This is a genomic window from Pseudomonas sivasensis (assembly GCF_013778505.1).
In the GTDB taxonomy this organism is placed as follows: Bacteria; Pseudomonadota; Gammaproteobacteria; order Pseudomonadales; family Pseudomonadaceae; genus Aquipseudomonas; species Aquipseudomonas sivasensis.
On the sequence record NZ_JAAOWU010000016.1, the window covers coordinates 111,714 to 169,384 of the forward strand.

At 59.4% G+C, this 57,671-nt stretch carries 45 protein-coding genes, 1 tRNA gene and 1 pseudogene (2 of these 47 cut by a window edge); 16 read left to right on the forward strand and 31 right to left on the reverse strand.

Annotated features, from left to right (window positions below; genetic code table 11):
• The 6 genes from tauC to G9Q84_RS22890 form a co-directional block, all read right to left on the reverse strand.
• Positions 1 to 369 carry the beginning of a taurine ABC transporter permease TauC gene (tauC, locus tag G9Q84_RS22865; RefSeq protein WP_181644143.1) on the reverse strand. Its footprint begins 468 nt before the window's first position, so 369 of the gene's 837 nt are visible here — the first part of the coding sequence; it begins with the start codon at positions 367 to 369; its stop codon lies beyond the left edge, outside the window.
• Positions 366 to 1,145 carry a taurine ABC transporter ATP-binding subunit gene (gene tauB / locus G9Q84_RS22870; RefSeq protein ID WP_181644144.1) on the reverse strand — a complete coding sequence of 260 codons (780 nt, stop codon included), beginning with the start codon at positions 1,143 to 1,145 and terminating at the stop codon, positions 366 to 368. Before tauB ends, tauC begins: the two co-directional genes overlap by 4 nt.
• Positions 1,146 to 1,158: 13 nt before the next feature.
• Entirely contained in the window at positions 1,159 to 2,136 is a 978-nt protein-coding gene (gene tauA / locus G9Q84_RS22875; protein WP_122756734.1) for a taurine ABC transporter substrate-binding protein, read from the reverse strand.
• 249 nt (positions 2,137 to 2,385) lie between these two features.
• Positions 2,386 to 3,969 (reverse strand): glutamate--cysteine ligase, encoded by a 1,584-nt coding sequence (gshA, locus tag G9Q84_RS22880; protein WP_095186290.1) that lies wholly within the window; start codon positions 3,967 to 3,969, stop codon positions 2,386 to 2,388.
• Between the two features lie 214 nt (positions 3,970 to 4,183).
• Positions 4,184 to 4,567, reverse strand: coding sequence for a PaaI family thioesterase (locus G9Q84_RS22885; protein ID WP_050442803.1), 384 nt, complete (start codon positions 4,565 to 4,567; stop codon positions 4,184 to 4,186).
• Positions 4,567 to 6,903: a Tex family protein gene (locus tag G9Q84_RS22890; protein WP_095186289.1), complete on the reverse strand. Its 2,337-nt coding sequence runs from the start codon at positions 6,901 to 6,903 to the stop codon at positions 4,567 to 4,569. The genes G9Q84_RS22885 and G9Q84_RS22890 overlap by 1 nt, the downstream gene beginning before the upstream one ends.
• A 356-nt stretch (positions 6,904 to 7,259) precedes the next feature.
• Here G9Q84_RS22890 and ompR point away from each other — a divergent pair, with 356 nt between their 5' ends.
• Together ompR and G9Q84_RS22900 are read left to right on the forward strand one after the other, a co-directional pair.
• Positions 7,260 to 8,000 carry an osmolarity response regulator transcription factor OmpR gene (gene ompR, locus G9Q84_RS22895; RefSeq protein WP_015373500.1) on the forward strand — a complete coding sequence of 247 codons (741 nt, stop codon included), beginning with the start codon at positions 7,260 to 7,262 and terminating at the stop codon, positions 7,998 to 8,000.
• 116 nt (positions 8,001 to 8,116) lie between these two features.
• Positions 8,117 to 9,430, forward strand: a complete 1,314-nt coding sequence (locus G9Q84_RS22900) for an ATP-binding protein (RefSeq protein WP_032884939.1) — start codon at positions 8,117 to 8,119, stop codon at positions 9,428 to 9,430.
• A gap of 140 nt (positions 9,431 to 9,570) precedes the next feature.
• On the opposite strand, the gene rimK is transcribed toward G9Q84_RS22900, so the two are convergent.
• From rimK to rimA, 3 genes are read right to left on the reverse strand one after another with little or no spacing between them, the layout of a single operon-like run.
• The gene (rimK, locus tag G9Q84_RS22905; protein WP_003171022.1) at positions 9,571 to 10,476 is read right to left on the reverse strand and encodes a 30S ribosomal protein S6--L-glutamate ligase; all 906 of its coding nucleotides are present in this window, start codon (positions 10,474 to 10,476) and stop codon (positions 9,571 to 9,573) included.
• The gene (gene rimB, locus G9Q84_RS22910; RefSeq protein ID WP_032884940.1) at positions 10,473 to 10,955 is read right to left on the reverse strand and encodes a retropepsin-like aspartic endopeptidase RimB; all 483 of its coding nucleotides are present in this window, start codon (positions 10,953 to 10,955) and stop codon (positions 10,473 to 10,475) included. The genes rimK and rimB overlap by 4 nt, the downstream gene beginning before the upstream one ends.
• A gap of 13 nt (positions 10,956 to 10,968) precedes the next feature.
• Entirely contained in the window at positions 10,969 to 11,748 is a 780-nt protein-coding gene (rimA, locus tag G9Q84_RS22915; protein ID WP_122682160.1) for a S6 modification regulatory phosphodiesterase RimA, read from the reverse strand.
• A gap of 116 nt (positions 11,749 to 11,864) precedes the next feature.
• Between rimA and G9Q84_RS22920 the strand changes: the two genes are divergently transcribed.
• Positions 11,865 to 12,272, forward strand: a complete 408-nt coding sequence (locus G9Q84_RS22920) for an RNA-binding S4 domain-containing protein (RefSeq protein ID WP_032884944.1) — start codon at positions 11,865 to 11,867, stop codon at positions 12,270 to 12,272.
• A 63-nt stretch (positions 12,273 to 12,335) separates the two neighbouring features.
• Here the strand turns inward: G9Q84_RS22920 and G9Q84_RS22925 are convergent, their stop codons facing one another.
• On the reverse strand, positions 12,336 to 13,139 hold the full coding sequence (locus G9Q84_RS22925; protein ID WP_032884946.1) for a phosphatase PAP2 family protein: 804 nt from the start codon (positions 13,137 to 13,139) through the stop codon (positions 12,336 to 12,338).
• A 126-nt stretch (positions 13,140 to 13,265) separates the two neighbouring features.
• On the opposite strand from G9Q84_RS22925, the gene hslO reads away from it, so the two are divergent.
• Together hslO and G9Q84_RS22935 are read left to right on the forward strand one after the other, a co-directional pair.
• Positions 13,266 to 14,168, forward strand: a complete 903-nt coding sequence (gene hslO, locus G9Q84_RS22930; protein ID WP_032884948.1) for an Hsp33 family molecular chaperone HslO — start codon at positions 13,266 to 13,268, stop codon at positions 14,166 to 14,168.
• Positions 14,169 to 14,347: 179 nt separating this feature from the next.
• Positions 14,348 to 15,889 carry a phosphoenolpyruvate carboxykinase gene (locus G9Q84_RS22935; RefSeq protein ID WP_032884949.1) on the forward strand — a complete coding sequence of 514 codons (1,542 nt, stop codon included), beginning with the start codon at positions 14,348 to 14,350 and terminating at the stop codon, positions 15,887 to 15,889.
• 57 nt (positions 15,890 to 15,946) lie between these two features.
• Here G9Q84_RS22935 and G9Q84_RS22940 read toward each other — a convergent pair whose 3' ends face one another.
• The 3 genes from G9Q84_RS22940 to G9Q84_RS22950 all read right to left on the reverse strand — a co-directional run bounded on the left by G9Q84_RS22940 (position 15,947) and on the right by G9Q84_RS22950 (position 17,959).
• Positions 15,947 to 16,810, reverse strand: coding sequence for a DMT family transporter (locus G9Q84_RS22940; RefSeq protein ID WP_241089509.1), 864 nt, complete (start codon positions 16,808 to 16,810; stop codon positions 15,947 to 15,949).
• Between the two features lie 109 nt (positions 16,811 to 16,919).
• Complete coding sequence (locus tag G9Q84_RS22945; protein ID WP_181644145.1) at positions 16,920 to 17,276, reverse strand: DUF1493 family protein; 357 nt, start codon at positions 17,274 to 17,276, stop codon at positions 16,920 to 16,922.
• 269 nt (positions 17,277 to 17,545) lie between these two features.
• A complete protein-coding gene (locus G9Q84_RS22950) occupies positions 17,546 to 17,959 on the reverse strand; it encodes a hypothetical protein (protein WP_181644146.1) in 414 nt (137 codons plus the stop codon).
• A gap of 257 nt (positions 17,960 to 18,216) precedes the next feature.
• On the opposite strand from G9Q84_RS22950, the gene G9Q84_RS22955 reads away from it, so the two are divergent.
• From G9Q84_RS22955 to G9Q84_RS22965, 3 genes are all read left to right on the forward strand, one after another.
• Positions 18,217 to 19,392, forward strand: a complete 1,176-nt coding sequence (locus G9Q84_RS22955; RefSeq protein ID WP_122682156.1) for a tetratricopeptide repeat protein — start codon at positions 18,217 to 18,219, stop codon at positions 19,390 to 19,392.
• A 224-nt stretch (positions 19,393 to 19,616) separates the two neighbouring features.
• A complete protein-coding gene (locus G9Q84_RS22960; RefSeq protein ID WP_181644147.1) occupies positions 19,617 to 21,554 on the forward strand; it encodes a RecQ family ATP-dependent DNA helicase in 1,938 nt (645 codons plus the stop codon).
• Between the two features lie 23 nt (positions 21,555 to 21,577).
• Positions 21,578 to 22,009 (forward strand): acyl-CoA thioesterase, encoded by a 432-nt coding sequence (locus G9Q84_RS22965; protein ID WP_181644148.1) that lies wholly within the window; start codon positions 21,578 to 21,580, stop codon positions 22,007 to 22,009.
• A 66-nt stretch (positions 22,010 to 22,075) separates the two neighbouring features.
• Here the strand turns inward: G9Q84_RS22965 and G9Q84_RS22970 are convergent, their stop codons facing one another.
• The 4 genes from G9Q84_RS22970 to G9Q84_RS22985 all read right to left on the reverse strand — a co-directional run bounded on the left by G9Q84_RS22970 (position 22,076) and on the right by G9Q84_RS22985 (position 26,931).
• Positions 22,076 to 22,555 (reverse strand): glycine zipper domain-containing protein, encoded by a 480-nt coding sequence (locus tag G9Q84_RS22970; protein ID WP_032884954.1) that lies wholly within the window; start codon positions 22,553 to 22,555, stop codon positions 22,076 to 22,078.
• A gap of 206 nt (positions 22,556 to 22,761) precedes the next feature.
• Positions 22,762 to 25,110, reverse strand: a complete 2,349-nt coding sequence (locus G9Q84_RS22975) for an FdhF/YdeP family oxidoreductase (RefSeq protein ID WP_181644149.1) — start codon at positions 25,108 to 25,110, stop codon at positions 22,762 to 22,764.
• Entirely contained in the window at positions 25,107 to 25,946 is an 840-nt protein-coding gene (gene fdhD, locus G9Q84_RS22980) for a formate dehydrogenase accessory sulfurtransferase FdhD (protein ID WP_181644150.1), read from the reverse strand. Before fdhD ends, G9Q84_RS22975 begins: the two co-directional genes overlap by 4 nt.
• A 97-nt stretch (positions 25,947 to 26,043) precedes the next feature.
• Complete coding sequence (locus G9Q84_RS22985; RefSeq protein ID WP_032884960.1) at positions 26,044 to 26,931, reverse strand: LysR family transcriptional regulator; 888 nt, start codon at positions 26,929 to 26,931, stop codon at positions 26,044 to 26,046.
• Between the two features lie 132 nt (positions 26,932 to 27,063).
• On the opposite strand from G9Q84_RS22985, the gene lysM reads away from it, so the two are divergent.
• Positions 27,064 to 27,504: a peptidoglycan-binding protein LysM gene (gene lysM, locus G9Q84_RS22990; protein ID WP_095186282.1), complete on the forward strand. Its 441-nt coding sequence runs from the start codon at positions 27,064 to 27,066 to the stop codon at positions 27,502 to 27,504.
• A 109-nt stretch (positions 27,505 to 27,613) separates the two neighbouring features.
• On the opposite strand, the gene yrfG is transcribed toward lysM, so the two are convergent.
• Entirely contained in the window at positions 27,614 to 28,276 is a 663-nt protein-coding gene (yrfG, locus tag G9Q84_RS22995) for a GMP/IMP nucleotidase (RefSeq protein WP_181644151.1), read from the reverse strand.
• An 87-nt stretch (positions 28,277 to 28,363) separates the two neighbouring features.
• Here yrfG and nudE point away from each other — a divergent pair, with 87 nt between their 5' ends.
• Together nudE and cysQ are read left to right on the forward strand one after the other, a co-directional pair.
• Positions 28,364 to 28,930 carry an ADP compounds hydrolase NudE gene (nudE, locus tag G9Q84_RS23000; RefSeq protein ID WP_032884966.1) on the forward strand — a complete coding sequence of 189 codons (567 nt, stop codon included), beginning with the start codon at positions 28,364 to 28,366 and terminating at the stop codon, positions 28,928 to 28,930.
• On the forward strand, positions 28,927 to 29,763 hold the full coding sequence (gene cysQ / locus G9Q84_RS23005; protein WP_032884967.1) for a 3'(2'),5'-bisphosphate nucleotidase CysQ: 837 nt from the start codon (positions 28,927 to 28,929) through the stop codon (positions 29,761 to 29,763). The genes nudE and cysQ overlap by 4 nt, the downstream gene beginning before the upstream one ends.
• 127 nt (positions 29,764 to 29,890) lie before the next feature.
• On the opposite strand, the gene G9Q84_RS23010 is transcribed toward cysQ, so the two are convergent.
• Genes G9Q84_RS23010 through rfbB form a run of 7 tightly spaced genes read right to left on the reverse strand, consistent with a single transcriptional unit; the run spans position 29,891 to position 36,950 of the window.
• The gene (locus G9Q84_RS23010) at positions 29,891 to 30,346 is read right to left on the reverse strand and encodes a YiiD C-terminal domain-containing protein (protein WP_181644152.1); all 456 of its coding nucleotides are present in this window, start codon (positions 30,344 to 30,346) and stop codon (positions 29,891 to 29,893) included.
• A 26-nt stretch (positions 30,347 to 30,372) separates the two neighbouring features.
• Complete coding sequence (locus G9Q84_RS23015) at positions 30,373 to 31,749, reverse strand: sigma-54-dependent transcriptional regulator (protein WP_032884969.1); 1,377 nt, start codon at positions 31,747 to 31,749, stop codon at positions 30,373 to 30,375.
• Entirely contained in the window at positions 31,746 to 33,554 is a 1,809-nt protein-coding gene (locus G9Q84_RS23020; RefSeq protein ID WP_032884970.1) for a sensor histidine kinase, read from the reverse strand. Before G9Q84_RS23020 ends, G9Q84_RS23015 begins: the two co-directional genes overlap by 4 nt.
• Before the next feature lie 36 nt (positions 33,555 to 33,590).
• A complete protein-coding gene (gene rfbD / locus G9Q84_RS23025) occupies positions 33,591 to 34,460 on the reverse strand; it encodes a dTDP-4-dehydrorhamnose reductase (RefSeq protein ID WP_181644153.1) in 870 nt (289 codons plus the stop codon).
• Positions 34,457 to 35,002 (reverse strand): dTDP-4-dehydrorhamnose 3,5-epimerase, encoded by a 546-nt coding sequence (gene rfbC / locus G9Q84_RS23030; protein WP_032884972.1) that lies wholly within the window; start codon positions 35,000 to 35,002, stop codon positions 34,457 to 34,459. Before rfbC ends, rfbD begins: the two co-directional genes overlap by 4 nt.
• Entirely contained in the window at positions 34,999 to 35,871 is an 873-nt protein-coding gene (rfbA, locus tag G9Q84_RS23035) for a glucose-1-phosphate thymidylyltransferase RfbA (protein ID WP_032884973.1), read from the reverse strand. The genes rfbC and rfbA overlap by 4 nt, the downstream gene beginning before the upstream one ends.
• Positions 35,868 to 36,950: a dTDP-glucose 4,6-dehydratase gene (gene rfbB, locus G9Q84_RS23040; protein WP_181644154.1), complete on the reverse strand. Its 1,083-nt coding sequence runs from the start codon at positions 36,948 to 36,950 to the stop codon at positions 35,868 to 35,870. Before rfbB ends, rfbA begins: the two co-directional genes overlap by 4 nt.
• A gap of 318 nt (positions 36,951 to 37,268) precedes the next feature.
• On the opposite strand from rfbB, the pseudogene G9Q84_RS23045 reads away from it, so the two are divergent.
• The 3 genes and pseudogenes from G9Q84_RS23045 to G9Q84_RS23055 form a co-directional block, all read left to right on the forward strand.
• Positions 37,269 to 37,887 (forward strand): annotated as a pseudogene (locus G9Q84_RS23045) (aminotransferase class III-fold pyridoxal phosphate-dependent enzyme); the annotation flags it as partial.
• A gap of 122 nt (positions 37,888 to 38,009) precedes the next feature.
• Complete coding sequence (gene aguA, locus G9Q84_RS23050) at positions 38,010 to 39,116, forward strand: agmatine deiminase (protein ID WP_181640196.1); 1,107 nt, start codon at positions 38,010 to 38,012, stop codon at positions 39,114 to 39,116.
• Positions 39,117 to 39,350: 234 nt separating this feature from the next.
• Complete coding sequence (locus G9Q84_RS23055) at positions 39,351 to 39,566, forward strand: hypothetical protein (protein WP_032884982.1); 216 nt, start codon at positions 39,351 to 39,353, stop codon at positions 39,564 to 39,566.
• 90 nt (positions 39,567 to 39,656) lie between these two features.
• Here G9Q84_RS23055 and G9Q84_RS23060 read toward each other — a convergent pair whose 3' ends face one another.
• Positions 39,657 to 41,726, reverse strand: a complete 2,070-nt coding sequence (locus tag G9Q84_RS23060; RefSeq protein WP_181644155.1) for a TonB-dependent receptor — start codon at positions 41,724 to 41,726, stop codon at positions 39,657 to 39,659.
• A 410-nt stretch (positions 41,727 to 42,136) separates the two neighbouring features.
• Here G9Q84_RS23060 and G9Q84_RS23065 point away from each other — a divergent pair, with 410 nt between their 5' ends.
• On the forward strand, positions 42,137 to 43,429 hold the full coding sequence (locus G9Q84_RS23065; RefSeq protein ID WP_032884986.1) for an OprD family porin: 1,293 nt from the start codon (positions 42,137 to 42,139) through the stop codon (positions 43,427 to 43,429).
• Positions 43,430 to 43,502: 73 nt separating this feature from the next.
• Here G9Q84_RS23065 and G9Q84_RS23070 read toward each other — a convergent pair whose 3' ends face one another.
• From G9Q84_RS23070 to G9Q84_RS23090, 5 genes are all read right to left on the reverse strand, one after another.
• On the reverse strand, positions 43,503 to 45,632 hold the full coding sequence (locus tag G9Q84_RS23070) for a M48 family metallopeptidase (protein ID WP_181644156.1): 2,130 nt from the start codon (positions 45,630 to 45,632) through the stop codon (positions 43,503 to 43,505).
• Positions 45,633 to 46,047: 415 nt separating this feature from the next.
• A tRNA-Thr gene (locus G9Q84_RS23075) sits at positions 46,048 to 46,123 on the reverse strand.
• 121 nt (positions 46,124 to 46,244) lie between these two features.
• Entirely contained in the window at positions 46,245 to 47,621 is a 1,377-nt protein-coding gene (locus G9Q84_RS23080; protein WP_032884988.1) for an HlyD family type I secretion periplasmic adaptor subunit, read from the reverse strand.
• Positions 47,611 to 49,764: a type I secretion system permease/ATPase gene (locus G9Q84_RS23085; RefSeq protein WP_032884989.1), complete on the reverse strand. Its 2,154-nt coding sequence runs from the start codon at positions 49,762 to 49,764 to the stop codon at positions 47,611 to 47,613. The genes G9Q84_RS23080 and G9Q84_RS23085 overlap by 11 nt, the downstream gene beginning before the upstream one ends.
• A gap of 45 nt (positions 49,765 to 49,809) precedes the next feature.
• On the reverse strand, positions 49,810 to 51,162 hold the full coding sequence (locus tag G9Q84_RS23090; RefSeq protein WP_032884990.1) for a TolC family outer membrane protein: 1,353 nt from the start codon (positions 51,160 to 51,162) through the stop codon (positions 49,810 to 49,812).
• A gap of 346 nt (positions 51,163 to 51,508) precedes the next feature.
• Here G9Q84_RS23090 and G9Q84_RS23095 point away from each other — a divergent pair.
• Positions 51,509 to 57,671, forward strand: part of the annotated coding region (locus G9Q84_RS23095) for a retention module-containing protein (protein WP_181644157.1) (this coding region is incomplete at its 3' end). Its footprint extends 4,536 nt past the window's final position; 6,163 of its 10,699 annotated nt are in view.

A 57,671-nucleotide genomic window follows, 5' to 3' on the forward strand; every position in this document is an offset into this window, starting at 1 on the left:
CTCGATCAGCGGGTCGAGAATGCCTCGGGCAATGCGATTGGAACCGATGGCGATGCCCACCGGCACGGCGGTCAGCACCGCGAAGCCCAGGCCCAGGCCGATACGGCTGAGGCTTGCGCCCAGGTGTTGCCACAGAGTGGAGTCCATATAGCCCGTGGTCGCGAGCAACCAGCCTTTTTGCAGCACGGCGGACGGCGGTGGCAGGAGCAGCGGTTCGATCAAACCGGTGGCGGTCACCCCCCACCAAATTGCCAGGAGCGCGGCCAGTGTCAGCAGGCTGATCCAGCGTGTGCTTAAGCTGCGGCGCACCGCAATGACCGCGTGCGTCACCGGCTTGGCGGCGGTGGCGGGAAGTTCGTAGCTGCTCATGCGGACACCTGCCGTTGGGAGAACACTTTGCCCAGCACGTGTTCGCGGGTCTCGATAAAGCGCGGGTCGGACTTGATCGCCCGCGCCGACTCACCCGCCGCATAGCGTTGGCCGAAGTCCAGGTGCAGGCGTTCCACGATCTGGCCTGGGTTGGGCGCCAGCAGGATCAAATCAGTGGCGAGGAATACGGCTTCTTCGATGTCATGGGTAATCAGGAACACAGGCTTGGCCGTGCGGCGCCAGACTTGCAGCAACAACTCCTGCATCTGTTCGCGGGTGAAGGCATCGAGGGCGCCGAAGGGTTCGTCCATCAGCAGCACACGCGGGTCTGCCGCCAAGGCGCGCGCCAGGCCGACGCGTTGCTTCTGGCCGCCGGAGAGCTGCCAGATACGGCGGCTGTCGAAACCCGCCAGGTCCACCAGCGCGAGCATTTCCCTGGCACGTACTTCACGTTGGGCCTTGGGTATGCCGGCCAATTCGAGGCCGAAGCCGACATTGGCCAACACATCCTGCCAGGGCAGCAACGCATCGTCCTGGAACACCACGCCACGCTCGGCGCTGGGGCCTTTGACCGGCACGCCATCAAGGGTAATGCGCCCGGCAGAAGGTTCGACAAAACCGGCAATCAGGTTCAACAGCGAGGTCTTGCCACTGCCGGACGGCCCGAGGGCCACCAGCAATTGCTGGGGCCCAAGGTCGAGTGAAATATCCGCCAGTACCGGTTCCGGGGCGCCTGGGTACTGTGCGCTGATGCGCTCCAGTTGTAGCAAGGCCATCGCGATGAACTCCTCAGTTAGTAATGAACTTGGCGCTGACGTAAGGCGCGTAGTCCGGCAGCACGGCGTCGACCTTGCCTTGTTCCTTGAGGAACGCAGCCGTATCGGTCACGGCCTTGGTAGTCGGGGCGCCCAGCAGGGTCACTTGGTCAGCGGCCAGCGGGTAGACGTTGCCTTGCAACAACAGCGGGATATCGCTGGCCTTAGCGCCGGATAGCTTCACCAGCTTGTCGACGTTGCCTTTGTCGGCGAGCCAGGCTTGTGGGTCTTTGCGGTAGGCGGCGTAGGCATCCAGAGTGACTTTGGCGAAGGCCGTGACGATTTCCGGGTGCTTCTCGGCAAAATCCTTACGCACGATCCACGCATCGAACGTTGGCGCGCCGAACTTGGCCAGCTCGCCAGAGGTGATCAGCACTTTGCCGTTCTCCTTGGCCACACCCAACGCGGGATCCCACACGTAGGTGGCGTCGATATCACCGCGCTTCCAGGCGGCGATGATCGCCGGTGGCGCGAGGTTGAGGATGGTCACTTTCGACGGGTCGATGTTCCAGTGCTTGAGTGCGGCCAACAGGCTGTAGTGGCCAGTGGAGACGAAGGGCACGGCGATCTTTTTGCCGATCAGGTCCTGGGGGCTGTTGATCCCCGAACCGGTGCGTGCCACCAGGGCTTCGGCACCGCCAATCTGGGTGGCGACGAGGAAGGTTTCCACTGGCACTTTGCGGGTGATCGCCGCGGTCAGCGGGCTGGAACCGAGGTAGCCGATCTGCACGTCACCGGAGGCGATGGCGGCAATGATGTCGGCGCCATTGTCGAATTTGCGCCAATCAATTTTGGCGTTGGTGGCTTTTTCATACGCGCCGTCGGCCTGGGCGACTTTGGCCGGATCCACGGTGGTCTGGTAAGCGATGGTCACATCCGCCGCCTGGGCAAACAGGCTGGCACCGGCCAGGGACAACGCCGCCAAGAGGCGCAGGGGGGTTAAAAGTTTCAAGGGGAAGCTCCTCAATCAGGCGGCCGAGGGTCGGCGTGAGAGGAGACTAAATGATCTAAGAATCCGAAAATAAATAACATTTTCGAATTAGCTTATGTGGGGAAAGGTTGAAGCAAGTCTTGAGCTTGATGAGGGCAAATGTGGGAGGGGGCTTGCGCCCGATGGCGGTAGCTCAGCCACTGATGGGTGACTGACGCTCTGCTATCGGGGGCAAGCCCCCTCCCACATTTTGAGCCGGGTCGGCTTCAGTTAGTTACTGATGGCGAGAATGCTGGCCTGGTACGACCCCACAAACACATCAAAATCGCCCACTTCGTTCTGCTCCAGTTCCGCCTGTTGCGCCAGCGATTTGCGCGCCAGGTCCTCAAAGCGCGCCTGCTCTTCTGCGGGCAACGGCTCACGGCGGAAATACTCGGCATGCAACTCGCTCTGATGCAGGGAGAACTGCGCGAAACTCTCTTTGCGCTCGGCCATCGCGGCCAGTACCTGCGCTGAAGGGGTCAGCGATGGGTCGTTGACCTTAGCAAGCTGGGCGTCCAGCGCCTGGCTGTGCTCGCTGATGCCATGGCTCTGATCGAGCAGGGCGGCCAACGGTGCAATCTTCTCCAACAGCTCGGTGGCCCATTCCTTCATGTCCACCGGCGCGCCGTCGCGCTGCAATTGCAGGCCCGGACGGCGACCTTCCTTGACCACGCTGAGGAAGTTGGCGGTGGCATTGCCGCACGCGTTGTTGGCGAACAACGGGCTGTCGTTCAGCGCGCAGTACAGCAGGAACGCGTCGAGGAAGCGCGACTCGGGCAGGTCGATGCCCATCGGCAAGAACGGGTTGATGTCCAGGCAACGCACTTCGATGTACTGAATGCCGCGTGCCACCAGCGCCTGGATTGGTCGTTCACCGGTGTAGGTCACGCGCTTGGGGCGGATGTTGGAGTAGTACTCGTTTTCGATCTGCAGGATGTTGGTGTTGAGCTGTACCCACTCACCGTCCTTGTGCGTGCCGATTTCGACGTAAGGCGCGTAGGGCGTTGCTACCGCCTCACGCAGGCTGTCGGTGTAGCTCGCCAAGTCGTTGTAGCACGGCGTCAGGCCGGCCTGGGCGTTGCTCTGGTAACCCAGGTCACTCATGCGCAGGCTGGTGGCGTAGGGCAGGTAGAGGGTGTCGGCGTCGAGCACTTCCAGCTGGTGCGAGCGACCGCGCAGGAAACCCGCGTCCAGCGCCGGTGAGGCACCGAACAGGTACATCAGCAGCCAGCTGTAACGGCGGAAGTTGCGGATCAGCGCGATGTAAGCCGTGGACTGATAGTCGCGGTCGGTGCCGACGAACCCTTCAGTTTCCTTGAGCAACGGCCACAACTGTTCCGGCAGGGAAAAGTTGTAGTGGATGCCGGCGATGCACTGCATGGTCTTGCCGTAACGCAGGGCCAGGCCCTTGCGGTACACGTACTTGAGCTGTCCGATATTGGAGGTGCCGTAGTAGGCAATCGGAATATCTTCCTCGGCCGGCAACGGACACGGCATCGAGGGGCTCCACAGGTATTCGCTGCCCAGCTTGGTGTAGGCAAAGCGGTGGATCTTGTCCAGGCTGCTCAGGGTATCGGCCGGGTTGGGCAGGGCTGGGGTGATGAACTCCAGCAGCGATTCCGAGTAGTCGGTGGTGATCTGTTCGTGGGTCAACGCGGCGCCCAGGGCTTCCGGGTGCGGCGTTTGCGCCAGGCGACCTTCACCCGTGACACGTAGGCACTCACGCTCGATGCCATGCAGGCACTGCTCTAGCAGGGAGAGGTGTTCGCGCTTGCCGAGCAGAGCCAGGCGGCGGTTGAGAAGTTCGCTCAAGTTGGATTCCTTCACGCGTCAGTCGCCCCAATATGGGGGTGGGCAGGACGGTCTACAAGGGTGAAGTTAAAACTGGCGTGATCGCCTGGTTGTGAGTCGATTTGACCCGCGGTAAAAAAGCCTACTTCACTCCATGAATTGGGCCATAGCGCAGCAGGAAAATTCCGACGCCGTTATCGCAGCGCCGAAATTAACTCAAATCGTGGGTGGTGAGCTATAGGACAGCGAAGGTGCCCTGTGCTTTTGCGACAAGTCGTTCCTCCTGATACACATCGGCTTCGACCACCAGGGTGCGCCGGCCGGCGTGAATCACACGGCTGGTGCACAGCACATCCCCGTCTTCCACGGCGCGGATGTAGTTGATCTTGCACTCGATGGTCGCGCTCTGCTGGTCGAAACCATGGGAACTGGAACAGGCCAGCCCCATGGTGATGTCTACCAGGCTGAAAATCGCCCCGCCATGGAGCTTGCCCGCGCGGTTGCGCAGGTGCGGCTCCAGGGTCAGGGCCACCTCGGCAACGCCTTCTTCCAGGCGTTGCAGGCGGCAGCCGATCAGTTCGCTGAAGGCGCTCTGAGTCAAACCGGCCGGGATTTCCATCAACGTTTCTTCAACTGCTTGGCGTTGGCGAACAGCGAGGCCATGGCATTGTTGCTTGGCGCCGCGGTTGCGGTTTCCTTGCGCGGTTGACTGCTTTCGGAACGGTTCTGCGACTGGCGCGGCGCCGAGCCTGGGCGTGCGCCACGGGCACCGTCGATTTTCTCGCCGGGGGTGTCGCTCATACGCATCGACAGACCAACGCGTTTGCGCGGGATGTCGACTTCCATGACCTTGACCTTGACCACATCACCGGCTTTCACCGCTTCACGTGGGTCTTTAATGAACTTCTCCGAAAGTGCGGAGATATGCACTAAACCATCCTGATGCACGCCGATGTCCACAAACGCGCCAAAGTTGGTCACGTTGGTCACCACACCCTCCAGGATCATGCCCAGCTCCAGGTCCTTGAGGTCTTCGACGCCGTCCTGGAACTCGGCGGTCTTGAACTCAGGACGTGGGTCGCGGCCAGGCTTTTCAAGCTCTTGCAGGATGTCGGTGATGGTCGGTACGCCGAACGTTTCGTCGGTGTACTTCTTCGGGTCCAGGCGCTTGAGGAACGCAGCGTCACCGATCAGCGAACGGATGTCGCGGTCGGTCTCGGCGGCGATGCGTTGCACCAGCGGATACGCTTCCGGGTGAACGGCCGAGGAATCCAGCGGGTTGTCACCGTTCATTACGCGTAGGAAACCGGCGGCTTGCTCGAAGGTTTTCTCGCCCAGTCGAGCGACCTTTTTCAACGCGGCGCGGGTTTTGAACGCGCCGTTTTCGTCTCGGTGAGTGACGATATTCTGCGCCAGCGTGGTGTTCAGGCCGGAGATACGGGCCAACAGCGCGACCGAGGCAGTGTTTACATCCACGCCAACCTTGTTCACGCAGTCTTCCACCACCGCATCCAGGCCACGCGCCAGCTTCAGCTGTGACACGTCGTGCTGGTACTGGCCGACACCGATGGATTTAGGGTCAATCTTCACCAGTTCGGCCAGCGGATCCTGCAGGCGACGGGCAATGGATACCGCGCCACGGATCGACACGTCGAGGTCCGGGAATTCCTTGGAAGCCAGTTCCGACGCCGAGTACACCGAAGCGCCCGCCTCGGAGACCATGACCTTGGTCATCTTCATGGCTGGGTATTTTTTGATCAGTTCGGCGGCAAGCTTGTCGGTTTCACGGCTGGCGGTGCCGTTGCCGATGGCGATCAGGTCCACCGAATGCTTGGCGCACAGGGCGGCCAGAATCGCGAGGGTCTGGTCCCACTTGTTATGCGGCACGTGCGGGTACACGGTGGCGTGGTCCAGCAGCTTGCCGGTGGCATCGACCACGGCCACCTTGCAGCCGGTGCGCAGGCCCGGGTCGAGGCCCAGGGTGGCGCGCGGGCCGGCTGGTGCGGCCAGCAGTAGGTCGTGCAGGTTGTGGGCGAAGACGTTGATCGCTTCGGTTTCGGCGCCGTCGCGCAATTCGCCCAGCAGGTCGGTTTCCAGGTGGGTGTAGAGCTTGACCTTCCAGGTCCAGCGCACTACTTCACCGAGCCACTTATCAGCAGGACGATTCTGATTCTGGATGCCGAATTGTTGACCGATCATGCCTTCGCACGGGTGCATGGTGCCCGGCAGCTCGTCGCCGACTTTGAGTGCGGAGCTGAGAATGCCTTCGTTGCGGCCACGGAAAATCGCCAGTGCACGGTGGGACGGCATGCTCTTGAGCGGTTCGTCGTGTTCGAAGTAATCGCGGAATTTGGCGCCTTCTTCCTCTTTGCCGGCGATGACGCGAGCGCTGATGATGGCTTCCTGCTTGAGGTAGGTACGCAGCTTTTCCAGAAGGCTGGCGTTTTCGGCGAAGCGCTCCATGAGGATGTACTTGGCGCCTTCGAGGGCTGCCTTGACATCGGCAACGCCTTTTTCAGCGTTGACGAAGCGCGCGGCTTCGGTGTCCGGGGTCAGCGACGGGTCGTTGAACAGGCCGTCGGCCAGTTCGCCCAGGCCGGCTTCGAGGGCGATCTGGCCCTTGGTGCGGCGCTTTTGTTTGTAGGGCAGGTAAAGGTCTTCGAGGCGGGTTTTGGTGTCGGCGAGCTTGATGTCGCGCTCAAGCTGCGGGGTCAGCTTGCCCTGTTCCTCGATGCTGGCGAGGATGCTGATACGCCGTTCGTCGAGTTCTCGCAGGTAGCGCAGGCGCTCTTCCAGGTGACGCAGTTGGATGTCGTCGAGGCTGCCTGTCACTTCTTTTCGGTAACGGGCGATGAAGGGCACCGTGGAGCCTTCATCCAGTAGAGCGACGGCCGCTTCGACCTGTTGTGGGCGTACACCGAGTTCCTCGGCGATGCGGCTGTTGATGCTGTCCATAAAACCACCTGAAATTCTTAGAAGCAGCTTGCAGGCCCGGAAAACAAGGCCTTGCGCAGCTGGTTGAGCGGCCCGACTGGCGCCGCTGCCTGGGTCAAGAGGCAGCCTATTGACCCTCGAAATCGGAAAAATCGCGACAAGCGGGTAAAAAAGCTTGGCAGTAAAAAGGTAACGATCTGACGTCGCCCTGTATGAGGGCGCCGCATTATAACCAGCGTTTTGTCCTTGAGGGCTACTGCGCGGGTGGTTGTAGGGCGCGGGTTTGCTGGCAGTTGAGGAAAAATCTGCTAACAATGCACACGGTGCGTATAACGACAGCTACGCCATAATGCGCGCCGAGATAAGAGGAGCATCTAATGAGCAGCACTGCACAAACTGCTGAAGGCGAAAAAATTCTCATCGTTGATGACGATCCAGGGCTGAGCAGCCTGCTGGAGCGTTTCTTCAATTCCAAGGGCTACCGTGCCCGCGCGGTGCCGAACACCGAGCAGATGGATCGCCTCCTGGGGCGCGAAGTATTCAACCTGGTCGTACTTGACCTGATGCTGCCCGGCGAAGATGGCCTGACCGCATGCAAACGCCTGCGCGGCGCGAACAATCAGATTCCAATCATCATGCTCACCGCCAAGGGCGATGAGCTGAGCCGCATCAAGGGCCTTGAACTGGGCGCCGATGACTACCTGGCCAAACCCTTCAATCCGGATGAGTTGATGGCGCGGGTCAAAGCCGTATTGCGCCGTCAGGCACCGCCAGTACCGGGCGCGCCAGGCAGCGAAGACGAAAGCGTTACCTTCGGCGACTACGAACTGTCGCTGGCGACCCGCGAACTCAAGCGCGGCGATGAAGTGCACATGCTCACCACCGGCGAATTCGCCGTGCTCAAGGCGCTGGTGATGAACGCTCGCCAGCCGCTGACACGCGACAAGCTGATGAACCTGGCTCGTGGTCGTGAATGGGACGCCCTGGAGCGCTCCATCGACGTGCAAATTTCCCGTCTGCGCCGGATGATCGAGCCGGACCCTTCCAAGCCACGGTATATCCAGACTGTCTGGGGCGTGGGTTATGTGTTTGTGCCGGATGGCACCGCAACCAAGTGATCGATGATTTGCAGGGCGGGCATCCTGGCGTTTGACTCCATGAGGGTCGACGGGATGCCCGGCGTCTGCAATTCTGCGAGCGCCGCTCGTTCCTGCAAGGTGTCCAGCTTTCATCTATGAAAACCCCGCTGTGGTTCCCACAAAGTTTCTTCTCCCGCACCCTTTGGCTGGTGCTGATCGTCGTTCTGTTTTCCAAAGCGCTCACGCTGGTTTATCTGCTGATGAACGAAGATGTGCTGGTGGATCGACAGTACAGCCACGGTGTGGCTTTGACGCTGCGCGCCTATTGGGCCGCCGATCCCGAGAACCGCGAGAAGATTGCCAAGGCCGCCACTCTGGTGCGCGTGGCGGGGGCGGGTGTGCCGGAGGGCGAGCAACATTGGCCTTACAGCGAGATTTACCAGCGCCAAATGCAGGCCGAACTGGGTGAAGACACCGAAGTACGGCTGCGTATGCATGTGTCTCCTGCATTGTGGGTACGTGCGCCGAGCCTGGGTGAGGACTGGCTGAAAGTGCCGCTGTACCCTCATCCTTTGCGGGGGCAGAAGATCTGGAACGTGCTGGGCTGGTTCTTGGCGATCGGGCTGCTTTCCACAGCATCCGCGTGGATCTTTGTGCGCCAGCTCAACCAACCCCTTAAACGATTGGTGTTCGCCGCCCGGCAATTGGGTCAGGGGCGCAGCGTGCGCCTGCCGGTCAGCGATACACCGAGTGAAATGACCGAGGTGTACGGCGCGTTCAACCAGATGGCGGAGGATGTCGAACAGGCCGGGCGCGAACGCGAGTTGATGCTGGCCGGTGTCTCTCACGACCTGCGCACGCCGCTGACACGCTTGCGACTGTCCCTGGAGTTGATGGACAACCATACCGATCTGACCGACGACATGGTCCGCGATATCGAGGATATGGACGCGATTCTCGATCAGTTTCTGGCGTTTATCCGCGATGGCCGTGATGAGGTGGTTGAGGAAGTCGACCTGACGGATTTGGTGCGCGAGGTGGTTGCGCCCTATAACCAGAACGGCGAACAGGTTCGGATGCGCCTTGAGCCGATCCAGCCGTTTGCGTTGCGACGTGTGTCGATGAAGCGCCTGTTGAACAATTTGATTGGCAACGCCTTGCATCACGCCGGCTCTGATGTGGAAGTGGCGGCGTACGTTTCGGGCGACAGCGCCGCACCTTATGTGGTGCTGAGTGTGATGGACCGTGGCACGGGGATCGACCCGGCGGAACTGGAGGGCATCTTCAACCCGTTTACTCGTGGGGACCGTGCACGCGGTGGCAAAGGCACGGGGCTTGGGCTGGCGATCGTGCGACGAATTGCCTCGATGCATGGTGGCAATGTTGAGTTGCGTAATCGCGAAGGCGGCGGCCTTGAGGCGCGGGTGCGTTTGCCGTTGGGCTTGATGTTGCCCAGAGACGCGGTCTAACAAACAACGCAGATCAAAATGTGGGAGGGGGCTTGCTCCCGATTGCAGTGGGTCAGCTACCAATAAGCTGGCTGATCCACCGCTATCGGGAGCAAGCCCCCTCCCACATTTGGTTTACGTGTGCCACAGACTGCGTTTTATCAGCCCTTGCCCTTGGTCCTGGTCATATTCGGCCCACCATTCTTCTCTAGATGCTGAATGATGATCCCCGCCACATCTTTGCCAGTGGTGGTTTCGATACCTTCCAGGCCCGGGGATGAATTGACTTCCATCACCAGCGGCCCGTGGTTCGAACGCAGGATATCTACCCCCGCCACGGCCAACCCCATCACCTTGGCCGCCCGCAGCGCGGTCATGCGCTCCTCAGGGGTGATCTTGATCAGGCTGGCGCTGCCGCCGCGGTGCAGGTTGGAGCGAAACTCTCCAGGTTTGGCCTGGCGCTTCATTGCCGCAATTACCTTGTCGCCCACCACGAAGCAGCGGATATCCGCACCCCCTGCCTCCTTGATGTATTCCTGCACCATGATGTTCTGCTTGAGGCCCATGAATGCCTCGATCACCGACTCCGCCGCGGTTGCGGTTTCACACAGCACTACGCCAATGCCCTGTGTGCCTTCCAGTACCTTGATTACCAGTGGGGCGCCGTTGACCATCTCGATCAGGTCCGGGATGTCATCGGGTGAGTGGGCAAACCCGGTGACCGGCAGGCCGATCCCCCGGCGCGACAGCAGTTGCAGCGAACGTAATTTGTCCCGCGAGCGCGCAATGGCCACGGACTCGTTCAAGGGGAACACCCCCATCATCTCGAATTGGCGCAGCACCGCGCAGCCATAAAACGTCACCGAAGCGCCGATCCGCGGGATTACGGCATCAAAGCCTTCCAGCGGTTTGCCTCGGTAATGGATCTGCGGCTTGTGGCTGGCAATGTTCATATAGGCACGCAACGTGTCGATCACCACCATTTCGTGGCCACGTTCGGTGCCGGCCTCGACCAGGCGGCGGGTGGAATACAGACGCGGGTTTCGCGACAGCACAGCAATCTTCATGCAGCACCTGGGGCAGAAATAGTAGAGACCGGGAACACCGGCTTGTCTTGAACGTACTTGATGCCGGGGTTGACCACCAACTGGCCGTCAATCAGCGCCTTGGAACCCAACAGCAAGCGGTAACGCATAGCCTTGCGGCAGGCCAGGGTGAACTCCACCCGCCATACCCGATCACCCAACGCCAGGGTGGTGCTGATCACATAGCGCACCTGCGCATGGCCGTTGGAGCTCTTGATGGTTTTCATCGTCACCAGGGGCGCTTCGCAGCGGCGGTGGCGCAGTTGCACAACACTGCCCAGATGTGCGGTGAAGCGCACCCACTTCTCACCGTCGCGCTCAAAGGGTTCGATATCGGTGGCGTGCAGGCTTGAGGTGCTGGCACCTGTGTCGATCTTCGCGCGCAGGCCTGCCACTCCCAAGTCGGGAAGTGCCACCCACTCACGCAGACCCACAACGGTCAAATGGTCAAATGTCTTCAATATGGGTAACCGGTCAATTAGCCCAAGCTTTCGGTGAAACCTCGGCCAGGGCTTTGAATGCGGGCTTGGCGAACCAGTAGCCTTGCATGAGAAATATTCCACAGTCAGACAGAAAGTCTCGCTCTCCGGCACTTTCAATGCCTTCGGCGATGACAGTAACGTTCAACTGCTCACAGATTGTGACAATCCCCCGGACGATCACCTGACGGACACGATCCTGGTCCACATCGCGGATCAGAGCCATGTCGAGTTTGATCAAGTCAGGTTGGAAATCGGCCAGTAGATTCAGCCCCGAATAGCCCGCTCCGAAATCGTCGATGGCGGTCTTGAAGCCGAATTCGCGGTATTCACGCAGAATATTCGTCAAATGGCGATAGTTATCTACATGCTCGCTTTCCAGCGTCTCGAAAATCAGTCTGTTCAGCGGGAAATTGTGCGCGCGAGCCGCCTCCAGGGTGCTGCGGATGCACAACTCCGGACGGTACACGGCGTTGGGCATGAAATTGATGGAAAGATGGGTTTGCATCCCCATGGCTGCTGCGCCGGCAATTGCCTGGGTGCGGCAGCGTTGGTCGAAGCGGTAGCGATTGCTTTCGTTAACCTGGTTCAGCACCGACAACGCGCCTTCGCCTTGTGTACCGCGCACCAAGGCTTCGTGGGCAAAAATCGAATGGTCCCGAAGGTCTACGATAGGCTGGTAGGCAAACGCAAAATCGAAACCCAGGGGCTCGCTTTGCTGGCAGCCTACGCAGCGCTGGTCAGGCGAGGTGAGTGAAGTGGGAAAGTCGGTCACGGCGTATCCTCGCGAAAACAGGGTGCTACCTGGCGTATCTTAGGTGAGCCTTGAGGTTTATGCGTCGAAGGGTTTCAACGGTAAAGTTGCGACATTTTTCAGAGCGAGGAATTCAAGTGGCTCAAAAGCAGGAAGAGGAAGAAAAGGTTCGCCTGGACAAGTGGCTGTGGGCCGCGCGTTTCTATAAAACCCGTGCCCTGGCCAAGGCGGCGATAGAGAGTGGCAAGGTGCACCATCGTGGCGAGCGCTGCAAGCCGGGCAAGGAGCCACGCGTCGGCGATGAGTTTCAGATTCGTACCGGTTTTGATGAAAAGACCATTGTGGTCCAAGCACTTTCCATCGTGCGTCGTGGCGCACCTGAAGCTCAGGCGCTCTACACCGAGACCGACGCTAGCATCGCCAAGCGCGAAAATGCTGCGGCGATGCGCAAGGCGGGGGCTTCAGGCCTGACCACCGATGGTAAGCCGAGCAAGAAGCAACGCCGCGATCTCTTCAAGTTTCGCGGCAGTGGCAGTGATGACTGATTGCGCAGAACCCCAGCCGAATTAGGGAGGGAGCCAGCCCCCTCGCTCATTCGGCCTGCAGCGTTAAGGGGATGTGCGCACGACGCTCAATCCTCCGATCACCGGCAGCTTGCCAAGTAACCCGAAGATCGGTGTTGTCACGTGTAACAAAGCGACCGACACCTTTGCCGCAAACGGCGTGTAATACCCCCAGCCCAACGCCAACAGCGCCAGCAGCACTCCGCCGATGTAATCGTCCTGCCCCCAATGCGCACCTGCCACCAGCCGCGGCATCATAAACAACAGCGCCAGGCCCCAGATCACCAGCACTTGGCTGATGCGCTTGGCGAACACCGTCATGAACATCCCCCAAATCAACAGCACAGACGCATGATCCCCAGGGAAGCTTTGGCTCGAACGGTCCTTCAGCTCCCAGGTCTTCTCCAGGCCAGGAAAGTAATCACTCATCTGAATGGCCCCGCCGATCACCATCGACGGGCTGCTGTGCTGCCAGCCCATCTGTGCCGCAAGTTTGGAAAACAGCATGCGGATAAACAACAGCAGCAACAAAATGCCGACAAAACCTAACAGCGCCTGACGCACCTGCACGGCCTTGAACACCCATTCGCCGCGAACCAGCAGCGACAGCAGGATCACCCCGACCACCGCATCAAACGGTCGCAAACTGGCCACGGCCCAAATGTGCAGCCACGTTGCGTTGGTTGCCAGAGGGTCATTGAGCAGATGAAACAGCCACTCGTCGAAAATCACACAGAGCATCTGGCCCGTGGGCCACAGCCAAAAACACAGCAGCGCGATAGCGAGTAGATTGCACAGAGCCCATCGCCGGAGGTTCCACTTGGCTTGGAACAAACCCGGATTGTTCATAAACTGTCCCTCTTCGCTCTATTTAAACTCTCTGTTTCCAGGAGAAATTCGCACCAAAACGGTGCTAAAGCGTTTAATTCTATAAACCTTGTAATCAATTTGTCATCAATTCAGATACCCAGACCTATGACTGATCTACCGGATACCGACTTCACCCAACGCTTCATCTTCGACGAGAGCGACGCCCGCGGCGAAATGGTTTCGTTGGAACTCAGCTACGCCGAAGTCCTCGCCAAGCACCCCTATCCTGAGCCGGTCGCGCAACTGCTTGGAGAGCTGATGGCCGCTGCGGCGTTGCTGGTCGGCACCATGAAGTTTGACGGTTTGCTAATCCTGCAGGCCCGCTCCGAAGGCCCGATCCCGCTGCTGATGATCGAGTGCTCCAGCGAACGTGAAATCCGCGGCCTGGCCCGTTATGACGCCGACCTGATTGCCCCGGACGCCATGCTGGCGGACCTGATGCCCAACGGCGTCCTGGCGCTCACCGTCGACCCGACCGTAGGCCAGCGTTACCAGGGCATCGTCGACCTCGACGGCGAAACCTTGTCGGATTGCTTCACTAACTATTTCGTGATGTCCCAACAAGTCGGCACCAAGTTCTGGCTCAACGCAGACGGCAAACGCGCCCGTGGCATGCTGTTGCAGCAATTGCCGGCCGACCGCATCAAGGACGACGACGATCGCGCTGAAAGCTGGCGGCACACCATCGCTCTGGCCGACACCCTGAAAGCCGAAGAGCTGCTGGGCTTGAACAACGAAACCATCCTGCATCGCCTCTACCACGAAGAACCTGTGCGCCTGTTCGACGCGCAAACCTTGCGCTTCCATTGCAGTTGCTCCCGCGAGCGTTCGGGTAGCGCATTGGTCAGCCTGGGTCTGGAAGATGCGCAAAATCTGGTGGTGGAACACGGTGGCAATATTGAGATCGACTGCCAGTTCTGCAACCAGCGCTACCTGTTCGATGCTGCCGATGTCACTCAATTGTTCGCTGGCGCAGGCATCGACACGCCATCCGACACCCGCCACTAAAACGTTTAAGCACAGGTAAATCACCTGACAAATGCCGGATTAGAGGTGTTCTGACGGGAGGGCCCTACTCTTTTTGGGCTTTTCTGGCATAATCCGGCCCACTTTTTTCGCGGTAGTAGTGCGCAACTTTCTACTACAAAACGTTTGGAGCACTCGGCCATAGGCCGACGGGGAACCTCATGACGCAAGCCAATAACGCCGTATACACCGATCTGAGTGTTGACGATCTGGTCAAAGAAGCCCTGCAGCGCGGTGAAGGCGTGCTTGCCGATACTGGCGCACTGGTCGTAGAAACCGGTCATCGCACCGGTCGTTCGCCGGTCGACCGTTTCATCGTTGAAGAGCCTTCCACCCAGGACGCTATCGCCTGGGGCCCGATCAACCGCAAGTTCCCGGCCGACAAGTTCGATGCCCTGTGGGCTCGCGTCGAGGCTTTCAACAACGCGCAAGAGCACTTCGTTTCCCACGTTCACGTAGGGGCTGCCGAAGACCACTACCTGGCTGTGAAAATGACCACCCAGACTGCCTGGCAGAACCTGTTCGGTCGTTGCCTGTTCATCAACCCGGCCCAGTACAACCCGGCCGGCCGTGACGAATGGCAAGTGCTCAACGTGGCTAACTTCGAGTGCGTGCCAGAGCGTGATGGCACCAACTCCGACGGTTGCGTGATTCTCAATTTCGCACAGAAAAAAGTACTCATCGCTGGCATGCGTTACGCCGGTGAAATGAAGAAAGCCATGTTCTCGGTGCAGAACTTCCTGCTGCCGGCTTCCGACGTACTGCCGATGCACTGCGCCGCCAACATCGGCGAAGCGGGCGACGTGACCCTGTTTTTCGGCCTGTCCGGCACCGGTAAAACCACCCTGTCGGCCGACGAAAGCCGTTACCTGATCGGTGACGATGAACACGGTTGGGGCGAAGGCGTGGTGTTCAACATCGAAGGCGGTTGCTATGCCAAATGCATCGACCTGTCCGAGAAGAACGAGCCAGTTATCTGGAAAGCCATCAAGCACGGCGCAGTATTGGAAAACGTCGTGATCGACGACGCCAAGCACGCCGACTACGCCGACGTGAGCCTGACCCAGAACAGCCGCGCCGCCTACCCGCTGGAGCACGTTGCCAAACGTTCCGAGAAGAACCTGGGCGGCGAGCCAAACGCAGTGATCTTCCTGACCTGCGACCTGACCGGCGTACTGCCACCAGTGTCTATCCTCAGCGAAGAACAAGCGGCCTACCACTTCCTGTCCGGCTACACCGCATTGGTGGGTTCGACTGAGATGGGGTCGGGTAGCGGCATCAAGTCGACTTTCTCCACCTGCTTCGGCGCGCCATTCTTCCCACGCCCAGCCGGCGAATACGCAGAGCTGCTGATCAAGCGCATCCGCGGCTTCGGCTCCAAGGTCTACCTGGTCAACACCGGCTGGACCGGCGGCGGCTACGGCGTTGGCAAGCGCTTCAACATCCCGACCACTCGCGGTGTGATCGCAGCGATCCAGAGCGGCGCGTTGATCGGTGCTGAAACCGAACACCTCGACACCATCAACCTCGACGTGCCATTGGCCGTACCGGGTGTTGAAACCGGCCTGTTGAACCCACGTAACACCTGGGCTGACAAGGCCGCTTACGATGAAGCCGCGAAGGCGCTGGCTGGTCTGTTCATCGAGAACTTCAAGAAGTTTGAAGTGAGCGATGCGATCAAGGCTGCGGGTCCTAAGTTGTAAGATTCGCGTGTTGTGAAAAAGCCGCCTCTTGTGGGCGGCTTTTTTATGCACGAAAGGTCAGTCGGCGATGTGCAGAACTACTGCTCCGATCAATACCAATACAACCCCCAGCACCTGCACCGCATTGAGCCGCTCCTTGAAAAACACAAACCCCAGAATCGCCGCAATCCCACCTGACAACGTACTGATCACCGTCACCACCGAAACCGACCCCGCCATCGCACCCCATGAAAACGCCGAGAACCCGCCGAGGTTCATCAAGCTCGCGCCGGTCAGCGTCGCACAGTTTTTCAGTGGCGGGATTTTCAGGCCATCTTTGATCTTCAGCACCATCATTACCAGTACGCACACGCCCACCAGATAACCCAACCAAAGCATGGTGATCGGTCCCAACGCGGGTAGCGTGTAGCGGCCTTGCAGCCAGAAACTGGCGCCGTACAACAGTGCGGCGAGCATGGCGTAGGCGATGGATAGGCGGGGGTTGTTGTGGGGTACGCCGTTGTCCTTGTGGATGCTGGAGAGGATCACGCCGATGACGCATAGGGCAATGCAACCGAGTTGTATAAGGCTGATGTGCTCGCCGCTGGCCCAGGACAATAAGGTAGTGACCACGCCGTACGATGTCACCAGTGGTGCAACGATGGCGGCTTTGCCCATGGCGAAGGCTTTGGACAGCGCGAGAGCGCCGGACACGGTGAGCAGCGCGGCTGCGATGCCCAGCAGCCAGGCGCTTAGCGGGGCGTCGAGGGATTTGAAGAGAAAGGTCGGCAACATGACCAGTAGCAAGGTCATGATCAGGAAGCCGAGCGCCTGGCCAAAGTAAACGGCGCGTTTAACGCCGACAGCCCGGGCATTGAGGCCCACGAGGAAATCCGTGCCACCCCAGAGCAGGGCGGCCAGCAGGCCCATTGTTACGTCCATGTATCGTCCTTTCTGAAGACTCAATTTCCTTTAACAGCCCCGCTTGCCGGCAATGGCGACCTCAAGACCGCCATCGCCGGTAAGCGGGGCTCCTACAGGGGGCTGCGTGTTAGCTCAGGTTTTCCAGCGTCTGCGTGTCCCAGCTGTGAGTCTTGATGGCGAGATAGAGCATGCCGATGGTCAGTGGAACCTTGTTGCCGCGCCCCTTGGCCCGACGCTTGAGGAACACATCAAAGACCGGCGGGTTGAAGTAACGATAAGTGTCGTAGTCGCCCAGGTCGAGTGCGAATTCCTGCTCCAGCGCTTCCATCAGTTGCTTGGCTTCACTGCCGTCACAGCCCAGGTCGAAATTGAGTGAGGTTTGCAGGCGGATAGTCTTGTGTTTCGGCAGGCCGATTTCTTCGTGCAGCAGTTGCAGGAGTTGCTGCATGACGGGGTCTTCGGGGAACTCGGGGGCGAGGTTCATGGTGGGGGCACGCAGGAGTGGGTGAAGAGGGAGGTCGCGTTTCAAGCGGAATTTGTTTCGGGTGATGAAGAGTGCCAAGCCTATCAAGAATAGGAATACAGGCAGGAGGGGCATTTTAAGGATTACTGCTACGTAGGGTAGTAGGAATGCCAACGTAACGCCTGTCGCGAGCAACGTGATAGCAAATCGCTTTCTGAGTATTGGGGTTGTGATTTGGTGATTCAAAACAAGGTATAGCGCCACAAAGGCGACAATTTGAACGCAGATAGTCATGGCTTCTGACATTCCATGGCTTCGAGGGGATAGCTGCGACTAATACTTTTGGTGATCGCACCCACAGGGGTGGCAGCGGCGCGCGCTATTGGTTTTGAAAACGGGTGAATTGGCGCACTGAAAAGTCCCGCTAACGCTAGAGCGATAAGGGGCCCGCGTTCATTGAGCAAATCTGCCTGCTGCCGGTTCAGCGGCTTAGCGATTGCGACAGTCATTTTGCAAGGCAAATCACCGGGTAGCATTTTTCCGTAGAGATCCGCCAGCCGATAGCGAACTTCGGTTGCGCGGGTGCCGGCTTCCAAAAGGCAGAGGTTTGCCAGTGTTTGTCGATGGGCGGGTAGAACGCTAAACCGAATCACCGCGAAGGTGATGCCGTAGTGGCCAATGTATTGAGTCCTTTCGATGTTCACAGGTTTCTGCCGGGAAAGTTGAGGCCGCGCTATTTTCATTCAGCGACGGGTAACTTCTGTAGAGGGTTAAGCGGGTGTCTGGAGCAGTTTGGGAAGGAGATGTCGTGACCTGTGGAAATTTCCTACGACTGTTTCAGGTATTTGTGGCTTGGCATCACATTTTCTACAAAAACTCCGCCAGTGGCCTGAATTAAGCGTATGTTTCACCGCAAAATCTTGTAGGGCGATTTCCGCCCACTACTTAAAGGGAGTTAAGCATGGGTTTGCTTCGTGTCGCTTCGGCGATGTCATTGTGTGCGTTGGCTTTTTCCGTCCAGGCCGAACAGTTGCCGATTGAAGTGCTAAGCGCCGTGGTCAAGGATCAGAAAATCGCCGACGCCGAAGTGCTACTGCAACGCAACGGCGCGCAGAATGTGGTGGGTCGCACCAACGCCCAGGGCCAAGTGACGCTGACCAGTGAGGCCGCCGATGACGCGAGCAACCTGCTGATCATCAAGAAGCCCGGCTACTCCAACCTGGTGGTGAAGTGCCCATGCGCGGGCATGACCTACGCCATCAGCCCGGTGATGGAAAACCTCGATGGCCTGCGTGTGGTGCTGACCTGGGGCAAGACCCCGAGTGACCTCGACTCCCACATGATTTTCCCCGGCAATAACATCTATTTCGAGAACCAGAAGGGTACCGACGCCGAGTTGGATGTGGATGACACCGACAGCTACGGCCCGGAAACCATCACCCTGCAGAAAAAGCACTACGGCGAAAGCTACGTCTATGCCGTGCACGACTACAGTAATGGCGGCAACCCAGGCTCGCGCCAGTTGTCCGACAGCGAAGCCAAGGTGTTCGTGTACATGGGCCAATCGCTGGTGCGTACCTACTACGTGCCTAAGAACCGCAGCGGCAACCTGTGGACGGTGTTCCGCATGACCGGCAGCGGCGACTTCCAGGACATCAACACCTTCAGTGGCGTGACAGTGAATGCCGCCAATGTGCTGAACGAAGTCAAACCGCTGCTGGATGACAGCGTCGCGGTCACCGCAGTCACCGTTAGCTCTTCCGTACAGACTGATGCGAAGAAGCTGAACCTGAAAGGTGAAGCGGCTTACCAGGCAGGCAATCTGGATCAGGCGATTGACTACTTCCGTCAGGCCATCGATCTGGATAACAGCTTCGGCAAGGCTTACGGCAACCTCGGCTTGGCGTATCAGAAAGCCGGTAACACTGCCGAGTCGATCTGGGCCAACCGCAAGGCTATCGCCCTTGCCACCGGCGCCAATGCTGCGACCGTGCGTGCAGGTGCCTACTACAACATTGCGCGGATCTACGAAGCGGCTGGGCAGTTCCAGGATGCGCTGCGTCACTACCAGTTGGCCAAGGAACAGAAAGCCAACCCGGTGTATGACACGGCGATTGAGCGGGTGCAGAACCGCTGATTCAGCTGTAGCGCAGTTCTAAAGATGTGGGAGGTGCTTGCTTCCTCCCACATTTGGATCGGTGTGTTTCCGACTGCATCATCAGGTTATTCCCACTTCGGCCCTGGGCCATCTCCCAGCCTGTGTATCATCCTGTCTCTTTTTCCATGCGACCTTTCTCGATCCGCTGAGCTTACTGGGCTACGTTTTTAAGCCACCTTCAGCGGTCAATGGAGTGACAGCCTATGCACGACACCCTCCAGCAGGTCTTTGGTTATCCACAGTTTCGTTTGGGTCAGGAAGAAACGGTCAGCGCCGTTCTGGCCGGTCGTTCGGCGGCTGCAATTTTCCCTACTGGGTCGGGTAAATCCCTGTGTTATCAGCTGTCAGCAGTGTTGCTGCCGCACCTGACGCTGGTGGTCTCGCCACTGTTGGCATTGATGCAGGACCAGTTGGGCTTTTTGCAACGCCATGGCATTTCGGCGGGCAGTATCGATTCGGCCCAGAGTCGTGACGACGCCAATGACGTGATGGCCCGCGCCCGTTCCGGTGAGCTGAAAATCCTGATGATTTCCGTGGAGCGCTTGAAGAACGAGCGTTTTCGCAACTTCCTGCAAAGTGTGCAGATCTCGCTGCTGGTGGTGGACGAGGCGCACTGCATTTCCGAGTGGGGCCATAACTTTCGCCCGGACTACCTGAAGCTGCCGGACTACCAGCGTCAGTTCAAGATCCCACAAGCGCTGCTGCTGACGGCTACAGCCACGCCCAAGGTGATTGCCGATATGCAGGCGAAGTTCGCCATAGCGCCGGGTGATGTGGTGACTACGGGGTTCTATAGGCCGAACCTGAACCTGTTGGTCGAACCGGTCAGCGGCGCGGACAAGCGCCGTCGCCTGGTGCAGTGGATGAGCGAACGGGCCAACCAGCCGAGCATCGTCTACGTCACCCTGCAAAAAACCGCCGAGCATATTGCCGAGCATCTGAACCGCAATGGCATACAGGCCGAGGCGTATCACGCCGGCTTGCCCCACGACAGACGTGAGGGGATCCAGCAGCGCTTCATGGGCGGGCGCTCCAATTGCATTGTCGCCACCATCGCGTTTGGCATGGGCATCGACAAGAGTGACATCCGCAATGTGGTGCATTTTGACCTGCCCAAATCCATCGAGAACTACAGCCAGGAGATAGGCCGCGCCGGGCGTGATGGACAGCCCTCGGACTGCCTGGTGTTGGCCAACCGTGACAGCCTCAATGTGCTGGAAAACTTTGTGTACGGTGACACGCCTGAGCAGGAGGGGATCCGCCGGGTGCTGGAGGATTTGCAGGCGGCGCGCGGTGAAGGGCAGTGGGAGTTTCTACTGAGGTCGCTGTCGGACCACAGCAATATCCGCGAGCTGCCACTCAAGACCCTGCTGGTGCAGTTGGAGCTCAAAGGCGTGATCGCGCCGCGCTACGCGTTTTATGCCGAATACCGGTTCAAATACCTGATTGAGCCCGAAGCGTTACTGGCGCGGTTTTCCGGTGAGCGGCAGCAGTTTGTCGCGGCGATTATTCAAGTGTGCAAGCGTGCGAAGACCTGGGCGACGGTGGATTTCGACGCGCTGTATCAGCAGCACAATGCCGAGCGCAATCGTGCGGTGAAGGCGCTGGATTACTTCCAGGAGCAAGGCCTGATCGAGCTGGAAAGCAAGCAGATGACTGAGGTCTACAGCCTGCTGAATACCGAATTTGATCCACAGGTGTTAAGCGCCGAGTTATACACAGGCTTCAAGCACCACGAGGTGACAGAAGTGGCGCGGATTCACGCCATGCTCGATCTGTTCGCCACCGATCATTGCTTGGGCCAGCGCTTGGCCCATTATTTTGGTGATGAAAAAGCCCCCCATCGCTGCGGACATTGCTCGGTATGTCACGGCCATGTGGCGCACCTGCCATCACCGCCGGGCTTGCCGCCGCTTGTGGATAAAAATTTCATGGAGCTGTGCGGTGATTTTATCCACAGGCATCATGAGCACACGGGCCAACTGCCGGGTGCCGAGCGACTGACGCGCTTTCTCGGGGGGATCAGTGTGCCGTTGTTTACCAAGCTGAAGGCGCGGGGCATTCCCGGTTTTGCTGCGCTGGAAGACTATCCCTATGCCGAAGTACGCAGTTGGGCCGAAGTCCATTTGAATGACCTGTAAACCCACTTTCACCAGAGGTACCCATGCCTGATTCAGTGCCACAGCGTGCCGATTACCCTCACTTCCAGCCGATCATCACGCGCTGGCACGACAATGATGTGTACGGTCACGTGAATAACGTCACCTACTACAGCTTTTTCGACACGGCGGTGAATACCTACCTGATCGAGCAGGGCGGGCTGGATATTCATGGCGGCGAAGTGGTGGGGTTTGTGGTGAGTTCGGCGTGCGATTACTTCGCGTCGATTGCCTTTCCCGAGCGTATCGATATTGGCTTGCGAGTGGGCAAGTTAGGCAATAGCTCAGTGCAGTATGAGTTGGCGGTGTTCAAGACAGGCGAAGAGGACGCCTGCGCGGTGGGGCGCTTTGTGCATGTGTTTGTGGATCGGGGGTCGAACCAGCCGGTGACCATTCCGGGAGTGTTGCGCGAGGCGCTGCAGCGGTTGGTGGTCTGACGGCAAAAACCAATGTGAGAGGGTGCAAGCTTGCTCTCACATTGGTTTTGCGGCGTTTTTTAGAGATTACCGGTGACGGTAGTGATGCTTGTTCTTGCGATGTCCATAGGCATGGCCGCGGCCGCGATGGTCATCACGGTCATAGCGACGGTTGTCGCGCCCACGATCACGACGATCATCGTCATCGCTCTTGTTGCCCATGTAGTTGCCCAGTGCACCGCCCGCGCCACCGCCTGCAGCCGAGCCGATCAGTGCACCTGTGCTACCGCCGACACTGCGGCCTACGACGTTGCCGCCGGCTGCGCCCAGGGCGCCGCCAATAGCGGCTTCGCCACGGCTGCGCTTGTCAGCGCCGACCGCACTACCACCTGCGCCACCGAGGGCCGCGCCGATGGTCGAACCGGTGTTGCCGCCCAACTGCTGGCCGACGACAGAACCTAGAACCCCGCCCAATGCGCCGCCTACACCGGCTTCGGTGGTGCCACCGGCCATGGCTGCGCCACTGACCAGGCCAAGGGACAACAAGAGAATCGAGGAGAACTTCATTCGGGAAACCTCAAGAGGATGACGGCGCGATCCTGAGGCTGTATTGACATTGTGACAATAGAATTCCGACCAGTAACACGAGTTGTACACAATCCTCTAAGTTACTGTTTTTAATCGGGAACTTAAGTGGTTTTTGAGAGTCTTTAACTACTTCGGAACGGCCGCTTTTATGCAAAAGCGGCCTTTTTTGTGTCCGAAATGATCAGTCAGGCTGTCCGGGCCATGATCAGGCCATTATCGCTTGCGGCTTCCAAGCGGATCGCCACGAACTTCGATGTTGGCGTATGGCTGCCATCCCCGGTGCTTTCCAGCGGCACCAGCGGGTTCACTTCCGGATAGTAAGCGGCTGCCTGCCCCGCCGGGATATCAAACGCCAGCAACGTGAAGCCCTTCACACGACGCTCACGGCCATCTTCCCACAGCGACACGATGTCAGCCTTCTGCCCCGGCTTGAAGCCCAGGCGGATGATGTCGGCTTCGTTGACGAACAGTACGTCACGCTGGCCTTTCACGCCGCGATAGCGGTCATCCAGGCCATAAATGGTGGTGTTGTACTGATCGTGGGAGCGCATCGACTGCATGATCAGATCCGGTACCCGGCCAGTGGCGTGGGTGCGTTCGTGGATCAAGTCTTTGGGCAGGATGTTCGGGCGGAAGTTGGCGCGACCCGAAGGCGTGTTCCAACGGCGCGCGCCGGCGGAGTTGCCTAAGTAGAAGCCACCTGGTTTTTTGATCTTGTCGTTGAAGTCCTTGAAGCCTGGAATGGTATCGGCAATCAGGTCGCGGATACGGCTGTAGTCGGCCACCAGCCAGTTCCAGTCGACCGGCTTGCTGCCCAGCGTCGCGGCGGCGATGCCGGCCAAGATTGCTGGCTCGGACTTCATCAGCTTCGACAGGGGTTGCAGTTGGCCATTGGAGCCGTGAACCATGCTGAACGAGTCTTCCACCGTGACCGCCTGCGGGCCGTCTGCCTGGATGTCGATGTCGGTACGGCCCAAACACGGGAGGATCAGCGCGTCCTTGCCGTGCATCAGGTGGCTGCGATTGAGCTTGGTGCTGATCTGCACGGTCAGGTCGCAATTACGCAGTGCTTCGAAGGTGCGCGGGCTGTCCGGGGTAGCTTGGGCGAAGTTGCCGCCCAGGCCGATAAATACTTTGGAGCGGCCTTCAAGCATCGCGTGGATCGCTTCCACCACGTTGTGCCCGTTGGTACGCGGCACCTGGAACTGGAAGCGACGCTCCAGGGCGTCGAGGAACGCCACCGGTGGGCGTTCGTTAATGCCCATGGTGCGGTCGCCCTGCACGTTGCTGTGGCCGCGCACCGGGCACAAACCGGCGCCTGGGCGGCCGATGTTGCCGCGCAGCAGCATCAGGTTGGCGATTTCCTGGATGGTCGGTACCGAGTGGCGGTGCTGGGTGATGCCCATCGCCCAGCACATGATTACGTTTTTGCCTTTGGCGTACATGCGTGCCGCTTGCTCGATCTCCACCAGCGGCAGGCCGGACTGCGCGACGATTTCATCCCACGAGGTGTCGTCGATCTGGCCCAGGTAATCGAGCACGTTGGCTGTGTGTTCGTTGAGGAAGTCGTGGTCAAACACGGCTTCCTTGCCTTCGGCCTGCGCCTGGCGTTCCCACAGCAGCAGGAACTTGGCCATGCCGCGCAGGATAGCCATGTCGCCACCCAGCGCTGGGCGAAAGTAGGCGGTATTGGTCGGCTTGTCGCCGTTGGTGAGCATTTCCAGCGGGTGTTGCGGGTGCTGAAAACGTTCCAGGCCGCGCTCTTTCAGCGGGTTGATACACACCACTTGGGCGCCGCGTTTAACCGCTTCACGCAGCGGTTCGAGCATGCGCGGGTGGTTGGTGCCGGGGTTTTGGCCCCAGACGAAAATCGCATCGGCATGTTCGAAGTCATCAAAGGTCACGGTGCCTTTGCCGACGCCCACGCTTTGCGCCAAGGCCACGCCGCTGGCCTCGTGGCACATGTTCGAGCAATCCGGAAAGTTGTTGGTGCCGTAGGCGCGCACGAACAGCTGGTACAGGTACGCCGCCTCGTTGCTGGCCCGGCCCGAGGTGTAGAACTCGGCCATATCCGGGCTTGGCAGTGCGTTGAGGTGCTGGCCGATGAGGTCGAAGGCTGCTTCCCAGCTGACGGGTGTGTAGCGGTCGGTTTCGGCGTCGTAGCGCATCGGCTCGGTCAGGCGGCCCTGGTATTCGAGCCAGTAATCGCTCTGTTCCAGCAGCGCAGTGACGCTGTGTTTGGCGAAGAATGCAGCGTCTACACGACGTTTGGTGGCTTCCCAGTTGACCGCCTTGGCGCCGTTTTCGCAGAACTTGACCATGCCGCTTTCCGGCGAGTCGCCCCAGGCGCAGCCCGGGCAGTCAAAGCCGCCGTTCTGGTTGGTCTTGAGCATCATGCGCAGGTTTTTCAGCGCGTTGTCGCTGGTCAACCACGCCTGTGCCACGCTGATCAGCGCGCCCCAGCCGCCCGCCGGGCCTTTGTAAGGCTTGTAGCGCGGGGTTGGGGTTTGGTCGGCTTGATGATGATTGCTCACGGCTGGTTCTCCATCGCAGGGCTGTAGACCCGCGGCGCACTTTTCTGCGGCAGGTGGATGAGATTGAGGTTGTGCCGGCGGGCCCATTGCAGGGCTAGGCCGGTGGGCGACGACAGGCTGACGAGGGTCTGGATGCCTGCGCGCAAAACTTTCTGGATCAATTCGAGGCTGCAACGACTAGTGACAATCGCCAGGCCGCCATCGGTCGGGATCTTTTGGCGGATCAACGCACCGATCAATTTATCGAGCGCGTTGTGCCGGCCAATGTCCTCGCGGCCCATCAACAGTTCGCCTTGGCTGTTCATGAACACCGCCGCATGCACCGCGCCGCTGCATTGGCCCAGAGGCTGAAAGGCGCTGATGCGCTGGCGCAGACCATCAAGCCATTCGGCGGGTGGCAGTGGTGCGCCGGGCAGTACCTTAAGGTCCGGCAAGGCTTGTTCCACCGCTTCTACACCGCACAAACCACAACCGCTGGTGCCCGCCAACTGGCGACGTTGCTGCTTGAGATTCCAGAACGCGCGGCTGGAAATCTGCACCTGAGCGTACTGGGTCGAGCCTGATCCACTGAGTTTGAGATCATAAATTTCGTTAACGTCGGCGATAATGCCGCTGCCGATGCTGAAACCGACAATAAAGTCTTCCAGGTCCGTCGGCGTGACCAACATGACTGCCTGGCTGATGTCGTTATAGGCGATCGCCAACGCCACTTCTTCCGCCAACGCAGTGCTGGCGACCTCTGTGTGTTCGAGATTGCAGTATTGGTAGCTCTGGCTGGCGGCGGGCGCGGGCGTTTCAGAGGCGGGCGCCGCGCAGACTGGGCGCTTGGCGTTCATGGGGCAGTACCACCGGCGGATTGGTCAGTGTTTAGACTAGGCGCGACAAAGCGTCGCGTCTAATTGCCAGTACTGATCTACCGATAGATGACGTCGATCAAGACGCGTTTTGCGATTTCTGAAACAGCGCGAAACATGCCTCTGCCAGCGCGGAGCGCGGTGCGCTGCGACGCATGATCAGCCCCAGGCGCGCAAGGGTGTGGGCATCCTCGATAGGTTGCAGGCGCAGGTGTTCGGTGAGCGCATCCAGGCCACCGTCCAGGGGCATGACCGCGCAACACAGCCCGCCGTGTACCGCCTGTAGCAACTGATGGACGGCATCGGTTTGCAGCAGCGGTTGGGGATTGAGTCCACGGCTGTGGAAGTTGTGGTCGATGGACTGGCGAAAATGCATGCCACTGGTGAGCATGCCCAGGGGCAGTTCGGTCAGGGCCTCCCAGCTCAACGGCTTGTCGCCAAAGCTGAAAAACCGCTGGTCGTAGAGCAGGCCCATGCGCGTTTCGCCCAAGGCCAGTGAGTCAAAGCGTTCATTATCCAAACGCTCAAGATAGGAGACGCCCAGGTCCAGTCGATTACTCGCAAGTTGTTCAAGGATCTGTTCGGAGCTCAAGGCCGAGAGCTCGAAGCGCAGGCTCGGGTGTTCTTTATGCAGTTGTTGCATCAACGCCAACGGATCAAAGCTCGACAGCGGCACCACGCCCAAACGCAACGTACCCACCAGGTTGCCGCGACAGGCAGCAGCTTCAGCCTGCAAGCCGTCATACGCCGCCAGCACTGTTCGGGCCCACGCCAGCACCCGTTCACCGGGTGCGGTGAAGCCTTCGAAGCGCTGGCCGCGATTGACCAGGGGCAAGTCCAACTCTTCTTCGAGGCTGCGCAGGCGCATCGACAGGGTGGGCTGGGTAATGTGGCAACGTGCCGCTGCCTGGCCGAAGTGCCGGGTTTCGTCGAGGGCGATCAGGAATTTCAGCTGTTTGATGTCCATCTTCGCTCCAGGGCTTATTCCAATGGCGGGGGGATTCTAGCGCGTTTGGGTCTTTGGCCGGGCTGGAACCCAAATCTGTAGGACTGGTCTAGTCTTTGGCATCTGGAAATCAACTACCAAGGAGCGCGTACGATGAGTCTTTTTAGCTTTGTTAAGGAAGCAGGCGAGAAGTTGGCCAAGCTGTTGACCCCGGGCAACGCCAACGCAAGCGATGATCTGAAAAAGCACATTGAAGAAGTCGGGCTGGGTAATCCCGATGTTCACGCGACTGTGGAGGGTGACAAGGTCACGCTTACTGGAACCGTTGCCAGTCAGGAAGAGAAAGAAAAAATCATTCTGGCGGCGGGCAATATTGCCGGTGTGGCCAGTGTGGATGACCAGATCACCGTATCCGGCCCGGCAGTTGCCGCAGCCCGTTTCGTGGTGGTGAAAAAGGGCGACACCCTTAGCGCAATATCCTTGGCGGTCTACGGCAACGCCAATCAGTACAACAAAATCTTCGAAGCTAACAAACCGCAGTTGTCGAACCCGGACAAGATTTACCCAGGGCAGACGCTGCGTATTCCTGAGTAATACACGGGCGAAAATATGGGAGGGGGCTTGCCCCCTGATAACGGAGTGTCAGTCAAAGCTTCCTTGACTGACACACTGCTATCGGGGGCAAGCCCCCTCCCACATTTGGTCAGAGCCCGACAATGAGATCCCGGTAGTCACCGACTGCTGCAAACTCGCCCGTGTCCTTCGGCCCTTTTTTGCTGTCCGGCTCTTTCACCGCCAGCAAATGGCCCACGCCAAACGTCTGGGCGCTGCGCAGGATCGGCAAGGTGTCGTCGATAAACAGGCTGCGCGAGGGATCAAACTGAATGTCGGCCTGCAAGGCATCCCAGAACTGCGGATCTTCCTTTGCGAAACCGTAGTCGTGGGAGCTGATCAATCGCTCGAAATACGGCGCCAGTTCAATGCGTTCCAATTTCAACGACAGCGAATCACGATGGGCGTTGGTGATCAGAATCACGCGCTTGCCGGCCTGTTTGATCGCCGCGAGAAAGGTATCCGCATCCGGGCGCAGGGCAATCAGGTGAGCGGTTTCCAGCTTGAGTTCACGCACTGGGATCTTCAGTTCTGTGCTCCAAAAATCCAGGCAATACCATTGCAACTGTCCGGCGTTACGCTCGAACAGAGGCTGCAACTCCATCTCGGCCATGGCCCGGCTCACCCCGTGCAGCTCGGCGTAGCGCTGGGGCAGGTGCTCCATCCAGAAGTGGTTGTCGTAATGCAGGTCGAGCAGGGTGCCGTCCATGTCCAGCAGGACAGTGTCGATGGCGTGCCAGGGCAAAGAGGGCATGGTGCGGTCTCATGTAAGTAAAGATATCCGACACAGACAATCGGAAAAGCCACGGTATAGTAACCCGATCACGCCAAGGAGCCGCTCATGCGCCAGAAACCCACCGTCCTCGCCCGCGAAATAGTCGCCAGTAGCCGTTTGTTCCGCGTGGAGGAAGTGCAGTTGCGCTTTTCCAATGGCGTTGAACGGACCTACGAGCGCCTGGTGGGGCGTGGTGCCGGCTATGGCGCGGTGATGATCGTGGCGATGATCGATGAAGAGCATGCCTTGCTGGTGGAAGAGTACTGCGGCGGTATCGACGAATATGAGTTGTCCTTGCCCAAAGGCCTGATCGAACCGGGTGAAGACGTACTTGCTGCCGCCGATCGTGAGCTCAAGGAAGAAGCCGGTTACGGCGCGCGACAGTTGGAACACATTACCGAGCTGTCGCTGTCGCCCGGTTATATGAGCCAGAAAATCCAAGTGGTATTGGCCACTGACCTGTATGAAGAAAGCCTTGAAGGCGATGAGCCCGAGCCGATGCGCGTGGATCGGGTCAATCTGCGCGAGCTGTCACAGTTAGCGCAAAACGAGCAATTCAGTGAGGGTCGCGCTTTGGCGGCGTTGTACCTGGTACGAGATCTGTTGATCCAGCGTGGAGCGTTTACCGCATGAGCGAACTGTTTTTAGGCCACCCGTTTATCGCCCCTGTAATCGAGCTGGCTCGCCAGGCGGGTGAAGTCATCCTGCCGTACTGGCGCGCCGATGTGGCGGTGACTTCAAAGGCCGACGATTCGCCGGTGACGGCAGCAGACCTGGCCGCCCACCACCTGATTCTCGCTGGCCTCACCGCGCTGGACCCGAGCATCCCCGTGCTGTCCGAAGAAGACGCTGATATCGACCAGAGCGTGCGCGCAGGCTGGACGCGTTGGTGGTTGGTGGACCCGCTGGACGGCACCAAGGAATTCATCGCCGGCAGTGAAGAGTTCACCGTCAATATCGCCCTGATTGAACACGGCCGCGTGGTGTTCGGTGTGGTGTCGATGCCCACCAGTGGCCGTTGCTACTTTGGCGGCGCAGGTTTAGGCGCGTGGCGATCCGATGTGAACGAAGCGCCCAGGCAGATCCAGGTGCGCAAGGCACCGGCGGCGGGTGAGGCATTCACGGTGGTTGCCAGCCGTCGGCATACCAGCCCCGAGCAGGAGCGTTTGCTGGACGGGTTGAGCGCAGGCGTGGGTGAGTTGAAGTTGGCGAATATCGGCAGCTCGTTGAAGTTCTGCCTGTTGGCCGAGGGCAGCGCCGACTGCTATCCACGCTTGGCGCCGACTTCGCAATGGGATACGGCTGCGGCACAAGGCGTGCTCGAAGGTGCGGGGGGCGAGGTGCTGGAGTTGAGTGGTGAGCCGTTCAGCTACCCGGCGCGGGAATCGTTGTTGAACCCGTTTTTTCTGGCGTTGCCGGCGAAGGCTGCGTGGCGTGAGCGGTTGCTGACCTTGGCAAGATCTTAAAACCACCGCAGATCAAAATGTGGGAGGGGGCTTGCCCCCGATAGCGGTGTATCAGTCAAAACAGCAGTGACTGAACTACCGCCATCGGGAGCAAGCCCCCTCCCACATTTGTTTTGTGTATTGGCTTCTAGCGGTGCAGGACGTATTGGCCAGTGAAGGCTACCGCTCTTTCGTCACTGCCCTCATTCACGATCCACGTGTCCAACGCCAACCGCGCCCGGCCATAGCGCTTGTAGGTCGCGATAAAGCGCTTCCATACCTTTTCCTCCGGCGCCGCGCATATCGCGGTCGCGTCTTGCGTCACCGGCAGCGGATAACTGATCTGCCCTTCCTGAATCACGATATGCCCGTCTCCAATCCCTTCCTCACGCAGTTGCAGGTGCAGCCAGCCCCAACCCGCCAGTACCGCGCCGCAGTAGAGGCTGCCGCCGAACATGGTGCTCTTGTGGTTGATATTGGCCTGCAGGGGCAGGTGCAGCCGCAGTTGCCTGTCTTGCCAGTCGAGCACCTTGAGGCCCATTTCCCGGGTCAGGGGGATGTCGTGGTGCAGGACGGATTCCAGGTAACGGCTGTCGCGGCTCATGGGGACCTCTTGGTGGGTGGGCAGGGTCATTCGTCGTCGGCGCTTTGGTTGGCGAAGTTCAGGCCATGCTTGCGCAGTTTGTCGTGCAAGGTCTTGCGCGGTACTCCGAGGGCTTCGGCGAGGCTGCGCATGGAGCTGTGGGGACGGGTCAGTTCGGCAGCGATCAGGCTTTTCTCGAACTGCTCGACTTGCTCGCTCAAGCCACCCGGTGTGGAGGTCAGTACGCTGCTGGCGGGGTTGTCCGGCGTGCTGTCCAGTGCCAGTTCCAGGCCCAGTGCAAAGCGCTCGGCGGCGTTCTGCAATTCCCGCACATTGCCCGGCCAGCTATGACGCAACAACAAGGCCCGCTGGCCCGGCTGCAGCTCATGCAACGTCAGGCCATGGCGGCTGCTGGCTTCGTCGGCGAAGTGCTGGAAGAGCATCAATGCATCTTCACCGCGCTCGCGCAGCGGCGGAATGCGCAGCGGCGCGACGTTGAGACGGTAATACAAGTCGGCGCGGAAACGGCCCTGGTCGGCGGCCTGGCGCAGGTCCTCCTTGGTGGCAGCGATAATGCGGATATCCAGCGGGATCAGTTGATTGCCGCCCAGGCGTTCCACCACGCGCTCCTGCAACAGGCGCAACAGTTTGACCTGCACATCCAGGCTCATGCTTTCGATTTCGTCGAGGAACAAGGTGCCGCCGTTGGCAAACTCGAACTTGCCGATGCGGCGTTTCTGCGCCCCGGTAAAGGCTCCGGGCTCATGACCGAACAGTTCGCTTTCCACTACGGATTCCGCCAGGGCACCGGCGTTGATCGCGACGAACGGGCCGCTGCGTCGGTTCGACAGGTCATGCAGTGCACGGGCCACGACTTCTTTGCCGGCGCCGGTTTCACCGAGGATCAGCACGTCGGCCTTGGTCGCCGCCAACGCGCCGATCTGCTCGCGCAGTCGCAGCATTTGCGGTGAGTGCCCAACGAGTCGCGTGCTCAGTTGCTGGCGGTCGCTGAGGGCCAGGCGCAGGCTGCGGTTATCCAACACCAGCCGGCGCAAGGCCAGGGCGCGGCGCACGCTGTCCAGCAGCGAGTCGCTGGCGAAGGGTTTTTCGAGGAAGTCATAGGCACCCGCGCGCATCGCCTGCACCGCCAACGGCACGTCGCCGTGGCCGGTGATCAGCAGCACCGGCAGGTCTGGATCCTGGCCGTGCAGTTCGGCCAGCAGCTCCAGGCCGTCCATGCCGGGCATGCGGATGTCGCTGACCACTACGCCCGGCCAATCCCGCGACAGGCGCGCGGTGAGGCCGGTGGCTTCGCCCAGGGTCAGGACTTTCAGCCCGGCCAGGTCCAGGGTCTGGCACAGGGCCTGACGCAGGTGTGGATCGTCGTCGATCAACACCACCTGAATCTGGTTATCGATACTCATACACTGCGGTCCTCAGACGGTTGCAGACTGACGCCCGGCGAGCCGGCACGCAATTTCAGGGTTAACAGCGCGCCACCTTCCTTGTGGTTAGCGAACGACAGTTCGCCGCCAAAGGCACGCATCAAGGTGTCACAGATCGCCAGGCCCAATCCCAGGCCTTGGGTGCGGGTCTTGGTGGTGTAGAACGGTTCGCTGGCGCGGCCCAACGCCTCCATGCAAAACCCAGGGCCATTGTCACGAATGTACAGGTTGACGCCTTGGGCGGTGGTTTCGGCACTCAGCCACAGTTTACGCGGCGGGCCTTTTTCGGTGAGGGCGTCCAGGGCGTTGGCCAGCAAGTTGCCCAGCACTTGGCGCAGCCGTGTTTCGCCGGCCTGTACCCACAGGGTCGCTTCCGGCAAATCGCGGATCAGCTCCACCTCCATTGACCGCCGACGTTTAGCCAGCAGCGCCAGCGCGTCGTCCAGCGCCGGTTGCAGGGCCACGCTCTCCGGCGCATGCCGGTCGCGCCGGGCGAAGGCGCGCAGGTGGGCGATGATCGAAGCCATGCGTCCGGTCAGTTCGCTGATCAACTTAAGGTTGCCCCGCGCATCGGCGGTGCGTTCATGGTCCAGCAGGATCTCGGCGTTTTCCGCATAGCTGCGAATTGCGGCCAGGGGCTGATTGAGTTCGTGGCTGATACTCGCCGACATGGTGCCCAGCGCCGAGAGCTTGCCCGCTTGCACCAAATCATCCTGGGCGCGCACCAGTTCCTGCTGGGCATGTTCGCGTTCCAGTACTTCTTGTTTGAGGCGGCGGTTCAAGCCTTCCAGGTCGCTGGTCCGCTCGATCACACGGGCTTCCAGTTCGCGACGCGCCTTGGCTTCAAAAGCGATGCGCTCCAGGTAATGCCGGCGTCGTTGCATCATCAAACCGAGCAGCAACATCAGCACCAGAAGCGTGGCCCCACCCACGGCGACCACCGTGCGCACCGGGCGGCTGATCAATGATTGGGGCGCGAGGATTTCGACGTTCCAGCCGGTCTCGGCGATGGCAGTGGATTGGCGCAACCATGCGGTGTTGCTCAGGCTCAGCGGCTGTGGATCACGGGTCGGGTAGGGCTGGATTGCAGTGATCGCCTGTCGTTCTTCAGCGGTCAGCGGCCGAGTGGCGCGGAAACGCCATTGCGGGCGTGAGGTGAGGATCACCACGCCGTTGTGGTCAGTCACCAGCAGTTGTTCAGGCGTGTTGCCCCACAGGCTTTCGGTATGGTCCAGGTCGACCTTGACCACCAGCACGCCGATGATCTTGTCGCCCTCGCGCACGGCGGCGGCGAAGAAATAACCGCGTTTGGCCGACGTAGTACCCAGGCCGAAAAACCGCCCGAGGCGCCCGGCCATGGCTTCGCTGAAGTACGGGCGGAACGAGAAATTGCGCCCGACAAAGCTGTCCTGTTTATCCCAGTTCGAGGCGGCGAGGGTCTTGCCGGTGGTGTCCATCAGGTACATCACTTCAACCCCGGCCTGGGCGGCGACGTCCTTGAGCAGCAGGTTGGCGTTGATCTGATGGGAGCTTACATTCGGCGCATCCAGCACGGTGCGCAGCGCGGGCAAGTCGCCGAGGATCTGCGGCAGCACTTCATAGCGGTGCAGGGTGCCCAACAGGTTGGCGACGTAGAGGTCGAGGGTCTGGCGATTCTGCCCGGCCAGTTCGCTGCGGTAATAGCGCTCGGCCAAGTGCTCCAGCGGCCACAGCAGCGGTGCCAGGCACAATGCCAGCAGGGCGAGGCTGCGCCAGCGGGGTCTTCGCGGAAGGGATGGAGTCATGGGAGTCGTGCGCCTATGGGGACAGGCGCATTATGCCTAGTGCTGCTGTGCAAGACACTCGCGCAATGCGTCTTGCCAGTGTGGCTGGCTGACGTGCCACTGTTGCTGCAAGCGGCTGCAATCGAGGCGTGAGTTCAAGGGGCGCTTGGCGGGCGTCGGGTAGGCGCTGGATGGGATCGCCTCCAGTTCGGCACAGGCTTTGCCATCGGCGTGCAGGTGCTCGCCAATCGCCTGAGCGAAGCCGAACCACGATGTTTCACCTTGGGCGGTGAGGTGATAAATACCCCATTTTCCCGCCTCGCCGGCCAGCCAGCGCTCGATCAGTGCGCGGGTGCTGCCGGCAATGGTCCCGGCCCATGTTGGCGCGCCGATCTGGTCAGCCACGATGCGCATCTGCGGTTTCTCTTGCAGCAGGCGTTGCATGGTCAGCAGGAAATTCTTGCCCTGGTTGGAGTAGACCCAACTGGTACGCAGGATCAGGTATTGACCGCCCGCCGCCGCAATGGCCTGCTCGCCCGCCAGCTTACTCTGGCCGTAGACGCTCAACGGGTTCGGCGTGTCGGCTTCGGTGTAGGGCGCAGGCTTGCTGCCGTCGAACACATAGTCGGTGGAGTAGTGAATCAGTGGAATCCCCAGGGCCTTGGCTTCCTGCGCAAGGATGCCGGGGGCGATGGCGTTGATGGCGAATGCGGCGTCTGGTTCGCTTTCGGCTTGGTCGACTGCGGTGTGGGCGGCGGCGTTGATGATCAGGTCGGGGCGATGGGCGCGGATCTGCTCGCGGATCTGGTCCGGTTTGGCCAGGTCGAGCTGGTTGCTGCCGAGCACCATCAATTCGCCCAGCCCCTGAAGGTGCGCTTGCAGTGCCTGGGAGACTTGGCCATGTTGGCCGGTAATCAGGATCTTCATGGGAACAGATCGGCGTCCATCAGCAGTTTGCCCGCCTGGTCCTTGGCGGACAGTTGCGGCGGCTCGTTCAGCTCCCAGTCGATAGCCAGCGTCGGGTCATTCCACAGGATGCTGCGTTCGGCGCTCGGCTGGTAGTAGTCGGTGGTCTTGTACAGGAACTCGGCGTAGTCGCTCAGCACCACAAACCCATGGGCAAACCCTTCCGGTACCCACAACTGGCGACGGTTCTGTGCCGACAGACGTACGCCCACCCATTGGCCGAAGTTCGGCGAACTGCGGCGAATGTCTACGGCGACATCGAGCACTTCGCCAGCGGTGACACGCACGAGTTTGCCTTGGGTGTGCTCCAGTTGGTAATGCAGGCCTCGCAGCACATTTTTTTGTGAGCGCGAGTGGTTGTCCTGGACGAACTCGCGCCTGAGCCCGGTAGCCTCTGCAAAGGCTCGGGCGTTGAAGCTTTCGTAGAAAAAGCCGCGTTCGTCACCGAACACTTTTGGTTCGAGGATCAATACACCGGGAAGTGAGGTGTCGATGATATTCACTGGTTGTCTCCCGCCAGGGAATACAGGTACTGGCCATAACCGGTCTTGCCGAAGTATTTGGCGCGCTCCAACAAATGGTCGCGGTCGATCCAGCCGTTGCCGTAGGCAATTTCTTCAAGGCACGCCACTTTGAGACCTTGGCGACGCTCGATGGTCTGCACGTACTGCGACGCGTCCAGCAAACTGTCGTGGGTGCCGGTATCCAGCCAGGCGAAACCTCGACCGAAGCGCTCCACCTGCAAGTCGCCGCGCTTGAGATAAGCGTTGTTGACGTCGGTGATTTCCAGTTCGCCACGGGCGGAGGGTTTGACCGCCTTGGCGATGCTGACCACGTCGTTGTCGTAAAAATACAGGCCGGTGACGGCATAGCTGGATTTCGGTACAGCGGGTTTTTCTTCGATGGACAGGGCGCGGCCTTCGCTGTCGAAGTCGATCACACCGAAGCGCTCCGGGTCTTTAACCCAATAGCCAAACACCGTGGCACCTTTGCCGCGATTGACCGCCGCATGCAACTGCTCGCTGAAACGCTGGCCGTGGAAAATGTTGTCGCCCAGGATCAGGCACACGGGGTTGTTGCCGATGAACTGCTCGCCAATCAGGAAGGCTTGCGCCAGCCCGTCCGGCTTCGGTTGTTCGGCGTAGCTGAACGTCACGCCAAACTGGCTACCGTCACCCAGCAGGTTGCGGTATTGCGGTAAGTCTGCCGGCGTGGAAATCACAAGAATTTCTTTGATGCCTGCCAGCATCAGTACCGAGATCGGGTAGTAAATCATCGGCTTGTCGTAGACCGGCAGCAGTTGTTTGGAGACACCCAGGGTGATGGGGTGCAAGCGTGTGCCGGAGCCACCGGCCAATACGATTCCTTTCATGCAATCAGATCCCTCGTGTCGGTATTGCCCAATCGTTCACCTTGATAACTCCCATCCTGAACCCTGCGGCACCATTCCAGGTTATCGAGGTACCACTGCACGGTTTTGCGCAGCCCGGTTTCAAAGGTTTCTTCGGGTACCCAGCCCAGTTCGCGTTCGATTTTGCTGGCGTCGATCGCGTAGCGTTGGTCGTGGCCGGGACGGTCTTTCACGAACGTGATCAGGTCGGCGTATTTCTCCACACCGTGCGGAGGGTGGGGTGCTAATTCCTCCAGCAGGCTGCAGATGCTGCGCACAACATCGATGTTCTTCTGCTCGTTGTGGCCGCCGATGTTGTAGGTCTCGCCGACTACGCCGTGCGTCACGACGGTGAGCAACGCTCGGGCGTGGTCCTCGACAAACAGCCAGTCGCGCACTTGCAAGCCATCACCATAGACCGGCAAAGGCTTGCCCGCGAGAGCGTTGAGGATCACCAGCGGAATCAACTTTTCAGGAAAGTGGAAGGGGCCGTAGTTGTTGGAGCAATTGGTCAGCAACACGGGCAGGCCGTAGGTGCGTTGCCAGGCGCGGACCAAGTGGTCGGACGCGGCTTTGCTGGCAGAGTAGGGCGAGCTGGGCGCGTAGGGCGTGGTTTCGGTGAACAGATCGTCCACGCCGTGTAGGTCGCCGTAGACCTCGTCGGTGGAAATATGGTGGAAGCGAAACGCGCTCTTTTCTGGCCCGGAAAGGGTTTGCCAGTAGCCGCGGGCGGCTTCCAGCAGGCTGTAGGTGCCGACGATATTGGTCTGGATAAAATCCGACGGGCCGTCAATCGAACGGTCGACGTGGGATTCGGCGGCCAGATGCATGATCGCTTGAGGCTCGAAGCGCGCGAGCACTGCGCTGACGGTGGCTTGGTCGATGATATCGGCCTGTACGAACTCATAGCGGCTATTGGCCGCGATACTGGTCAGCGATTCCAGATTGCCGGCGTAGGTGAGTTTGTCCAGGTTGAGCACTTCGTGCTCGGTGTGCTGAATCAGATGACGTATCAAAGCAGAACCGATAAAACCGGCGCCACCGGTAATGAGAATGCGCATGACTGGGGCCCTTTTCCTTAGGCGGACGTTTAGCGAATGGAGCATAGCTTGTGTTGTGGCGCTGGTCAGGACCGTGTGCATGTGGGGGTTGCGCAAGCCCCCTGAACAATGGCGATATACACGTCTAAAAAACGGCCTTTCTGGCACGTTGCAGTCATTGGGCAGCCAGCAAGACCTCAATTACAAAGTCGACAGCTCCCGCGGCCGGTTTGTTCTGAAAATCTGCCGGGGCGACTACGCCGCTGTGGAGTTGCATGCCCAGCTCGCAGCCCTCAACACACTGCAGGGCGTGCGCGTACCCAAGGTCATCAGGGCGCTGAGCAGGTTTACGGGTTGGTTCGCGCTCAGGGCGGCGTCTGCATCGCCGATGAAGTGCAGGTGGGCTATGGCCGCATGGGGCATTTTTTCTGGGGCTTTGAAGAGCAGGGCGTGGTACCTGACATCATCACCATGGCCAAGGGCATGGGCAACGGCCAGCCGTTGGGTGCAGTGATTACCCGGCGGGAGATCGCCGAGGCACTGGAGGCTGAAGGGTATTTCTTCTCGTCGTCGGGGGGCAGCCCGGTGAGTTGCCGCATCGGCATGGCAGTATTGGACGTGATGGAGGAAGAAAAACTGTGGGAAAACGCCAAAGTTTGTCGGAGGGCATTTCAAGACGCGGTTGGAAGCACTGATTGATCGCCATCCCTTGGTGGGCGCCGTTCACGGTTCCGGTTTTTATCTTGGCCTGGAGTTGGTTCGCGATCGACAAACCCTGGAACCGGCGACCGAAGAGACCACGTTGCTATGTGACCGCCTGCGCGCGTTGGGATTTTCATGCGACCTAACGGTGAACTACCTGAACATCCTCAAGATCAAGCCGCCGATGGTTACGTCTAAACGCAGCGTGGATTTTTTCGTCGACATGTTGTCGAAGGTACTCGATGAGCAACTGTAATTAATCGATTGTTATCGGCTATTACCTGTCATATTTATCGATCATGCTTTTTGATCGCTTTTAAAGCCGATTTTTATCCGTTATAAAGTCGGCCTTTTCCCCCATTCGGAGTCCTGATCGCCATGACCACCCTGCACAGCACCCCCCGCGCCGATGGCTTCCATATGCCCGCCGAATGGGCACCACAGACGCAAACCTGGATGGTCTGGCCCGAGCGCCCGGACAACTGGCGTCTGGGGGGTAAACCGGCGCAGGCGGCTCATGTGGCAGTGGCCAAGGCCATCGCGCGTTTTGAGCCGGTGACCGTGGCGGTTTCTGCCGGCCAGTACGAAAACGCCCGCGCTCGTTTGGACGTGCCGAATATTCGTGTGGTGGAAATGTCCAGCGATGACGCCTGGGTACGCGACACTGGCCCGACGTTCGTGATCAACAACACCGGCGAAGTGCGCGGCGTGAACTGGGATTTCAACGCCTGGGGTGGTTTTGATGGCGGCCTCTACTCGCCGTGGAATCGCGACTCGCAGGTGGGCGGCAAGATCCTCGAAATCGAGCGAGCACCGCGTTATCGCACCGAAGGTTTTGTGCTGGAAGGCGGTTCGATCCATGTCGATGGCGAAGGCACCCTGATCACTACTGAAGAATGCCTGCTCAACCGCAATCGCAACCCGCACCTTGACCGTGCTGAGATCGAAGCGGTGCTCAGCGCCAACTTGGCTGTGGATAAGATCATCTGGCTGCCGGACGGTCTGTTCAACGACGAAACCGACGGCCATGTGGATAACTTCTGCTGCTACGTGCGCCCAGGTGAAGTGTTGTTGGCGTGGACCGACGATGCGCAAGACCCGAACTACGCCCGCTGCCACGCGGCGATGGACGTGCTGCAAAGCAGCACCGACGCTCAGGGCCGCCCATTCACAGTGCACAAAATGCCGATCCCAGGGCCGTTGTATGCCACTGAAGAAGAATGCGCAGGTGTTGACCCGGTGGACGGCACCCAGGAACGTAATCCGACCGTGCGGTTAGCCGGTTCCTACGTCAACTTCCTGATCGTCAACGGCGGCATCATCGCGCCAAGCTTCGACGACCCGCTGGACAACGAAGCCAAGGCCATCCTGCAGAACCTGTTCCCGCAACACGAAGTGGTGATGGTGCCGGGCCGTGAACTGTTACTGGGTGGCGGTAATATCCACTGTCTGACCCAGCAGCAGCCCGCCCCGCACAAAAACTGAGTGCAGTTGTAACAGCGCCTTTCCGGCGGCCGGGTGCTACTCGGTTTCAGCGTCTGCAGCAAGCCCGCGGCCCAGTAAGGCCGCGGGCTTTTTTGTGCCCATAAGCCCGCAAGCACGCGACATTGGCATAGCTCTTGTATCGGTGTTGCCTCAGTGGCCCAAGGTGATAACTGCACAGTTCTGTCATAAACCTTGAGTAAGTTAGCCGCTCAAGCAGTAGGAGAGAGCGCTGAAATGAACGCCGATATCAACCCGATCTACACGCGCACCTTCCACCCTTTACGGGTTAACAACGATACGATCCATGCGCTGGGGCACTGGTTGAAGGAACACGGCGCGCGGCAGGTCCGGCGGCAATCGGATCTGCGCAGCGTGATGAGTGAACGCTACCCGGTAGGGTTGTTCAGTGATGATGAAGTGCACGCGTTGTGTGACCTGCTCAAAAACTGAACAACACGGCCATCAAAGGTTTGAGCGAGCCAGCTGCGGCGAGGGGGCTCGCCTGCGTTGTGCGGCGAAGCAGCCCCTCCCACACTTAAATTAAAAGCTGTAAGTCCCCGTCACCACTAGGTTACGCGGCTCCCCCGGCTGAATCTGCGCCACACTGGTTGCTGATTCGTAGTAAGTCTTGTCGGTAATGTTGTTCAGCGCCGCCCGCACGTCCCATTCTTTATGGCGGAACCCGACCAGCGCATCCCAACTGCCATAACCCGGTAGGACCACGGTGTTGAGACTGTCGGCATAACGGTCGCCCACCAGCGTCAGGCCGGTTTCTGCGTACCAGCCCATTTCCGGTTTCCAGGTGATAAACAGGCTGGCATTGCGCTTGGCGACGTCGCTGACGCGCTTGCCTTCAAAGCCATTGTTGTCTTTCTCTACCTTGGCATCCTGCACGCCAACACCGCCGCGTACATACCAATTGCCGACGATCTTGCCGGTGGCCGTCAGCTCCACGCCACGCGAACGCTGAAGGCCGCTGAGCAGGATGATGGTGCGGTCAAGCGGGTCGTTGGTGCGGCGGTTGTAGAGTTCCAGTTCGTACACCGCCAGAGTGGTGCTCAGGCGGTCGTCGAGCCAGTCACTCTTCACGCCGATTTCTTTCTGCTTGGTCAGCTCGGGGCTCAGGTCGTTGACGCTGCCGGCGGCGTTCGGGGTGATGCCGATCAAACCACCCCCTGCCGGTGAGAACGTCTTGCTCCACGAGGCATAGAACGAGTGGTTTTCCAGAGGCGTCCACACCAGGCCGAAACGTGGGCTGGCCTTGCGGCTGTCGACCCCCTCCTGAACATTGAGCAGCTTGTTTTTGGTGCTCACTTCAAACACGTCGTAACGCACGCCGGCCAGCACTTGCCATTGATCATTCAGGCGCAGTTGGTCCTGGACGTAAATGGCGCGGCTTTCGACTTCGGTGTGGTTGTTGCTCGACACGCTCATCCGCCCGGTATGGCTCAAATGACGATTCGGCTGGTTGAGGTCAATGGCCGGCACGGTCAGGCCACCACTGTATAGCTTTGGATCGCGACGTTGGCTGCCCAGCTCAAGGCCAGTGAGCAGGCGGTGCTCCAGGCCATAGGTACTGAAACTGCCTTCGAGCTCGACGTTGTTGAAAATGTTGAGGGTGGTCAGGTCCTGTTGCCAGCGTTGGCGCGTCACGCGGTTGTTCGCAGGGTTGTAGCCGGTTTGGTAGGTATTGTCGAAATCGCTGTCGAGCTTGAACACGCCCAGCGTCTGGCGCAGTTGCCAGTTGTCGTTGAGCTCGTAGGTGAGCTTGGAGCGCAGGGATTGGGTTTTGTCGTCGATGTAATCGCGGCTGTCGCCGTAGGTGGTGCTGCGGCTCACATCCGCTGGGCGCCCGTTGACGCCGGGCACGCCGCGATCAGGCGTGCGGTTGTAGCGGCTGTATTCGTATTGCACCAGCCAGTTCAGGTTAGGCGTGAGTTGCCAGCTCATGGACGGTGCAAACAGTTGGCGGCTGCCGCTGACGTCGTCGCGAAAGCTGTTGTTGTCCTGGTTACCCATGTTCAGGCGCAGGCTGATGTTATCGGTGGGGTCAGTGCTCAGGTCGGCATACAGGCTGCGCAAATCGTTGCTGCCGCCTTGCGCCTCGATGCTCGATTTGTGCCCGGCCGTTGGCAACTTGCTCACGCGGTTGACGATCCCTCCCTGACCGCCTCGCCCGTAAAGCACTGCTGCCGGGCCTTTGAGCACTTCGATGCGCTCGATGTTATGCAGGTCGCGCACGTACTGGCTGTCGTCGCGAATGCCGTCCAGGTAGAAGTCATTGCTCGCGTCAAAACCACGGATGCGCACACTGTCGAAACGTGTATCGGCGCCGCTGCTCACGTTGGGGATGCCGCTCAACGCCTGGCCCAGGTCGTTGGTGCCGTAGGACCGCAGGTTCTCAGTCTTCACCGAATCAATAGCCTGAGGCACATAACGCACGGGAGTGGCAGTGCGCGTGGCGGTGCTGGTTTCCTTGATGCGCGGGTCATCTTCGTCAGCTTCGGCGCTGATCGAGGTCTCGGGCAAGGTGGTGGCCGCACAGGCAAAACCGGCAGACAGCAGAAAAGAAAGCCCAAGAGTCATGGGTGTCAGGCGAGGGGCAGGCATTGGGAAAAGTATCCAAAATGTTTGGGAGGAGAAAACGCGCTAATGGTAATGCTTTGCATTTGCGTACGTTATCTATTACCAAACGTATCTACTTTGATATGTGTTACTGGATGTGTTTTTTTCTTGTATGCGACAAGATTTTTGTCGTTTTCAGACAGGCTATAGGCCTTTGCTTAGAATTATTTCGCCTAAATACAGACGATTCGCGAAATTGACACATAGTTCAACCCGCGACTAGGATTGCGCCCAACGCCTGTGGCTAACCGCCATGACTCATCTAATAAAAAAAGGCCCGCGGCATGTTCAGTCGTCCGCGGGCCTTCTTTTTTCCGGAAAAGTCGACACCAGAAAAGCGACATGGAGCCTGGTGTCACAGTGCGTACTCAACCAGAAATAAGGAATACAAGAAAATGTTGAAGCAACGGATGAGTCTGATCGCTCTGGGGATTTTGAGCGCATCGGCAGCAATGGCAAACGACCAGGAGCAATCCAAGGGTTTCGTTGAAGACAGCCACCTGAACATCGCAGCACGTAACGCTTACATCAGCCGTGACTACAAAAACGGCAAGCAAGACAAAGCTGAATGGGGCCAGGGCTTCATCGGCAAGTTTGAGTCCGGCTTCACCCAAGGCACCGTTGGTGTGGGTGTGGACGTGATCGGTCAGTACGCTATCCGTCTGGACGGTGGCAAAGGTCGCAGCGGCGCGGGCGGTATTAACTTCTTCAAGCAAGGTGACAGCGGCGCAGCAGCCGACGACCTGGCCAAGGGCGGCGCCGCGGTGAAGTTCCGCGTATCGAACACCGTGCTCAAGTACGGGGATCAAATGCCGGCCGTTCCTGTGCTGCAGTACGACAACTCTCGTCTGTTGTCGGAAACCTACACCGGTACCTCGATCGTTTCCAAAGAGATCGAAGGTCTGCAACTGGACGCAGGTCGCTTCACCAAGGAAGCCCAAAAAGGTGCTGAAGGCACCGACAGCGGTAACCTGAAGAACATCAGCTACCTGGGCGGCAGCTACAAATTCACCGAAAGCCTGTCGGCTGCGCTGTACGCTTCCGACATGCAAGACGTGCTGAAGAAGCAATACGTCAACGTCAACTACGTGCTGGCCCTGCCAGAGAAACAGTCGCTGACCTTTGATTTCAACGGCTACAAAACCAAGCTGGACAGGAGCTTCGCCGAGCAACGCGGTAATGGCGACGCGCGCGACAACAAAATCTGGAGCCTGGGCGCTACATGGGCTGTTGGTGCGCACAGCTTCACCTTGGCCCATCAGCGCAGTACCGGCGATACCGGTTACCTGTATGGCGGCTACCGTGACAATACCGTGGACACCGGCATCGGCGACGGCGGCAACACCATCCTGCTGGCCAACTCCTACTGGTCCGACTTCAACGGCAAGGACGAGCGCTCCTGGCAAGCCGGCTACGGTCTGGACTTCAGCACCTTCGGCGTGCCTGGCCTGACCTACAACGTGGCCTACGTTCGCGGTACCAACATTGACGACGGCAGTGGCCGTGGCAATGGCACCGAGCGCGAGATCTTCAACCAGTTCAAATACGTCGTTCAGAGCGGCCCAGCCAAAGACTTGAGCCTGCGTGCTCGTGCCTCGTGGTTGCGCGTTTCCAGCAATGCCGACAAGTACAACGTAGGCGGTAACGAAATCCGTCTGTTCGCCGACTACCCGATCAACGTTTTCTAACTGATCGCACGTCGCGCCTGATTCCAGGCGATAAAAAACCCCGACTGGTTCGGGGTTTTTTTATGTGCGCGTATCAGTCCTGGCGGCTCTGCAAAATCTTGCGCGCCAACGCTGCATTCTTGTAGTCGAGCATCAAGGACAACCCTTCATAGGGCTCTATCTTTTTATTGTCGATACAGAGCTGTGCCATCAGCAGCAGCACTTGGCGTTTCTTTTTATTAATTCGCACACCGGGAACGCCGAACGCTGTCTTGCGCGTTGCAGGTAATGGCGCCTCGGGCGTCAATTGAAGCGTTATCCAAATGCCCTGGACGAATTGCAGCGAAATCTCTTCGATATGTTCGATGGGCAGCGGCTGCGCCAGGTTATTGAACACAAAATGTTCCGGCGTCAGGCGCAATGCGGTCTGCGGCGCACGCATGAATCGGCGGATCCCCAGCCACAGCAGGGCCAGCCCAATAACACCCAGGCAAGCGCCCGCGCCGACTGCCGACAGCGGCGTGCCTTTCAAACGCTCCGGGGCGAGCCAGACCCGGCTCAAGATAAACAATGCAGCCAACACAAAGGGCAGGCCCGACAGCGCCATCAGTACCCCGCGCCACTGTCCTCCTTCATGCAATCTACGATCACCTTCGGTCGAAGCGGCCAGGGTTTCCAGCAGATGGGTATGCGCGGTGTTCTCTGACTCGGCCACTTCCATCACGTCGCCAGACAGCTGCGCGCGCAGGGCCTGTGGTGCGCTGAAGCAGGCATCTATCTGAGCATTCGCCGCGTCGCTATCCACCGCGCGGGTTGCGCTGCGCAGGGCATCGTCCAGCGAAACGTTCAGCGCCTGCAGGCGTTCGCCGTTGGAGGGATGGGAGTCGGTTGGGTGCGGTTGATGTATCGCCAAGGCTTCGGGCGGCAGTTGCAATTGGCACTCACGCAAGGTCGCGAGCACGGCGTCGGGCAGATCTGTCGCCGAGGCAGCGTCACACAGTGCCAGCAGTGAGTCCTCTATGTGCGGTTGCAACACCGAGACCCGCAACAGCGCTGACGCCGCAGCTGTACTGCCTACCAGTCGCGCACCAGCCGCATCCGCCAGCAATTCGCGCTCACGGCTCCAGTGGTTAACCGCGTCATCAAAGCGCTGCATGAAAAACACACCGAACATGAACGACGGCCGCATCAGCCATCCCTGGATAACATCGCTGGCCAGCATCGTGTTCAACAGCGCTTCCAGGCTGCGATTAACCCCGTCGTAGATCGGCAAAAAACGCAGGCTGTATTCCGTGTCTTTCCCAGCAAAGTGCGCCAGCTCATGGCCGATCACCGCGCCGACTTCCTCGCGACTCAACAGGCCCAGATACAACAGCGGCACATGCAAGGTCCGCCCCTGCAGCGAAGTGTTCGCCGGTTGCACAGTGGCCTCGCTGGACGTCACGTAAAAGCCCTGAGCCAGGCTCACCACAATATGGTCCGGTGGCAGCGCGCCGAGTTTGCCCGCCACTTCGTTCACATTGCGCCACAACCCCGGCGCCTGCTCGGGCGTCACCACCTGCCCGAACATCTCCAGCGGTTCAGGCGTGAACATCCCCAGCATGTGGCGCAACTGTTTAAGCAACTGCCAGATCGAGTACACGCAAAACGCCGCAATCACCCCCAGCACCGCCATCAGCTTGACCTCGCCACTACCCAGCCGGCCTACATGCCACATCGCCAAGCCTTCGTAGCTCAACGCCAAGGCGACGGTCGCCGCCATTGCCACCACATGGCTCACCAGCACGTAGGGCAACCATCGGCTGCCGATGGAGAACACCTGCAACAATGTTTCGCGCGATTGCTGCGCACGTCGTCCCGCCCAGTGCGTAGCAAGCAACGCGGTTACACCAATCAAAGCGGCGAGCAGTCCCAGGCCCATCACCCAGAGCGCGAAGACGCGCCGTGCATGATTGATGCGTTGCGCAGTGGGCAATTCAGCTTCGTTTCTTTCCAGTCGAGCGATGGCTTCCTGAACGCTGATCAGCCCCTCTGGCGCATCGGCGGTGGGCACAGGTTGCATGGCCGCCACCTCTTGCAACTGTTGTTTATAAGTAACGAGGTGGCGCTGGTAATCAATCGACGCCGCAGTAGCGGACTCCGCCCGCTGGCGCTCCCAGCCACCCAGGGCCGTCAGCAGCAACGGGAAAATCACCAGTAGGAAGATCAACTTCAAAGCGTTCATAGAGGTCCGTTCACAACGCGAGGGAATTGGTTATACCGAAAAAGCGGGAACGACGGGATAGGGGCATTTTGATCTGTTGCCCGCCGATGGCAGGTTCAGGCTGATCAGGGTGGAACTCCAGAAACAACAAAGCCCCTGCATTTCTACAGGGGCTTTGTCTTATATGGCGCGGCCGTCGTCGTCTAAAAGCTAGGTGCGGCGGTGGACTTGGCTGAACGGCAAGCCGAATCGGAGAGCGGGGCAGTGGTGTGCGCTTTAAGAACACTCCCTCTTTATCTAACTACCTGACCCCTAAAATCGATGGTATCCATAAGGTTTTTGCGGAGTCCACGGAACGCCAAAACGAAAAAACCCGCCAGAAGGCGGGTTTTTCGGGGTTTCCAGAGATTTTGAAAGTCTTCTCTGGAACCTTGTATGGTGCCGGCACCAGGAGTCGAACCCGGGACCTACTGATTACAAGTCAGTTGCTCTACCAACTGAGCTATACCGGCGTGTTAGGGCGACGATTATAGCGACTGAAAAGGTTCTGTAAACCCCTGAAATCTGACTATTTTTGCGAAAACCCAAGTTTTCGCAAATCTCCCCACATTTCTACGCGTCACCCGCCAAGAATCAACGCTCGTGCATCGCCTCTGCACGGGATTTGATGATCGGTTTGAGCAGGTAGCTCAGGATGCTCTTCTTGCCGGTGATGATGTCCACCGACGCCACCATGCCGGGGATGATCAGCAAGGGCTTCTCATCGGTGCCCAGGTGGCTGCGGTCGGTGCGCAGTTTGATGATGTAGAAGGTGTTTTTCTTCTCTTCATCCATCACGGTGTCGGCACCGATAGTTTCGAGTTTGCCTTTGAGGCCGCCGTAGATGGTGTAGTCGTAGGCGGTGAATTTGATCATGGCTTCCTGGCCGGGGTGGAGGAAGGCGATGTCTTGTGGGCGGATTTTCGCTTCGACCAGGAGTGTGTCGTCGAGTGGGACGACTTCGGCCATGTCGCTGCCGGGCTGGATCACGCCGCCGACGGTGTTGACCAGCATCTGCTTGACGATACCGCGCACGGGCGAGGTGACCATGGTGCGGCTGACGCGGTCTTCCAGGCCTTTGGACGTTGCCTGAGCCTTGCTCAGGTTGGTGCGGGCTTCGTTCAGCTGGGCCAGGGCTTCGCTGCGGAATTTGCCGCGTGTTTCGTCGACCTTGCGCTGCACTTCGTTGATCGCCGCCTGGGCGCGGGGGATGGCCAGGGTGGTGCCGTCGAGCATGCCGCGGGTTTCAACTTCCGAGCGTTTGAGGCGCAGCACTTCTACCGGGGAGATTGCGCCTTGCTGTACCAGTGGCTCGGACATGCCGATCTCCTGGCGCAGCAGGTTCAGGCTGTTGCGGTATTGCTCCTGCTTGGAGCTGAATTCGCGCAGCTCTTGCTGGCGTTGCAGCAGTTGCTGTTGCAGCCCGCCAATCTCATCGGCCAGTTGCTGGCGGCGGCTGAGGTACAGGGATTCTTCGTTCGAGGCCTGGTTAGGCACGGCTTTGCGTGCGGCATCGGTGATGTTCAGCGGGCGGTTATCGACTTCCGCGCTGAGACGCTCCACGCGCAGTTCCATGGCCACGCGGTCGGCTTCGGTTTCGCCGACGTTGGAGGCAAATCGGGTGTCATCCAAGCGAATCAGCGGCGCGCCGGCTTCGACGATCTGGCCTTCGTGCACGTAAATCTGGGCAACGATTCCGCCCTCCAGGTTCTGTATCTTCTGGATGCGCGACGAGGGGATCGCCTTGCCTTCGCCCTTGGTCACTTCGTCGATGATCGCGAAGTGTGCCCACAGCAGCAGGAACACGAAGAAGCCGATCACGGCCCAGATGGTCAGGCGCACGATGCGTGGTGCGTCGTCGATCAGCGCCTTTTCGACTTCGGGCAGTGGTTGATCATCGAGCGAGTCGCTGCCCTTGAAGTAGCGGAAGATGACGTCTTTCCAACGGCCTGGGCCGGACTTAAGCAACACTGATCTGCCCCTTTTTCAGCGCTTCCATAACGGCCGCTTTTGGACCGTCTGCGAGGATCTGGCCACGGTCGATCACCAGCAGGCGATCTACCAGGCTCAGCAGCGAAGCACGGTGGGTGACGAGAATCACCGTCTTGTTTTCGATCACCGACTGCAAGCGCTGTTTGAGGCGCTCTTCACCGGTGTTGTCCATGGCGCTGGTGGGTTCGTCCAGCAGCAGAATCGGCGGGTTCAGCAGCAGCGCACGGGCCAGGGCAACGTTCTGGCGTTGACCGCCGGAGAGGTTCTGCCCACGCTCGCCCACTTGCAGCTCGTAACCTTGTGGGTGCAGCCTGGCGAACTCATGCACGCCGGCGAGTTCTGCGGCTTGCAGCACCATCTCATCGTCCACGTAGCGCGCACCCGAGACCAGGTTGTCGCGCAAGGTGCCGGCCAGCAGTTGGATGTCCTGGGCGACGTAGCCGATGTTGTGGCGCAATTCGCTGACGTCGATCTGGCGGATGTCTACACCGTCCACCAGCAACGAGCCGGAGTCCGGCTGATACAGGCCGACCAGCAGCTTGGCCAGCGAGCTTTTGCCCGAGCCGCTGCGGCCGATGATGCCGATTTTCTCGCCGGGACGAACATTCAGGTTGATCCCGCGCAGAGCCAGGGTTTGCTGGTTCGGGTAGGTAAAGTCGACTTCGCGGAACGTCATCGCGCCTTGCAGGGTTTTGCGGCTAAGCGGGCGTTCGTCGAAGTTGCGTTCCTGCGGCAGTTCCATCATCTGGTCCACCGAGACCATCGTCACCTTGGCTTGCTGGTAGCGCGTCAGCAGGCCCGACAGCTGGGCCAAGGGGCCAAGCGCACGGCCGCTGAGCATGTAGCACGCCACCAGGCCGCCCATGCTGAGGGTGCCATCGATGATTTGGTACACGCCGAAGATAATCATCGCCACGCCCGCCACTTGCTGGATCAGCAAAGTGATGTTCATCGCCAGGCCGGACAGCACTTTGACTCGCAGTTCCAGGCGGCTGAGGGTGCCAATGGTTTGTTCCCACTGGTACTGACGTTCGCTTTCGGCGTTGTTGACCTTTACCGCGTCCAGCCCGGCGAGGGTCTCGATCAGGCTCGATTGACGCTCGGCACCCAGGGCCATGGTGCGCTCAAGTGTTGCCGTGAGCGGTTTTTGCAGGAAGTGGCCGATGCCCAGGGCGAGTGGGAAGGCGACGATGGGAATCCACACCAAGTGGCCCCCCAGCAGCGCGATCACGCCGAGGATGATCAGGGTAAAGGGCAAATCGATCAGGCTGGCAAGGGTCAGGGAGGTGAGGAAGTCGCGCATCCCCTGAAACTCGTGGATGTTGGAGGCGTAGCTGCCGACGCGCGCCGGGCGCATTTTCATCGACATACCCACGATGCGCTCGAACAGCGTCGCGGAAATAATCAGGTCGGTTTTCTTGCCCGCCAGGTCCAGGCATAGACTGCGCATGCTCTTGAGCAGCAGGTCGAACAGGTAGGCGCCACAAATACCGATGGCCAGCACCCACAGGGTGGCGGTGGCCTGGTTCGGCACGACGCGGTCGTACACGTTCATGACAAACAACGGCGCAGCCAGGGCGATCAGGTTGATCACCAGGCTCGCAGCGATAGCGTCGGCGTACAGCCAGCGGGAGCGTTTGAGGGTGTCTTTGAACCACGAACGTGCGCGGGGGATCAGCGTGCCGCTGGTGACGTCAAATTTATGCTGCGGTTGGGCGAAGAAAACCCGACCGCTGTAATCCTGAGTCAGCGCCTCACGGGTGACCTGGACTTCGCCGCCGTCGCTTTCGCTGAGCAGCAGGCGGGCGGTATCACCCTCCCATCCCAACAGCACCGCACTGCGTCCTTCCTTTAATAGCAACAAGGCCGGCAATGCGATGGACGGGATCTGCTCCAGCTTGCGCTGCAGCAAACGCCCCTGCAAACCCGCCCGGGCTGCTGCGCGCGGCAGCAAGTCCGGGCTCAGGCGCTGCCCCGCCAAGGGCAGGCCGGTGGTCAGCATGGCCCGGCTGGCAGGCTTGTAATGCAGCGAACAGAGAGCCAACAACCCATCTAGCAATGGGTCGTCATGCTGAGCGCGCGGGTCATGGTGAAGTGGCGCCAAACCTATTTCGGAATCCAAGCTGACTCTCTCTTAAACGGTTGTGTGGTCCAACGCCGTCAAGAATCAGTTCATCCCTGGCAGGTTTACCGACGGTTTAATATCGTTTTGCACAACTGATGCCATCGGAGCGACTACGCCCTGACTTCTCAGCAATTGGCCCATGTCGGCCTTAATACGGTACTGGGTGTAAACGTAGAGGCTTTTGATCTGCGCCAAACGTTGCTGAGCGGTGAACAGTTCGTTCTCGCTGTCGAGCAAGTCGAGCAGTGTACGCTCACCGAGGCTGAACTGCTGCTGGTACGAGGTGCGCACTTTGGTGCTGCGGTCGACGTACTGCTGCGCGATCGGCACTTGCTGGCTGGCGTTGTTGTAAGCGTTCCACGCCAGGCCCAACTCTTCGTTCAACTGACGCAAGGCGTTGTTGCGGATATCCAGCGCCTGGGTGGCCTGGGAAGCCTTGGACTGCAGGCTGGCCTTGTCGCTGCCGCCGTTATACAGGTTGAACTGCATGTTCAGCATCGCGGAGTAGCCATTGTCATGGCCCTCTTCGCCGCCGATGTTGTTGTTGGCCGAACGTTGCAGCACTGCATCAAAGCGCGGGTAGAAGGTCGACTTGGCGGCTTCGTACTGCTTTTCGGCAGCGGCGATGTCCGATTCGGCCGAGCGCAGCACCGGGCTGTCAGCAATCATCTGGCGGCGCGCGTCTTCCAGGCTGGCTGGCAGCAGGGTCACCACGCCCAGTGGGCGTTCCAGTTGGTCGGGCTCTTTGCCGACAACGCTGAGGTAGTTGGTGTTGGCGTCAGCGAGGTTGGTCTGCTCGGTGATCAGGTTGTTTTGCGCCTGAGCCAGTCGGGCTTCAGCCTGGTCCATGTCCGCCATTCTTCCGACGCCACGGCTGGTGCGCAGTTTGATCTGGTCAAAAATGCGTTCGTGGCTCTTCAGGTTGTCTTCTGCCAACTGCACCATCTCGCGACGGGTCAAGACATCCAGATAAACCTGAGCAACGGTCAGTGCGGTGCGCTCGGAAGTATTGAGCAGCGCATACCCACGGGAATTGGCGGTGGCTTGTTGGCGGCCGACTTCATTGATGGTGCCAAACCCCTGGAACAAATTTTGTTGCAGGCGGATGGTCGATTCGCCGCGGTTCAGGGTTTTCCAATCGTGGCTGTTGCTGGCGGCGCGGGTCGAGGTGTTGTCCGAGCTTTCACGGCCATAGCCGCCCAGCAGGTCGACTTTAGGCAGGTAACCGCCCTGCGCCTCTCTGACCTGATAGTCAGCAGCAATGCGCGCATTGATTGCGGCCTGGATCTCCGGGTGGTTTTTCACGGCATCTTGCATGGCTTCGGGCAGGGTCTGAGCCTGGACGAAACTGGCGGCTAGAGCAAAAGGCACAGCTTTAAGAAGGTGCAAACGCATTCTGATGTTTCCCCGGGGATTGGTTGCCTGAAAAACCGCAACAAACTTGGAATATTGCATTGGAGTGGCAACTCGAAATGCCCGTTTTTCTAGGGCGCCGGAGGGCGCAAACAGAAAGTCGCGAGGCCGTTTAAATATCAATGTGACATTACCGGGCGGATTGTTTAGGATGACGCCCAATAGGTCAATACCTTGACGGAAAAGTAATTCTCCTGACGGAACAACAAAATATTGACGCCAAATTTCTTACTTAGAAACTACGTACTCCAGCTATTGAATCGGCACCCATGAGACGGCCGGTCACCTTGATGGATACCCCCTGACGGTAATACACGGAGAGTCTTTTATGAGCAGCGTTGCGGTCGTCAAAAGCATTGTCGGTCAAGTGTTCGCAGTTTCCCCGGAAGGGATTCGCCGCCTGCTTGTAGAAGGGGATCGCCTGTTTGCAGGGGAGCAGGTCGATACCGGTGCTTCGGGTGCCGTGTCGCTGGAACTGGCCGACGGCCGCGTCATCGACCTGGGTCGCGACACTCAGTGGAGCGCTAACGCTCCTGACTCGGTCACCGACCTCAGTGCTGCGACTGCTCAAGCTGCACCGTCCGTTGCCGAACTGCAGCAAGCCATCGCTGCCGGCGCTGACCCTACCCAGGACCTCGAAGCCACCGCTGCCGGCCCGACCTCCGCAGGCGCAGACGGCGCTGCGGGTGGCGGTCACAGTTTTGTTGTGCTGGAAGCCACAGCAGGCGTGGTTGACCCCACCATTGGTTACCCAACGACCGGCTTGAATGCCGGTGACGCCGTAGGCACGACCCAAACCGGTGCCGACAACAACGGCGTAGATCCGCGCAACGTCACCATTACCCTGACCGCCACGCCGAGCATCACCGAAGCCGGTGGCGTAGTCGTTTACACCGTATTCATCACCCAGGCACCGACCAGCGACCTGACCGTCACCTTGTCCAACGGCCTCTCCGTTGTGATCGCCGCGGGCCAGACCTCGGGCGTGCTGAACGTCACTTTCGCCGGTAATGACACGCCTTACCTGGACGCCTCGTCGATCTCCGCCACCATCGCCGGCACCTCCGGTGGCGGCAACCTGATCATCACCACCGACCCGGCGCCAGCAGTCACGCAGATCGCTGACACCATCGACACCACCACCGTCACCCTGACCGCGACCCCGTCGGTGAATGAAGGCGGCCAGATCGTCTACACCGCAACGGTGACCAACGCGGCGCAGACCGACGTTGTGATCAAACTGTCCAACGACCTGACCATCACCATTGAGGCCGGTAAAACCACCGGCACGGTCACTGCCGATACGCCTGCCAACCTGGCTGATGGCAAGAACCTGGCCGTCAGCGTCACGATCACCGAAGCGACTGGCGGTAACTACGAAAACCTTGCAATCAATCCTGAGCCGGCCACTTCCACTGTGGTCGCTGTGGATGATCCAAGCGTGTTGGTCGCCGATACCAACACTATCGTCGAAGATAGCGTCGCGACCGGCAATGTGCTGAGCAACGACAGCGACATCGATAACCAGTTGGCTGTCGCTACCTTCAAAGTGGGCAACACGACCTACAACGCCGGCCAGACTGCTGACATCCAAGGCATTGGTTCCATCACCATCGGTGCTGATGGCGCATACGTGTTTACCCCGGTCAAGGATTACAGCGGCGAAGTGCCGCAGATCGAATACACCACCAACACCGGTTCCAGCAGCACGCTGACGATCACAATCACACCAGTCAACGATGCGCCGCTGATCGACGTGACGGGCACGACCCTGGTCGAAAACACCGCAGTCGCGGGCAGTGTGGCGGGCACGTTTGTTATCAGCGATGCAGAAACACCGGCTGGCCAACTGACCGTCACGTTTACGGGTGACAACAACAAGGATGGCTACTACGCCATCGTCGACAACACCGTTGTGCTGACGCAGAAGGGCGCGGACTACGTCAACGCCGGCAACCAACTGCCGAAGATCGACCTGACGGTTACCGATCCCGAAGGCCTCAACTCCAACGCTGCTGGCCAGCCGACCGTGACCCTGGTCAACGATGTGCCCGTGATTGAAATCACGGCTAACACCATTGTTGAAGAAACGGCGGCGGCGGGCACCGTCGCTGGTACCTTCGTTGCCAAAGACGAAGAAACCCCGCGCGATGGTTTGACCATCAGCTTCACCGCTGGCAGCAACGCTGACGGCTACTACGCCATCTCCGGCAACAACGTAGTCCTGACTGAAAAAGGCGCTGACTTCGTTAACGCCGGCAACCAGCTGCCGAAGATCGACCTGACCGTCACTGACCCTGAAGGCCTGAATTCCACTGGCACCGGTCAACCGACCGTGACCCTGGTCAACGACGTCCCAGTAATTGCTGTCACGCCGACCACCATCATCGAGAACACCGCTGAAGCAGGCACCGTCGCCGGTACCTTCGTTGCCAAAGACGAAGAAACCCCACGCGAAAACCTGAATATCAGCTTCACCGCTGGCACCAACGCTGACGGCTACTACGCCATCTCCGGCAACAACGTAGTCCTGACCGAAAAAGGCGCCGATTTCGTTAACGCCGGCAACCAGCTGCCGAAGATCGACCTGACCGTTACCGATGTTGAAGGCCTGAACTCCACCGGCACCGGTCAACCGACCGTGACGCTGGTTAACGATGTTCCAGTAATTGCTGTCACGCCGACCACCATTGTCGAGAACACCGCTGAAGCAGGCACCGTCGCCGGTACCTTCCTTGCTAAAGACGAAGAAACCCCACGCGAAAACCTGAACATCAGCTTCACCGCTGGCACCAACGCTGACGGCTACTACGCCATCTCCGGCAACAACGTTGTGCTGACCGAAAAAGGTGCTGACTTCGTTAACGCGGGTAACCAGCTGCCGAAAATCGACCTGACCGTTACTGACGTTGAAGGCCTGAATTCCACTGGCACCGGTCAACCGACCGTGACCCTGGTTAACGACGTCCCAGTAATTGCTGTCACGCCGACCACCATCATCGAGAACACTGCTGAAGCAGGTACCGTCGCCGGTACCTTCGTTGCCAAAGACGAAGAAACTCCGCGCGATGGTTTGACCATCAGCTTCACCGCAGGCACCAACGCTGACGGCTACTACGCCATCTCCGGCAACAACGTCGTGCTGACCGAAAAAGGCGCCGACTTCGTTAACGCTGGTAACCAACTGCCGAAAATCGACCTGACCGTTACCGATGTTGAAGGCCTGAATTCCACCGGCACCGGTCAACCGACCGTGACCCTGGTTAACGATGTTCCGGTGATTGCTGTCACGCCGACCACCATCATCGAGAACACTGCTGAAGCAGGCACCGTCGCCGGTACCTTCGTCGCGAAAGACGAAGAAACCCCACGCGAAAACCTGAACATCAGCTTCACCGCTGGCACCAACGCTGACGGTTACTACGCCATCTCCGGCAACAACGTCGTGCTGACCGAAAAAGGCGCCGACTTCGTTAACGCGGGCAACCAGCTGCCGAAGATCGACCTGACCGTTACCGATGTTGAAGGCCTGAACTCCACCGGCACTGGTCAACCGACCGTGACCCTGGTCAACGACGTCCCAGTAATTGCTGTCACGCCGACCACCATCGTTGAAAACACTGCTGAAGCAGGCACCGTCGCCGGTACTTTCATCGCGAAAGACGAAGAAACACCACGCGATGGTTTGACCATCAGCTTCACCGCTGGCACCAACGCTGACGGCTACTACGCCATCTCCGGCAACAACGTGGTGCTGACTGAAAAAGGTGCTGACTTCGTTAACGCTGGTAACCAGCTGCCGAAGATCGACCTGACCGTCACCGACGTTGAAGGCCTGAACTCCACCGGCACAGGTCAACCGACCGTGACGCTGGTTAACGATGTTCCAGTAATTGCTGTCACGCCGACCACCATCGTTGAAAACACCGCTGAAGCAGGCACCGTCGCCGGTACCTTCGTTGCCAAAGACGAAGAAACCCCGCGCGAAAACCTGAACATCAGCTTCACCGCAGGCACCAACGCTGACGGCTACTACGCCATCTCTGGCAACAACGTAGTCCTGACCGAAAAAGGCGCCGACTTCGTTAACGCTGGTAACCAACTGCCGAAGATCGACCTGACCGTTACTGATGTTGAAGGCCTGAATTCCACCGGCACTGGTCAACCGACCGTAACGCTGGTTAACGATGTTCCGGTGATTGCTGTCACGCCGACTACCATCGTCGAGAACACCGCTGAAGCAGGCACCGTCGCCGGTACCTTCGTCGCGAAAGACGAAGAAACCCCACGCGAAAACCTGAACATCAGCTTCACCGCTGGCACCAACGCAGATGGTTACTACGCCATCTCCGGCAACAACGTGGTCCTGACCGAAAAAGGCGCCGACTTCGTTAACGCCGGTAACCAACTGCCGAAGATCGACCTGACCGTTACCGACGTTGAAGGCCTGAATTCCACCGGCACTGGTCAACCGACCGTAACGCTGGTTAACGATGTTCCGGTGATTGCTGTCACGCCGACTACCATCGTTGAAAACACCGCTGAAGCAGGCACCGTCGCTGGTACCTTCGTCGCGAAAGACGAAGAAACCCCACGCGAAAACCTGAACATCAGCTTCACCGCAGGCACCAACGCTGACGGCTACTACGCCATTTCCGGCAACAACGTGGTCCTGACCGAAAAAGGCGCTGACTTCGTTAACGCTGGCAACCAGCTGCCGAAGATCGACCTGACCGTTACCGACGTTGAAGGCCTGAATTCCACCGGTACCGGTCAACCGACCGTGACCTTGGTTAACGACGTCCCAGTAATTGCTGTCACGCCGACCACCATTGTCGAGAACACCGCCGAAGCAGGCACCGTCGCCGGTACCTTCGTTGCTAAAGACGAAGAAACCCCGCGCGATGGTTTGACCATCAGCTTCACCGCTGGCACCAACGCTGACGGCTACTACGCCATCTCCGGCAACAACGTGGTCCTGACCGAAAAAGGCGCCGATTTCGTTAACGCGGGTAACCAGCTGCCGAAAATCGACCTGACCGTTACCGATGTTGAAGGCCTGAATTCCACCGGCACTGGTCAACCGACCGTGACCCTGGTTAACGACGTCCCAGTAATTGCTGTCACGCCGACTACCATCGTCGAGAACACCGCCGAAGCGGGTACCGTTGCCGGTACCTTCGTCGCGAAAGACGAAGAAACACCACGCGATGGTTTGACCATCAGCTTCACCGCAGGCACCAACGCTGACGGTTACTACGCCATCTCCGGCAACAACGTTGTACTGACTGAAAAAGGTGCTGACTTCGTTAACGCTGGTAACCAGCTGCCGAAGATCGACCTCACCGTCACCGATGTTGAAGGCCTGAATTCCACTGGCACCGGTCAACCGACCGTGACCCTGGTCAACGATGTACCGCTGATCGACATCACGCCGACGACCATCGTCGAAAACACCGCCGAAGTTGGCACCGTCGCCGGTACGTTCAACGCGCGTGACGAAGAGTCTCCGCGTGAAAGCCTGACCATCAGCTTCACCGCTGGCACCAACGCTGACGGCTACTACAGCCTCTCCGGCAACAATGTCGTGCTGACCCAAAAAGGCGCCGATTTCGTCAATGCCGGTAATCAGTTGCCAAAAATCGACCTGACCGTCACCGACCCTGAAGGCCTCAATTCCCACAACACTGGCCAGCCGGCTGTCACGCTGGTCGATGACACCCCAACCGCCGTCGACGGCCGCATCGAGGGCAACGAAGACACCTCGATCGAGCTCACTTGGGCGACTTTCGGTGTGCAGGACGAAGATTCCACGAGCCCGGCAGTGGTGTTCACCAGCCTGCCGGCCGGCTCCATCGAATACAAAGTCGACGGTGAGTGGGTCAAGCTCACCACGGCCGATCTGAAAACTGACACCTCGGCGGGCAAGGCCTTCACTCAGGCTGACTTCGATGCCCACAACGTGCGTTACACCCCGGCAGACAACGAGTCGGGCGACAACAGCTTCGGCAACACCGGCGTGGGCAACAAGCAAGGTGATTACACCGAGCTGAAGTTCCAAGCCACCGACGGCAACTCCTACAGCGATACCAAAACCATCACTGTGGATATTCACCCGGTGACGGATGTACCGGTGCTGACCGTCGGCCAAGTGCCAACCGGTCTGACCATTCAAACCTGGACCGGCAGCAACCTGCCGGGCGAGTTGGGCACTAACGGCCAAGGCGTCACCCAGTCCAGCACCCTGATCAAAGTGATCAACGCCCAAACCGCTGACAGCGCCGCCTCCACGGGCGTGACCAGCAATGTAAGCAACGGCAATGTGGCCGAAGGCACCGCGACCAAAGTGTCCGGTCTGGTTTACCTGGAAGCTGGCAAGAGCTACACCTTCACCGGCTCGGCCGACGACAGTCTGGCTATCACCGTGGGCGGCAAGCTGGTCGCTTCCGAAACCTGGAGCCAGGGCAGCGGTATCAACGGGTCGTCCTACA

Excerpts from the sequence above, each read along its gene's own strand:
- tauB (WP_181644144.1), bottom strand. The coding sequence starts at position 1,145 with ATGGCCTTGCTACAACTGGAGCGCATCAGCGCACAGTACCCAGGCGCC.
- G9Q84_RS22885 (WP_050442803.1), bottom strand. The coding sequence starts at position 4,567 with ATGGAAATCCCGGCCGGTTTGACTCAGAGCGCCTTCAGCGAACTGATC.
- G9Q84_RS22890 (WP_095186289.1), bottom strand. The coding sequence starts at position 6,903 with ATGGACAGCATCAACAGCCGCATCGCCGAGGAACTCGGTGTACGCCCA.
- ompR (WP_015373500.1), top strand. The coding sequence starts at position 7,260 with ATGAGCAGCACTGCACAAACTGCTGAAGGCGAAAAAATTCTCATCGTT.
- G9Q84_RS22900 (WP_032884939.1), top strand. The coding sequence starts at position 8,117 with ATGAAAACCCCGCTGTGGTTCCCACAAAGTTTCTTCTCCCGCACCCTT.
- rimK (WP_003171022.1), bottom strand. The coding sequence starts at position 10,476 with ATGAAGATTGCTGTGCTGTCGCGAAACCCGCGTCTGTATTCCACCCGC.
- G9Q84_RS22925 (WP_032884946.1), bottom strand. The coding sequence starts at position 13,139 with ATGAACAATCCGGGTTTGTTCCAAGCCAAGTGGAACCTCCGGCGATGG.
- hslO (WP_032884948.1), top strand. The coding sequence starts at position 13,266 with ATGACTGATCTACCGGATACCGACTTCACCCAACGCTTCATCTTCGAC.
- G9Q84_RS22935 (WP_032884949.1), top strand. The coding sequence starts at position 14,348 with ATGACGCAAGCCAATAACGCCGTATACACCGATCTGAGTGTTGACGAT.
- G9Q84_RS22940 (WP_241089509.1), bottom strand. The coding sequence starts at position 16,810 with ATGGACGTAACAATGGGCCTGCTGGCCGCCCTGCTCTGGGGTGGCACG.
- G9Q84_RS22945 (WP_181644145.1), bottom strand. The coding sequence starts at position 17,276 with ATGAACCTCGCCCCCGAGTTCCCCGAAGACCCCGTCATGCAGCAACTC.
- G9Q84_RS22955 (WP_122682156.1), top strand. The coding sequence starts at position 18,217 with ATGGGTTTGCTTCGTGTCGCTTCGGCGATGTCATTGTGTGCGTTGGCT.
- G9Q84_RS22960 (WP_181644147.1), top strand. The coding sequence starts at position 19,617 with ATGCACGACACCCTCCAGCAGGTCTTTGGTTATCCACAGTTTCGTTTG.
- G9Q84_RS22965 (WP_181644148.1), top strand. The coding sequence starts at position 21,578 with ATGCCTGATTCAGTGCCACAGCGTGCCGATTACCCTCACTTCCAGCCG.
- G9Q84_RS22970 (WP_032884954.1), bottom strand. The coding sequence starts at position 22,555 with ATGAAGTTCTCCTCGATTCTCTTGTTGTCCCTTGGCCTGGTCAGTGGC.
- fdhD (WP_181644150.1), bottom strand. The coding sequence starts at position 25,946 with ATGAACGCCAAGCGCCCAGTCTGCGCGGCGCCCGCCTCTGAAACGCCC.
- G9Q84_RS22985 (WP_032884960.1), bottom strand. The coding sequence starts at position 26,931 with ATGGACATCAAACAGCTGAAATTCCTGATCGCCCTCGACGAAACCCGG.
- lysM (WP_095186282.1), top strand. The coding sequence starts at position 27,064 with ATGAGTCTTTTTAGCTTTGTTAAGGAAGCAGGCGAGAAGTTGGCCAAG.
- yrfG (WP_181644151.1), bottom strand. The coding sequence starts at position 28,276 with ATGCCCTCTTTGCCCTGGCACGCCATCGACACTGTCCTGCTGGACATG.
- nudE (WP_032884966.1), top strand. The coding sequence starts at position 28,364 with ATGCGCCAGAAACCCACCGTCCTCGCCCGCGAAATAGTCGCCAGTAGC.
- cysQ (WP_032884967.1), top strand. The coding sequence starts at position 28,927 with ATGAGCGAACTGTTTTTAGGCCACCCGTTTATCGCCCCTGTAATCGAG.
- G9Q84_RS23010 (WP_181644152.1), bottom strand. The coding sequence starts at position 30,346 with ATGAGCCGCGACAGCCGTTACCTGGAATCCGTCCTGCACCACGACATC.
- G9Q84_RS23015 (WP_032884969.1), bottom strand. The coding sequence starts at position 31,749 with ATGAGTATCGATAACCAGATTCAGGTGGTGTTGATCGACGACGATCCA.
- G9Q84_RS23020 (WP_032884970.1), bottom strand. The coding sequence starts at position 33,554 with ATGACTCCATCCCTTCCGCGAAGACCCCGCTGGCGCAGCCTCGCCCTG.
- rfbD (WP_181644153.1), bottom strand. The coding sequence starts at position 34,460 with ATGAAGATCCTGATTACCGGCCAACATGGCCAAGTCTCCCAGGCACTG.
- rfbA (WP_032884973.1), bottom strand. The coding sequence starts at position 35,871 with ATGAAAGGAATCGTATTGGCCGGTGGCTCCGGCACACGCTTGCACCCC.
- rfbB (WP_181644154.1), bottom strand. The coding sequence starts at position 36,950 with ATGCGCATTCTCATTACCGGTGGCGCCGGTTTTATCGGTTCTGCTTTG.
- aguA (WP_181640196.1), top strand. The coding sequence starts at position 38,010 with ATGACCACCCTGCACAGCACCCCCCGCGCCGATGGCTTCCATATGCCC.
- G9Q84_RS23055 (WP_032884982.1), top strand. The coding sequence starts at position 39,351 with ATGAACGCCGATATCAACCCGATCTACACGCGCACCTTCCACCCTTTA.
- G9Q84_RS23060 (WP_181644155.1), bottom strand. The coding sequence starts at position 41,726 with ATGCCTGCCCCTCGCCTGACACCCATGACTCTTGGGCTTTCTTTTCTG.
- G9Q84_RS23065 (WP_032884986.1), top strand. The coding sequence starts at position 42,137 with ATGTTGAAGCAACGGATGAGTCTGATCGCTCTGGGGATTTTGAGCGCA.
- G9Q84_RS23070 (WP_181644156.1), bottom strand. The coding sequence starts at position 45,632 with ATGAACGCTTTGAAGTTGATCTTCCTACTGGTGATTTTCCCGTTGCTG.
- G9Q84_RS23090 (WP_032884990.1), bottom strand. The coding sequence starts at position 51,162 with ATGCGTTTGCACCTTCTTAAAGCTGTGCCTTTTGCTCTAGCCGCCAGT.